65 protein-coding genes, 1 pseudogene and 2 riboswitches (1 of these 68 running past the window's edge) are annotated in these 57,671 nt (G+C 35.7%); of the genes and pseudogenes, 10 read left to right on the forward strand and 56 right to left on the reverse strand.

Annotated elements, in window-relative coordinates:
• Window positions 1–70: 70 nt before the first annotated feature.
• From MJG50_RS13670 to hflX, 11 genes are all read right to left on the reverse strand, one after another.
• Window positions 71–298, reverse strand: coding sequence for a DUF2198 family protein (locus MJG50_RS13670; RefSeq protein ID WP_240256383.1), 228 nt, complete (start codon window positions 296–298; stop codon window positions 71–73).
• 113 nt (window positions 299–411) lie between these two features.
• Window positions 412–1,995 (reverse strand): peptide chain release factor 3, encoded by a 1,584-nt coding sequence (locus tag MJG50_RS13675; protein ID WP_240256302.1) that lies wholly within the window; start codon window positions 1,993–1,995, stop codon window positions 412–414.
• Between the two features lie 451 nt (window positions 1,996–2,446).
• Window positions 2,447–2,536, reverse strand: a riboswitch (cyclic di-GMP riboswitch).
• 19 nt (window positions 2,537–2,555) lie between these two features.
• Entirely contained in the window at window positions 2,556–3,134 is a 579-nt protein-coding gene (locus MJG50_RS13680) for a helix-turn-helix domain-containing protein (RefSeq protein ID WP_240256303.1), read from the reverse strand.
• A gap of 138 nt (window positions 3,135–3,272) precedes the next feature.
• Window positions 3,273–4,106, reverse strand: a complete 834-nt coding sequence (locus MJG50_RS13685) for an MBL fold metallo-hydrolase (protein ID WP_240256304.1) — start codon at window positions 4,104–4,106, stop codon at window positions 3,273–3,275.
• A gap of 132 nt (window positions 4,107–4,238) precedes the next feature.
• Complete coding sequence (locus tag MJG50_RS13690; RefSeq protein WP_240256305.1) at window positions 4,239–4,883, reverse strand: FusB/FusC family EF-G-binding protein; 645 nt, start codon at window positions 4,881–4,883, stop codon at window positions 4,239–4,241.
• 154 nt (window positions 4,884–5,037) lie between these two features.
• Window positions 5,038–5,301, reverse strand: a complete 264-nt coding sequence (locus tag MJG50_RS13695) for a CD3324 family protein (protein ID WP_240256306.1) — start codon at window positions 5,299–5,301, stop codon at window positions 5,038–5,040.
• Between the two features lie 212 nt (window positions 5,302–5,513).
• Complete coding sequence (locus MJG50_RS13700) at window positions 5,514–6,104, reverse strand: hypothetical protein (protein WP_240256307.1); 591 nt, start codon at window positions 6,102–6,104, stop codon at window positions 5,514–5,516.
• A gap of 20 nt (window positions 6,105–6,124) precedes the next feature.
• Entirely contained in the window at window positions 6,125–6,763 is a 639-nt protein-coding gene (locus tag MJG50_RS13705) for a hypothetical protein (RefSeq protein ID WP_240256308.1), read from the reverse strand.
• 11 nt (window positions 6,764–6,774) lie between these two features.
• Window positions 6,775–7,173 (reverse strand): permease prefix domain 1-containing protein, encoded by a 399-nt coding sequence (locus MJG50_RS13710; protein WP_240256309.1) that lies wholly within the window; start codon window positions 7,171–7,173, stop codon window positions 6,775–6,777.
• Window positions 7,170–7,499, reverse strand: coding sequence for a PadR family transcriptional regulator (locus MJG50_RS13715; protein ID WP_240256310.1), 330 nt, complete (start codon window positions 7,497–7,499; stop codon window positions 7,170–7,172). Before MJG50_RS13715 ends, MJG50_RS13710 begins: the two co-directional genes overlap by 4 nt.
• Before the next feature lie 180 nt (window positions 7,500–7,679).
• Complete coding sequence (gene hflX, locus MJG50_RS13720) at window positions 7,680–8,951, reverse strand: GTPase HflX (protein ID WP_240256311.1); 1,272 nt, start codon at window positions 8,949–8,951, stop codon at window positions 7,680–7,682.
• Window positions 8,952–9,464: 513 nt separating this feature from the next.
• Here hflX and MJG50_RS13725 point away from each other — a divergent pair.
• Complete coding sequence (locus MJG50_RS13725) at window positions 9,465–11,198, forward strand: methyl-accepting chemotaxis protein (RefSeq protein WP_240256312.1); 1,734 nt, start codon at window positions 9,465–9,467, stop codon at window positions 11,196–11,198.
• A gap of 33 nt (window positions 11,199–11,231) precedes the next feature.
• Here the strand turns inward: MJG50_RS13725 and MJG50_RS13730 are convergent, their stop codons facing one another.
• The 7 genes from MJG50_RS13730 to MJG50_RS13760 all read right to left on the reverse strand — a co-directional run bounded on the left by MJG50_RS13730 (window position 11,232) and on the right by MJG50_RS13760 (window position 17,833).
• Entirely contained in the window at window positions 11,232–11,822 is a 591-nt protein-coding gene (locus MJG50_RS13730; protein ID WP_240256313.1) for a histidine phosphatase family protein, read from the reverse strand.
• A gap of 128 nt (window positions 11,823–11,950) precedes the next feature.
• A complete protein-coding gene (locus MJG50_RS13735; protein ID WP_275695619.1) occupies window positions 11,951–12,820 on the reverse strand; it encodes a peptidylprolyl isomerase in 870 nt (289 codons plus the stop codon).
• A 13-nt stretch (window positions 12,821–12,833) separates the two neighbouring features.
• The gene (locus tag MJG50_RS13740; protein ID WP_240256314.1) at window positions 12,834–14,276 is read right to left on the reverse strand and encodes a S1C family serine protease; all 1,443 of its coding nucleotides are present in this window, start codon (window positions 14,274–14,276) and stop codon (window positions 12,834–12,836) included.
• Window positions 14,277–14,860: 584 nt separating this feature from the next.
• Window positions 14,861–16,270: a sensor histidine kinase gene (locus tag MJG50_RS13745; RefSeq protein WP_240256315.1), complete on the reverse strand. Its 1,410-nt coding sequence runs from the start codon at window positions 16,268–16,270 to the stop codon at window positions 14,861–14,863.
• Between the two features lie 7 nt (window positions 16,271–16,277).
• Window positions 16,278–16,982: a response regulator transcription factor gene (locus tag MJG50_RS13750; RefSeq protein WP_240256316.1), complete on the reverse strand. Its 705-nt coding sequence runs from the start codon at window positions 16,980–16,982 to the stop codon at window positions 16,278–16,280.
• 176 nt (window positions 16,983–17,158) lie between these two features.
• Window positions 17,159–17,485: a hypothetical protein gene (locus MJG50_RS13755; protein ID WP_240256317.1), complete on the reverse strand. Its 327-nt coding sequence runs from the start codon at window positions 17,483–17,485 to the stop codon at window positions 17,159–17,161.
• A gap of 147 nt (window positions 17,486–17,632) precedes the next feature.
• Window positions 17,633–17,833 (reverse strand): hypothetical protein, encoded by a 201-nt coding sequence (locus tag MJG50_RS13760; RefSeq protein ID WP_240256318.1) that lies wholly within the window; start codon window positions 17,831–17,833, stop codon window positions 17,633–17,635.
• 525 nt (window positions 17,834–18,358) lie between these two features.
• Here MJG50_RS13760 and MJG50_RS22395 point away from each other — a divergent pair.
• Window positions 18,359–18,484 carry a Fic family protein gene (locus MJG50_RS22395; RefSeq protein WP_431307292.1) on the forward strand — a complete coding sequence of 42 codons (126 nt, stop codon included), beginning with the start codon at window positions 18,359–18,361 and terminating at the stop codon, window positions 18,482–18,484.
• Between the two features lie 84 nt (window positions 18,485–18,568).
• Here MJG50_RS22395 and MJG50_RS13765 read toward each other — a convergent pair whose 3' ends face one another.
• The 3 genes from MJG50_RS13765 to MJG50_RS13775 all read right to left on the reverse strand — a co-directional run bounded on the left by MJG50_RS13765 (window position 18,569) and on the right by MJG50_RS13775 (window position 21,204).
• Window positions 18,569–19,507: a cation diffusion facilitator family transporter gene (locus MJG50_RS13765; RefSeq protein ID WP_240256319.1), complete on the reverse strand. Its 939-nt coding sequence runs from the start codon at window positions 19,505–19,507 to the stop codon at window positions 18,569–18,571.
• Between the two features lie 11 nt (window positions 19,508–19,518).
• Entirely contained in the window at window positions 19,519–19,827 is a 309-nt protein-coding gene (locus tag MJG50_RS13770; protein ID WP_240256320.1) for an ArsR/SmtB family transcription factor, read from the reverse strand.
• A 117-nt stretch (window positions 19,828–19,944) separates the two neighbouring features.
• A complete protein-coding gene (locus MJG50_RS13775) occupies window positions 19,945–21,204 on the reverse strand; it encodes an ATP-binding protein (RefSeq protein ID WP_240256321.1) in 1,260 nt (419 codons plus the stop codon).
• Window positions 21,205–21,430: 226 nt separating this feature from the next.
• Between MJG50_RS13775 and MJG50_RS13780 the strand changes: the two genes are divergently transcribed.
• On the forward strand, window positions 21,431–23,143 hold the full coding sequence (locus MJG50_RS13780; protein WP_240256322.1) for a methyl-accepting chemotaxis protein: 1,713 nt from the start codon (window positions 21,431–21,433) through the stop codon (window positions 23,141–23,143).
• A gap of 75 nt (window positions 23,144–23,218) precedes the next feature.
• Here MJG50_RS13780 and MJG50_RS13785 read toward each other — a convergent pair whose 3' ends face one another.
• The 17 genes and pseudogenes from MJG50_RS13785 to MJG50_RS13865 form a co-directional block, all read right to left on the reverse strand.
• Window positions 23,219–23,797 (reverse strand): GNAT family N-acetyltransferase, encoded by a 579-nt coding sequence (locus tag MJG50_RS13785; protein WP_240256323.1) that lies wholly within the window; start codon window positions 23,795–23,797, stop codon window positions 23,219–23,221.
• Complete coding sequence (locus tag MJG50_RS13790) at window positions 23,766–24,212, reverse strand: NUDIX hydrolase (protein WP_240256324.1); 447 nt, start codon at window positions 24,210–24,212, stop codon at window positions 23,766–23,768. Before MJG50_RS13790 ends, MJG50_RS13785 begins: the two co-directional genes overlap by 32 nt.
• 344 nt (window positions 24,213–24,556) lie before the next feature.
• A complete protein-coding gene (locus MJG50_RS13795) occupies window positions 24,557–25,099 on the reverse strand; it encodes an NADPH-dependent FMN reductase (RefSeq protein WP_240256325.1) in 543 nt (180 codons plus the stop codon).
• Window positions 25,100–25,177: 78 nt separating this feature from the next.
• Complete coding sequence (locus MJG50_RS13800; RefSeq protein WP_240256326.1) at window positions 25,178–25,876, reverse strand: AIR synthase related protein; 699 nt, start codon at window positions 25,874–25,876, stop codon at window positions 25,178–25,180.
• A complete protein-coding gene (locus tag MJG50_RS13805) occupies window positions 25,873–26,367 on the reverse strand; it encodes an ECF transporter S component (protein ID WP_240256327.1) in 495 nt (164 codons plus the stop codon). The genes MJG50_RS13800 and MJG50_RS13805 overlap by 4 nt, the downstream gene beginning before the upstream one ends.
• A gap of 51 nt (window positions 26,368–26,418) precedes the next feature.
• The gene (locus MJG50_RS13810) at window positions 26,419–26,853 is read right to left on the reverse strand and encodes a bifunctional adenosylcobinamide kinase/adenosylcobinamide-phosphate guanylyltransferase (RefSeq protein WP_240256328.1); all 435 of its coding nucleotides are present in this window, start codon (window positions 26,851–26,853) and stop codon (window positions 26,419–26,421) included.
• Complete coding sequence (locus MJG50_RS13815; RefSeq protein WP_240256329.1) at window positions 26,805–27,413, reverse strand: histidine phosphatase family protein; 609 nt, start codon at window positions 27,411–27,413, stop codon at window positions 26,805–26,807. Before MJG50_RS13815 ends, MJG50_RS13810 begins: the two co-directional genes overlap by 49 nt.
• Window positions 27,362–28,186 (reverse strand): adenosylcobinamide-GDP ribazoletransferase, encoded by an 825-nt coding sequence (gene cobS, locus MJG50_RS13820; protein WP_345893237.1) that lies wholly within the window; start codon window positions 28,184–28,186, stop codon window positions 27,362–27,364. The genes MJG50_RS13815 and cobS overlap by 52 nt, the downstream gene beginning before the upstream one ends.
• 80 nt (window positions 28,187–28,266) lie before the next feature.
• A pseudogene (locus MJG50_RS13825) lies at window positions 28,267–28,983 on the reverse strand (cobyric acid synthase); the annotation flags it as partial.
• Window positions 28,980–29,552 carry a bifunctional adenosylcobinamide kinase/adenosylcobinamide-phosphate guanylyltransferase gene (locus tag MJG50_RS13830; protein WP_240256331.1) on the reverse strand — a complete coding sequence of 191 codons (573 nt, stop codon included), beginning with the start codon at window positions 29,550–29,552 and terminating at the stop codon, window positions 28,980–28,982. The pseudogene MJG50_RS13825 and the gene MJG50_RS13830, both read right to left, overlap by 4 nt.
• Complete coding sequence (gene cobD, locus MJG50_RS13835) at window positions 29,531–30,604, reverse strand: threonine-phosphate decarboxylase CobD (RefSeq protein WP_345893241.1); 1,074 nt, start codon at window positions 30,602–30,604, stop codon at window positions 29,531–29,533. The genes MJG50_RS13830 and cobD overlap by 22 nt, the downstream gene beginning before the upstream one ends.
• Window positions 30,585–31,550 carry an adenosylcobinamide-phosphate synthase CbiB gene (gene cbiB / locus MJG50_RS13840; protein WP_240256333.1) on the reverse strand — a complete coding sequence of 322 codons (966 nt, stop codon included), beginning with the start codon at window positions 31,548–31,550 and terminating at the stop codon, window positions 30,585–30,587. The genes cobD and cbiB overlap by 20 nt, the downstream gene beginning before the upstream one ends.
• Complete coding sequence (locus tag MJG50_RS13845) at window positions 31,547–33,013, reverse strand: heme ABC transporter ATP-binding protein (protein WP_240256334.1); 1,467 nt, start codon at window positions 33,011–33,013, stop codon at window positions 31,547–31,549. Before MJG50_RS13845 ends, cbiB begins: the two co-directional genes overlap by 4 nt.
• Before the next feature lie 3 nt (window positions 33,014–33,016).
• Window positions 33,017–34,078: a FecCD family ABC transporter permease gene (locus MJG50_RS13850; RefSeq protein ID WP_240256335.1), complete on the reverse strand. Its 1,062-nt coding sequence runs from the start codon at window positions 34,076–34,078 to the stop codon at window positions 33,017–33,019.
• Window positions 34,038–35,021: an ABC transporter substrate-binding protein gene (locus MJG50_RS13855; RefSeq protein WP_240256336.1), complete on the reverse strand. Its 984-nt coding sequence runs from the start codon at window positions 35,019–35,021 to the stop codon at window positions 34,038–34,040. The genes MJG50_RS13850 and MJG50_RS13855 overlap by 41 nt, the downstream gene beginning before the upstream one ends.
• Before the next feature lie 176 nt (window positions 35,022–35,197).
• A riboswitch (cobalamin riboswitch) is annotated at window positions 35,198–35,378 on the reverse strand.
• 274 nt (window positions 35,379–35,652) lie between these two features.
• On the reverse strand, window positions 35,653–36,387 hold the full coding sequence (locus MJG50_RS13860; protein ID WP_240256337.1) for a hypothetical protein: 735 nt from the start codon (window positions 36,385–36,387) through the stop codon (window positions 35,653–35,655).
• On the reverse strand, window positions 36,380–36,892 hold the full coding sequence (locus MJG50_RS13865) for an RNA polymerase sigma factor (protein ID WP_240256338.1): 513 nt from the start codon (window positions 36,890–36,892) through the stop codon (window positions 36,380–36,382). Before MJG50_RS13865 ends, MJG50_RS13860 begins: the two co-directional genes overlap by 8 nt.
• Window positions 36,893–37,234: 342 nt before the next feature.
• Here MJG50_RS13865 and MJG50_RS13870 point away from each other — a divergent pair, with 342 nt between their 5' ends.
• On the forward strand, window positions 37,235–38,485 hold the full coding sequence (locus MJG50_RS13870; protein ID WP_240256339.1) for a TolB family protein: 1,251 nt from the start codon (window positions 37,235–37,237) through the stop codon (window positions 38,483–38,485).
• Window positions 38,486–38,528: 43 nt separating this feature from the next.
• Here MJG50_RS13870 and MJG50_RS13875 read toward each other — a convergent pair whose 3' ends face one another.
• Genes MJG50_RS13875 through MJG50_RS13885 form a run of 3 tightly spaced genes read right to left on the reverse strand, consistent with a single transcriptional unit; the run spans window position 38,529 to window position 41,070 of the window.
• Window positions 38,529–39,905, reverse strand: a complete 1,377-nt coding sequence (locus MJG50_RS13875) for an MATE family efflux transporter (RefSeq protein WP_240256340.1) — start codon at window positions 39,903–39,905, stop codon at window positions 38,529–38,531.
• Window positions 39,906–39,953: 48 nt separating this feature from the next.
• Window positions 39,954–40,295: a GIY-YIG nuclease family protein gene (locus tag MJG50_RS13880; protein ID WP_240256341.1), complete on the reverse strand. Its 342-nt coding sequence runs from the start codon at window positions 40,293–40,295 to the stop codon at window positions 39,954–39,956.
• A gap of 22 nt (window positions 40,296–40,317) precedes the next feature.
• A complete protein-coding gene (locus MJG50_RS13885; RefSeq protein ID WP_240256342.1) occupies window positions 40,318–41,070 on the reverse strand; it encodes a DUF2087 domain-containing protein in 753 nt (250 codons plus the stop codon).
• A gap of 259 nt (window positions 41,071–41,329) precedes the next feature.
• Here MJG50_RS13885 and MJG50_RS13890 point away from each other — a divergent pair, with 259 nt between their 5' ends.
• Window positions 41,330–41,872: a shikimate kinase gene (locus MJG50_RS13890; protein ID WP_240256343.1), complete on the forward strand. Its 543-nt coding sequence runs from the start codon at window positions 41,330–41,332 to the stop codon at window positions 41,870–41,872.
• Between the two features lie 67 nt (window positions 41,873–41,939).
• Here the strand turns inward: MJG50_RS13890 and MJG50_RS13895 are convergent, their stop codons facing one another.
• The 3 genes from MJG50_RS13895 to MJG50_RS13905 form a co-directional block, all read right to left on the reverse strand.
• Window positions 41,940–42,314, reverse strand: a complete 375-nt coding sequence (locus MJG50_RS13895) for a VOC family protein (protein WP_240256344.1) — start codon at window positions 42,312–42,314, stop codon at window positions 41,940–41,942.
• A gap of 104 nt (window positions 42,315–42,418) precedes the next feature.
• Entirely contained in the window at window positions 42,419–43,336 is a 918-nt protein-coding gene (locus MJG50_RS13900; protein WP_240256345.1) for an RpnC/YadD family protein, read from the reverse strand.
• Window positions 43,337–43,481: 145 nt separating this feature from the next.
• Window positions 43,482–44,273, reverse strand: a complete 792-nt coding sequence (locus MJG50_RS13905; RefSeq protein WP_240256346.1) for a class I SAM-dependent methyltransferase — start codon at window positions 44,271–44,273, stop codon at window positions 43,482–43,484.
• Between the two features lie 185 nt (window positions 44,274–44,458).
• Between MJG50_RS13905 and MJG50_RS13910 the strand changes: the two genes are divergently transcribed.
• Together MJG50_RS13910 and MJG50_RS13915 are read left to right on the forward strand one after the other, a co-directional pair.
• Window positions 44,459–44,821 carry a YxeA family protein gene (locus MJG50_RS13910; protein WP_240256347.1) on the forward strand — a complete coding sequence of 121 codons (363 nt, stop codon included), beginning with the start codon at window positions 44,459–44,461 and terminating at the stop codon, window positions 44,819–44,821.
• 234 nt (window positions 44,822–45,055) lie between these two features.
• On the forward strand, window positions 45,056–45,580 hold the full coding sequence (locus MJG50_RS13915) for a hypothetical protein (RefSeq protein ID WP_240256348.1): 525 nt from the start codon (window positions 45,056–45,058) through the stop codon (window positions 45,578–45,580).
• A 57-nt stretch (window positions 45,581–45,637) separates the two neighbouring features.
• Here MJG50_RS13915 and MJG50_RS13920 read toward each other — a convergent pair whose 3' ends face one another.
• From MJG50_RS13920 to MJG50_RS13940, 5 genes are all read right to left on the reverse strand, one after another.
• Window positions 45,638–46,669, reverse strand: coding sequence for a C45 family autoproteolytic acyltransferase/hydrolase (locus MJG50_RS13920; protein WP_240256349.1), 1,032 nt, complete (start codon window positions 46,667–46,669; stop codon window positions 45,638–45,640).
• An 18-nt stretch (window positions 46,670–46,687) separates the two neighbouring features.
• Window positions 46,688–47,542 carry an AraC family transcriptional regulator gene (locus MJG50_RS13925; protein WP_240256350.1) on the reverse strand — a complete coding sequence of 285 codons (855 nt, stop codon included), beginning with the start codon at window positions 47,540–47,542 and terminating at the stop codon, window positions 46,688–46,690.
• A gap of 65 nt (window positions 47,543–47,607) precedes the next feature.
• Window positions 47,608–48,051, reverse strand: a complete 444-nt coding sequence (locus tag MJG50_RS13930) for an NUDIX domain-containing protein (protein WP_240256351.1) — start codon at window positions 48,049–48,051, stop codon at window positions 47,608–47,610.
• Between the two features lie 59 nt (window positions 48,052–48,110).
• Window positions 48,111–49,292 carry an SLC45 family MFS transporter gene (locus MJG50_RS13935; RefSeq protein WP_240256352.1) on the reverse strand — a complete coding sequence of 394 codons (1,182 nt, stop codon included), beginning with the start codon at window positions 49,290–49,292 and terminating at the stop codon, window positions 48,111–48,113.
• Window positions 49,293–49,506: 214 nt separating this feature from the next.
• A complete protein-coding gene (locus MJG50_RS13940) occupies window positions 49,507–51,555 on the reverse strand; it encodes a bifunctional diguanylate cyclase/phosphodiesterase (RefSeq protein WP_240256353.1) in 2,049 nt (682 codons plus the stop codon).
• 190 nt (window positions 51,556–51,745) lie between these two features.
• Here MJG50_RS13940 and MJG50_RS13945 point away from each other — a divergent pair, with 190 nt between their 5' ends.
• Window positions 51,746–51,991 carry a DUF2164 domain-containing protein gene (locus tag MJG50_RS13945; RefSeq protein WP_240256354.1) on the forward strand — a complete coding sequence of 82 codons (246 nt, stop codon included), beginning with the start codon at window positions 51,746–51,748 and terminating at the stop codon, window positions 51,989–51,991.
• A 477-nt stretch (window positions 51,992–52,468) separates the two neighbouring features.
• Here MJG50_RS13945 and MJG50_RS13950 read toward each other — a convergent pair whose 3' ends face one another.
• Genes MJG50_RS13950 through MJG50_RS13980 form a run of 7 tightly spaced genes read right to left on the reverse strand, consistent with a single transcriptional unit; the run spans window position 52,469 to window position 56,957 of the window.
• A complete protein-coding gene (locus MJG50_RS13950) occupies window positions 52,469–53,023 on the reverse strand; it encodes a histidine phosphatase family protein (RefSeq protein WP_240256355.1) in 555 nt (184 codons plus the stop codon).
• Window positions 53,024–53,046: 23 nt separating this feature from the next.
• Complete coding sequence (locus tag MJG50_RS13955; RefSeq protein WP_240256356.1) at window positions 53,047–53,559, reverse strand: ankyrin repeat domain-containing protein; 513 nt, start codon at window positions 53,557–53,559, stop codon at window positions 53,047–53,049.
• Window positions 53,560–53,617: 58 nt separating this feature from the next.
• Window positions 53,618–54,040 (reverse strand): DUF1801 domain-containing protein, encoded by a 423-nt coding sequence (locus tag MJG50_RS13960; RefSeq protein ID WP_240256357.1) that lies wholly within the window; start codon window positions 54,038–54,040, stop codon window positions 53,618–53,620.
• 32 nt (window positions 54,041–54,072) lie between these two features.
• Complete coding sequence (locus tag MJG50_RS13965; protein WP_240256386.1) at window positions 54,073–54,552, reverse strand: GyrI-like domain-containing protein; 480 nt, start codon at window positions 54,550–54,552, stop codon at window positions 54,073–54,075.
• 54 nt (window positions 54,553–54,606) lie between these two features.
• The gene (locus MJG50_RS13970; RefSeq protein WP_240256358.1) at window positions 54,607–55,050 is read right to left on the reverse strand and encodes a group-specific protein; all 444 of its coding nucleotides are present in this window, start codon (window positions 55,048–55,050) and stop codon (window positions 54,607–54,609) included.
• Between the two features lie 17 nt (window positions 55,051–55,067).
• Window positions 55,068–55,934, reverse strand: coding sequence for a GNAT family N-acetyltransferase (locus tag MJG50_RS13975; protein WP_490374915.1), 867 nt, complete (start codon window positions 55,932–55,934; stop codon window positions 55,068–55,070).
• Between the two features lie 9 nt (window positions 55,935–55,943).
• A complete protein-coding gene (locus MJG50_RS13980; RefSeq protein WP_240256360.1) occupies window positions 55,944–56,957 on the reverse strand; it encodes a S66 family peptidase in 1,014 nt (337 codons plus the stop codon).
• 148 nt (window positions 56,958–57,105) lie between these two features.
• On the opposite strand from MJG50_RS13980, the gene MJG50_RS13985 reads away from it, so the two are divergent.
• Both MJG50_RS13985 and mazF read left to right on the forward strand, forming a co-directional pair.
• Window positions 57,106–57,390, forward strand: a complete 285-nt coding sequence (locus tag MJG50_RS13985; protein ID WP_240256361.1) for an AbrB/MazE/SpoVT family DNA-binding domain-containing protein — start codon at window positions 57,106–57,108, stop codon at window positions 57,388–57,390.
• A protein-coding gene (mazF, locus tag MJG50_RS13990; protein WP_240256362.1) for an endoribonuclease MazF crosses the window boundary here: on the forward strand, window positions 57,390–57,671 show its 5' portion. 45 nt of this gene lie beyond the right edge of the window; the window shows 282 of its 327 coding nt (coding positions 1–282); its start codon is at window positions 57,390–57,392; its stop codon lies off the right edge, out of view. The genes MJG50_RS13985 and mazF overlap by 1 nt, the downstream gene beginning before the upstream one ends.

The raw sequence follows: 57,671 nt of genomic DNA on the forward strand, positions 1-57,671 counted from the left end.
TACGGCAATTAATCCGGCGTTAGCGAGATTAATTCGGCGTTACGGCAGTTAATTCGGCGTTAGTATTGTCTTATGTTTTCACTCTTTTTACCATTCGTTTAGAATATAAATATCCTATTATAAGTGAAAGAATATCCGCTATTCCTATGTAAATCGAATCAGTATAGCCTTTATAAATAGAAGCAATAATTAATGCAGTTGCTAACAATAGCCCCACATAATGGTTATATGTAACCCGTGTAAATAAAACAACGAGTAAAGCAGGCAAAATAAGTGCCAATATCAACTTAAGAATCAAATAAATCAAATCCCTTCACCATTTTCCATACCTAATAAATATAACAAAAAAAGCTGATCCATCTCTATGGGAACAGCTTTTTTTAATTACGTAAATATGTCACTTATATGTTTTTACACACTTTTATAATCATTACTCTCCATTAAATCGATCAACTCAATATCTTTGTTCTTATCTTGAAAATATCGATACGTAAAATCATTCTCAAACAAAACCGCTAGACGGTCATGACGGTCACGAACTAACAAACTTCTTGAATCAAACAATCGTGGATCAACATCCTTGTTGCCAATCCATCTAGGGATTCGGTTTCCGATATTTGTAAACTCTACCGAAACATTATATTCCGCTTGCAATCGATACTCAAAAACCTCGTATTGAAGTTGGCCAACAGCACCTAAAATAAATTCCTCATTCGACTCCTGCTTGTATAATTGAATAGCACCTTCTTGAACGAGCTGTTCAATCCCTTTTCTAAATTGCTTTGCCTTCATAACATTTTTCACGCGTACTTTACGAAATATTTCTGGTGGAAAGGCAGGTAGCTCTTGATAATGAATGTTTTCCTTACCTTCTGTTAACGTATCACCAATTTGATATACATTCGGATCATAAATACCGATAATATCACCTGGATAAGCCACATCAACAGTTTCTCTACTTGAAGCCATAAATTGTTGTGTTTGGTTTAATTTTATCGATTTATTTGTCCGAGTAATTGACACACTCATTCCACGTTCAAACTTACCTGAGCATACCCGAAAAAAAGCAATCCGATCTCGGTGCTTCGTGTTCATATTAGCTTGGATTTTAAAAATATAGCCTGAAAATGTTTCTTCCTCAGGTGGAATTAGTCCTAAGTTTGTTTTCCGTGGCTTTGGAGGTGAAGCAAAACGTAAAAAAGTATTAAAAAACGTTTCAACACCAAAATTTGCAAGGGCACTTCCAAAGAAGACAGGTGTAAGCTCTCCTTTGGCTACACGTTCAACATCAAATTCATTCCCTGCCTCATCCAATAATAAAAGCTCTTCCTTCGAGCTATCGTAAACTGGATTTTCAGTAATCGTAGGATGTTGACCATTCTCAAGCTCTTCAAATGAAATAATTTCTTCATCTTCATTACCATTAAAATGAACAAATTCTTCATTATATCGATCATAGATACCTAAGAATCTTTTCCCCATCCCAATTGGCCAGTTCATTGGGTAGGATTCAATCCCAAGTACCTCTTCAATTTCTGATAAAAGCTCAAGCGGATCCTTTCCTTCACGATCAAGCTTATTAATGAACGTAAAAATTGGAATACCCCTCATTCGACAAACCTTAAATAATTTGATTGTTTGAGGCTCTACTCCTTTTGTTGAATCGATAATCATTACAACACTATCAACTGCTGTTAGTGTACGATACGTATCTTCACTGAAATCCTCATGTCCAGGTGTATCGAGGATATTTACATAAAAATCATCATAAGGAAAACTCATCACAGATGACGTAACTGAAATACCACGTTGCTTTTCAATTTCCATCCAATCTGATGCTGCATATTTTCCGGTTTTCTTACCTTTGACAGTCCCTGTTTCACGAATTACATTCCCAAAATATAAAAGTTTTTCAGTCATTGTTGTTTTACCCGCATCAGGATGGGAGATAATTGCAAACGTTCTTCGCTTTAATACTTCATCTATATAAGCCATAGTTTCTTCCCTTCATTTCGTCCATTTGATAGGAGATTACACTTCAGCTTACCTCCTACGTTTAACGAAAAAACTATATCATATTTAAAAAACAACTACAATGGAAATCGCTATTCAATGATTATGCAAATTAATGGAGTAAAATATTAAATCTGTGATTTACATCACATACCACTCTTCCTATTCCCACTATAATTAAGGTATTAATACAACCTAAAGGAGTGTATTGTTCATGTTCATAGCTTACCTTATAACCTTTAGCCTCTTTGCAATCTGCACCACCTTCTCAGTAATGGGTATGAATGCAATGAAAGCAGCAGACCGAGAACACTTAAAAAAAATCTCACAATAAAATGTCATCATAATAAATAGGGGAGAAATTAGGTAGTAGAAAACATACTCTAATTCCTCCCCTTTTTTAATTGTCATCAAAAAAAATAACCTTCCATTCTATAGCAACCCGGCCGCCTTAGAGTAGAAATCCTCCTTAGGCCCGTGGGCTTTGCGTCATCGTTTTTCAACAACTTTGCCTTTTGTATAGTTTGGTTTTAAAGTAATATCTAATGTATTGCCTTCTTCATACTATTTAATCTCTGATACTTTCGCTGAATACTAACTGCACTTCGATTTAATCTTTTTCCAATATCAGAAAAGGTTTGTCCTGTCGAGACGAGTTCAATCATGGAATGTATTTCGATAGTTGTCCATGCCTTGTAGTTAACCTTTTTTTCTGTATATCTTTCAGAATCCACCCAAGATGGTTCAGGAATGATAGATTGTCTCTCTATTTTTGAAAAGTCAATCCGTTTTTTATTATTCTTAGCCCATTCCCAAAAATCCTCAGGTTTGATGAAATAGAACTTTCTCGTATTTCTAGTAGCCTTCTTAGTATACTTAAGTCCATGATTTTCAATCCAAAGCTTAACCGATTTTGGATCAATTTTCAATAACATAGCTAGTTCATGCATCGTAAGCTGGCCTGTAAAGGATTTCGTATTTGAAAGCCCTAAACGTTTGATTTTCAAGTCAACAGCCGTTTCGGTTCTGTTCAATTGTCTAGAAATAGTTGATATTTTCATGTGACCAATGTTTTCTTTCAAAAATTCAATTTCTTCAAACGTCCAATTTCTTCGTTTCAAATCAAAAATACCTCTCTTCATTCTTATAATTACTAAGAATGTAAGGCTTTTTGATGACATTCCAATAATACCAAGAAATACCTAACAAAGACATAGGAAAAAAGTCCTAATAAAAACCTTTCATAATATTCTCTCTTTCTAGTTTACGAAGTGACTATTTTTTGGGAGAGCGATGTCATCAAAGTCACGAACCAATGTAGCCAGTGCAGTTGTTAGTTCTTCACCTGACATTGGTAAACCGTGTCCTGTAACAGCAATTTTTGGTTTCAATTTTTCAAGCTTGATAACCGATTGTTTTGCTGCTACCCAATCTGGTGTGAAATATTTGGGTGGTCCACTTATTTCCTGCTTTTGCACCATTACCTTGAAAAGAGATTCCTGCTTCACTGTGACAAAGGCATCTCCTACAATGAGAGCACCATCATCTTCCCTAAAAAAAGATACATGTCCAGGAGTGTGCCCCGGAGTATGAGTCCAAGCCCATCCTTCCATATAAGGAACACTATGGTCCTCAGGTAATACGTGAACATGGCTTCCAATATTAATTCCATGATTTGGGAACATCGGGGACATTTTCGCTACTAAACCACTAGAAACAGTTGGATCCCCCTCAGGATAGTTTGCTTTTCCAGTCAAATAAGGAATTTCCTTCATATGTGCATATACGGGTATATCCCAAATCTCTATTAACTTTTCAATTGCACCAACATGATCAAAATGGGCATGTGTCAAAATTATTGCATTAGGCCTCGTATTCTCACCGAATTGCTCTTTTGCAGCCTCGATAATATCATCTGCAGACTGTGGCATTCCTGCATCCACCAATACCCAGTCATCCTTCGTCCCTACAAAGCAAACATTCACAATCTGAATCGGCAAACAAAAAATATCTGGTAAAATAGCCTGCCCAATTCCACTTGTTATTGAAGTAACTGGAAGATAATTATCTTCTAGCGTATTTTCATTTTCCATTTCAATTCCTCCGATATATTTATCCTTCCACTACTATTTAGAGTTCCCCATTTATTAGGTAAAATTACGAATTGGCTAGTTTAGTTAGAAGGGTTTATTTCTAGTTATTTCGGAGGAAAATCAATGCATTTTTTACACTTTAAATGTTAATAAAGAAATAAAATCAGTTAGTTTTTCAAGTGAGGATATATTGTGATTACATTTTTGACTGTCCTTACAAATATAATTCCCTCTTTTAATAAACGTTCCTTGTGTCAAACCTTTTGTTTCTGTCATGAACATCCCTATTTCTTCAAATTTATTACAAATCACACAATTACCTTTTTTATTAAGTGGTTTAAATGTACCTTGTAAACCGATTAACTTGTTTTCGCAGATAGTAATTAAATATTTCTTTTGAGAGCCTTTGTCATCCCATCCTAAATATGTGATTTCTTTTAAATCAATGTTTTCTAATGATGGTGTTTTTAACTTTTTGACCTTTGGAAATAGTTTCTTTATCGCATGTTCTGAAATGGTTTTAAACGGTATAACAAAAGGCTTTACTTTCTCTAAAAATTCATCAGCCTGTTCCTTATCCTCGATTTCTACAATTGGTTGAAGCACCTTTCTTTGTTCTTCACTTATGTCGATAAATAAACCGATTACTTTCTCTATTGCAAGCGACTTCATCGCATTTAAAACTACCCTATCATTAACGGAAGTGTGGCCACTAACTAATGCTTGTGCCTGAGTACGGATAAAATTAAATTGTTCGTTTCTAATAAAAGGTTCCATATTTATCACTCCTATTCATGGTCATACACATGAACGATATCACTCATATACCTTATACAATTTTTAATTGAGATAAAATGCAAAGAATAACTATGAAATAAACTTTACATAGTAAAAGCACTGATTTTTCGCAAATCAGTGCTTTCATACTTTTTTATTTAGTGTATACGATTTTTTTTATTGTCTCTACAGAAAGGTGATAATCATTAGCTAATTGATCAATCGTCCTTCCATTTTTAAAAGAAGTTTTAATCGAAACATTTCGATCATCAATGTACTTTCTCGTTCCAGAGCGTGTACCCCATTTCTTATGGGTAGTTTCTGGTTTCGGAATATATATTGTTTCTCCTTGAACATATTTTTGAATTTCTGATATCAGCTTTTCGGGTAAAATAGCTGTTGCCTTTACATATGCCATTTTTTCCAGCTCCTTATTCTATTAATTAAAAATAAGGTGCAAAGCCAGTGTATCAGAAAAGCAAACTTGGGCGATGTATGATATTAATTCCACCCCATGCAAAGTATCGCCTTTCCAATACTAGGCTTTGCATGAGACGTTTTAGTATCAGGTATTTTCATTTTTGATACCATCCATCGTCACCTCCCACTTAATCGACTGGTTTATTCTCATTATAAAGGAATTGGAGTACTAATTGAATTCCCAAAGATTTGATCTTTTTCCATGACCTTTTCCTCTGATATATTTGAATAAAAATGAAGCTTCCCTCGATAAATTAATTTGAGAGACTGTATGCCTAATAAATCATGAGGTTTACACTGACAGGGTGATTTATCAAGCACAACTTGCCCTTCTTTTAAAATCGTTGCTACAAATTGAGAGCAAAAGAAGGCATTTTTTCTATTAAGTTGATATTTTAGCATGACCGCAAATAGACCTATTAAATTATATTTGTATGAATCCCTTTTTTCTTCAATTTGTTTGACCTTCATTCGCATTTGATTATAATTAGATTCCGAGATTGTAAAGCTATAAATTTCACATTTCGCCTTTTTAAATAGACCTTCATCTATTTTCTCCCTTACAAATCCTCCTATAAAAGGATTATACGGTTTTTTACGGCCGAAGCTAAAAATCTCTTGTAATTGATGATCGAATGATAATGAAACATGATTATATCTTTTTTTCGTATATAATTTTATTAATCTAGTGAATAATGTGCCAGTGTCAGTAAAAATAAGATAAACTCTTCTTTCTTCCATTATAAGCAACACCCTCCTGATCAGTGTTTTAGGCTCCTTTTATATACAAAATAATACATACTTAATGGCCACCATAATACGCAAAAAATAGGGTAAACAGCCCATATTGTATTGGGTGATGAAATGATGTTTACAGTAATAAAGAAGGCACTAATTAAAACACTCGCTTGAATGGAAAATGCAAAATATGTTTTTCTACGAGCATGGTATAAACTAAGCGGCCACCATAATACTACAAATGCTGGATAAACAGCCCAGGGATAGCCAGGTGAAAGAAGTATATTCAAGTCCGAATAATAGAGAATCGTAGTTCCAGCACCAATCCATGCTACTGCCAGCGTACCAGCTTTCTTGCCTAGAAACACAAGAATCGGCCACCAAATGATAGGGAAAATAGCATATAAAAACCAAAGATGTTCGGGCGAATTTAAGATGTTCTCAATGATTAAAAAAATAATAATCAGTGTACTTATCGAAAGTGAGAAGTACTTATATTTCTCTTTTTTCAAGCAGTATAAACCAATTGGCCAAATCAACAGTAAAATAGAAGGATAAACAAACCAAAGGATATTTTTACTTGTTAAAAAATTGACAATCATGAAAAAAACAATACTCATACTACTTCCTACTATCGCAAAACCGATATCATGTTTCCTCATTTCACTCCTCCTTATTTTGAACGCAGCCATTGAAAATACATTGTTAAGGGCCACCATAATACAGCAAAGGTTGGATAAACAAACCAGATCGTATCAGGGGAATAATAGAGATTAATAAAGATAAAAAGTGAAATAATTAATAGACTGCCCCATATTGAATAGCCTAAATTCAATTTGGACATATTCCTTTTCACTGGTCGCTTAATTCCTAGCTCTTTTTTTAACTCATCAATATCACCAAAATCAACAATTGCCTTATTTATAGCATCCTCTTCTTCTTTTCCCTGCTCCTTTAAATCCCATACCTTTTCTTCAAGATTTTCTAATACTTCTTGCATGATTGCCTTTTTTTGTTCACTATCTGGTATGTCTTTAAATAACTCAGCTACATGGTCTTTTAATTTCTTCAATTTAATCCCTCCATAAATAAGTCGATAATTTCTTTTGTTTCAATCCATTCTTCAATCATCTCTTTTAAGTAGGCCTTTCCAAGTGTTGTGATCGTGTAATACTTCCTTTTCCCGCCTTGAGAAACATTACCTAAGTAAGATTCTATTAATTCCTTTTTTTCTAGTCGTTGAAACACGGCATAAAGGGTTGCCTCTTTAATTTGGAAACGATGGTTAGTTCGTAAGCTGATTTCCTTGGATATTTCATATCCATACCTGTCTTGTTCTAAAATTAGCCGTAAAATTATTGAATCCAAATGTCCGCGAATAAGATCGCTCCTAATCATGTTTACACTTCCTTGTTTCATCACTATTCTATCTGATAGAGTAATCTTACTCGAAATTACTCTATCTGTCAAAGTAATTATTAACATTTTTTTCTTATCTATAACGATAAAAAAATGACGTCCCCACTATATTAGGGGACGCCCGACAATTTTAAAAACAATATTGTTTACGTTATCCTTTTAGATAATCCTGACTTCATTTACTACATATTCATGAAATTTTTTAGCAGCCGCTTTTTTACACTCAACACGTAATTTCGTCCCACCTTCTTCATATTCAGTAGACAAAACATGACCATGCTCACTGAAGTACGATACAATATCACCTTCTGAATAAGGAATCAACAGGTCACATTGAACATAATCAATGAAGATTCTCTTACTAATTTGCTGAGTCAGTTCTTCTATTCCAATTCGGTTTTTAGCGGATATATATACATCTTCACCTTGAATTTGTGGAAGATCTTCATTCATTAACTCCGCCTTGTTATAGACATATAATATCGGAATATCTGTAACACCAATTTCTGCTAACACTTTATTTGTTAGCTTCCTCTGTTCCTCATGATTCGGATTCGAAAAATCGACAACGTGAATGAGTAAATCTGCTTCTGTCACTTCCTCGAGTGTCGAGCGAAATGCCTTCACTAGATGATGTGGGAGCTTGTTGATAAAACCAACTGTATCCGTCAGTAAAAATGATTTATTATTAGGTAATGCTATTTTTCTTACCGCTGTTTCTAATGTTGCAAATAACATATTTTTTTCAAAAACTTGCTTCTCTTCACTATTCCCTAAAGCTTCAAGCATTGCATTCATAATGGTCGACTTTCCAACATTCGTATAACCAACTAAAGAAACTACGGGAATTTCATTTTTATGACGTTGTTTTCTTTGTGTCTTTCGTTGTGCAACTAAATTTTCGAGCTCCTTCGATAACTTTGCAATCTTCTCTTCAATTTTTCGGCGGTCTAGCTCTAGTTTTGTTTCTCCAGCACCCCTATTTTTTAAACCAGAACCGCCACCTTGACGTCCGAGGGATTCGCGCATCCCAACTAGGCGTGGAAGCATGTATTTTAATCTTGCAACCTCAACCTGAAGTTGTGATTCTCGTGTTTTTGCACGTTCAGCAAAGATCGCCAATATAAGCATCGTACGGTCAATTACTTCACAATCTAATTCAGATTCTAAATTTCGAATTTGTGAAGGTGACAACTCATCATCAAAAATCACCAAATTCGCATCTTTCTCTTCCATCAATGCCGCTAATTCTTGAATCTTTCCTTTTCCAATATAATGAGATTTATTTATTTGATTTAAATTTTGGGTAATTTCGGCTAGAACATTCACATCACAGGCCTCAGCTAAATTCTCTAATTCCTCCATGGAATATTCAAATTCCTCTTGATTATTTTTTAGATTAACCCCTACTAATATTGCATTTCGTTCCATATATATTCCTCCTATTTCCTTTAAAAAATAAAAAACACAGACAATCTGCCTGTGTTCGAGTAAACGGTTGGAATATAACAAAATAAGCCGTTATAGAATTTATTTTCGAAGTGAAAATAAGTATCTATTTCGGTAATAGAAAGGCCCATATTGTAAAAATTCCCATTAAAAAAGAGGACAAAAAAGAGGGTAGACTCGCGCCATTTCCCTCTTATCCGTTAAAATAAGGTATCCTATTGTAGGCAGACCAATCCCGTTTACTCTGCACGCAGACAGAGCTTGAACATATTCAGTTATTGTTCAAATTTTGGATTCGAATTCTACCAGAAATCAACACTAGGAACCCTCCGTTCATTAAAAGTTAGTTCAATCTTAACAGGTGAAAAATAAAAATGCAACCCCATAACCATCCATACCTTCACTTGCCTTCCATATTTTATTTAATGAATTTCATAACTTATTGTGCCTATACTTTTATTAATATACATACAATAAAAGTTAAGGGAGGAAGTCATGAAAAAAGTTAGCAGTAAATTAGCATTTGCATTAATAATAGGCTTGTTAATTGTCTTAATTGGGAATACATTAATGCTATTTAAAAATAGTAAAAATACAGTCGAATCAACGATTGCAAATTTCGGTATTACGATCGCAGATAATATTTCCACAAAATTTGATACAAAAGCATATGAAAGATTTTTAGAAAACCCAGTTGAATCAGATACATATTGGAATTTACGAGAGGAACTAAATGACTTTCGTGAAAAAATCGGTGCGTTGTATGTATATACAATTAAAATAGATGAAAAACAAAATGCATTCATCATGATCGATGGACAAGTAAAAGGTTCAGAACAAGCATCTGAACTAGGAGAAGCAAGCTCAGCGGTCAAATACAAAGATGTAGAAAAAGTCTTAAATGGTGAAGGTTCAAGTGCTCCAATTATACACGACCCGGAATATGGTGATTATTTATCCGCGTATGTTCCAATTAAACTCAATAATAAAGTAATCGGAATTTTAGGTGTAGACATTGCGGCAGAGAATGTCGACGAGATTAGTTCCGAAGTATTTCGTTCAGATCTTCCATTTATGGTCATAACCAACGGCATACTCATCTTTCTAATCATTATACTATTGGCTTGGAATATACGTCGAAAATTAAAACCATTGGAGACGATAAGTATTGCTGCAGAAAAGATGGCAAATGGAGACCTATTAAATGCTCAGGAGCAGATTACGAAGGTAAAAGTGAATGGGGAGGATGAGGTCAAACAAGTAACTCAATCTTTTCAACATATGACACAGAACAACATTGATATGATTAATGATATTAAGCAATCTTCAAATTTATTATTAAATTCAACGAACGAAATCAATCAAAAAATGAAGATAATTAATCAAGCAAACGATGAAATAATCGGAAATATTCAGGAGGTTGCCATCTCAACTGAAACACAATTAGAACGAAGTGAAGAGACGGTAAAAGCTATTGAAGAGATGTCAATCGGTATCCAACGTATTGCAGAGGCTGCAACTGATGTAAGCGAGAAATCATCTAATATGGAGAAGCATGTGAAAGATGGTTTTGATGAAATTCAACTCATTATTAATCGGATTAATAATATGAAGGATACTGTCACTGAATCGTCCAAGGTAATTGAAGAGTTAGGGGAGCAAGCAAATGAAATCGGTATGATTGTTGGACTCATATCAGGTGTAGCAGAACAAACAAACCTACTTGCGTTAAATGCTGCAATTGAAGCTGCAAGAGCAGGTGAACATGGCAAAGGATTTGCCGTTGTGTCTCAAGAGGTAAGAAAGCTAGCTGAAGAATCGAGTAAATCTGCTAAACTAATTGAAGATCGATTAAATCATTTCAAATTTACAATTGAAAAAGCTGTCATGAATATGCATGAAGGAACCAAAAAGGTAGAAGAGGGTGCCTTAGCGGTTAATCATACACAAGAAAAATTCAAATCCATCCTTCATGATGTTGAATTAGTAACAGATGAAATACAGGATGTATCTGCCATTACTGAAGAAATGTCCGCTGGTTCCGAAGAAATCTCAGCATCAATTGCAGAATTTGCATCTCTTACAAAAGAGACTGCCGATTCCACAAAAAATGTGGCGGCATCTACTGACCGACAATTGGAATCAATGGATACAATTTCAGAATTAACTTCCACACTTAATGAATTATCTTTAAAACTCGAGCAATCAGTTAAAAGATTTAACGTATAAAAAATAGCCACTGCCCTATGCAGTGGCTTACACTTATTTCGATATGAATTCTGGTGTTAGATGAGAGACTTGATTATACTTTTGAAGCTCCCATTCACCATTTTCAAAATGAATATGAGAAAATGAGGCATTACGTAATCTTGATTTTCCATATCCAAGTTTACCGTTGGAAACCTCATCTAAAATCGCATTAATAACTGCCCCATGTACGACAAGGAGCACCTTTTTATTCTCGTACTCCTGCTGAATTTTTTTCAAACCACTCATAAGCCGATTTAATAGTGTTTCGACATCCTCCTGATTTGGATACTGACCATCAGGATACAACTTCGTCCGCTCTTCAATTGTCATACCCTCCACTTCACCAAAACCTCTTTCGACAAACTCCTCCATTTCCAAAAATGACAATCCAATTGATTCATTGATAATTTCCGCAGTTTGTCTAGCTCTCTGAAGCGTACTCGTAATTATTACATCCCATTCAGTTGATCCCTTAAAAAAATCTCTACATAGTTGTGCTTGCCGAATCCCTTTTTCATTCAGTGGTATATCTGTTCTTCCTTGGATTCTACCAATTGCATTCCAATCTGTTTCACCATGCCTTATTAAACAAATCGTAGTCATGAGATCACACCCTTCATATCTATAAAACTACTATAACACCATTTAAAAAAATAGTGTTTTGGTAAATAATTTAATGCAAAAAAGCCGCCTATAGGTAGACGGCTTTGAATCTATATAAACTTTTTCTCTTATAAATTTCTATCTATCTCATATTCCTCCATTTTTTCTGTTAACCATGTGGAATACTCATCATTTATTTTTTGATCGTATATTGTTTCCTTAATCGTGTCTTTACTATCTTCATAGTTTGCTGCAGTTGCTGCTTTTTTATCAGTTACTTTAATAATATGATAGCCGTTTTCTGTTTTAACAGGGTTGCTGATATCATCAATCTTCATCGAAAATGCAGCTTTTTCAAATTCCTCCACCATATCACCTGCTGAAAAATATCCTAAATCTCCACCAGATTCAGCACTTGAATCAGTGGAATATTCCTTAGCTAAATCCTCGAAATTAGCACCTTCATCAAGTTTTTTCTTCACTTCCTTTGCAGTCTCCTCATCTTCTACTAAAATATGACTTGCTTTCACTTGCTCAGGAGTAGCAAATGAATCTTTGTTTTCTTCAAAATACGTCTTTATTTCATCATCTGTAACCTCAACACGAGGCTCAAGTAGCTTTTTTGTTTGAATATAGAATTTAACATCATCCTTGACATCTTCCATTGTAAATCCTTGAGTTTCCAATGATGATTTTAGGGCATCCTCTCCCCCATATGCTTCAATCAATGCATCCAATTCACTATCCATTTCCTTATCAGAAACGGTTATCTTTTCTTTTTTCACCTCAAGTTCAACAATTTTATTTGAAATAAGTGATTCTAATGCATCTGTACCATATTGATCCGTGAGAAGTTTATACAATTCTTCTTTGTGGATTTCTTCCCCATTTACACTTGCAACTACATCTTTATTTTTAAATGAGTAGCCAAGGATGATAATCAAGGCGATTCCAATGATCGCCCCTGTTATCCATATAAGTTTTCGGTTTCCTATCATATTCAGATCCTTTCTAGTCTATTTGACTAGTAGTACTTGTTAATGTTAATTTGACTTTTTTATATTGACCAGAACGGAAAAGACCAATTTCTACTTCATCACCAATTTTACTTTTTGTATAAAGGAATTTACGTAAATCCATAGAGTTCGTAATTTCATTGTCATTAATTGACACAATTACATCTTGAACCTGAATACCTGCTTTGGCTGCTGAAGAATTTTCAGCCACATTTGTTACCATTACTCCACCTTTTACCTTGTCAGGTAGATCATTATAATACATTTGTGGAACTTCCTCTAAGCTTGCCAAACCGATGCCGATATATGGTCGCTCAATATGTCCTTTTTCAATAATTTGATTAATGATTGGAACTGCATCATTACTAGGAATCGCAAAGCCTAATCCTTCTACCCCACTATCAGAAATCTTCAAGCTATTAATACCAATCACTTGTCCTTCTGTATTGATTAATGCTCCACCACTATTCCCAGGGTTAATTGCTGCATCTGTTTGTATAACATTAAGCGCCCAATCGCCTGCTGATGTACTGACAGATACTGAACGATCTGTTGCACTAACGATTCCTTGAGTAACGGTACGTGATAAATCAAGACCCAGTGGGTTACCGATTGCTAATACTTGATCGCCTGGGCGAAGAACAGATGAATCACCAAATGATAGAACAGCTTCAACATTTTTCGCATCAATTTTTAATACTGCTAAGTCTGTTAAAGCATCAGAACCAATTAGTGTCGCATTCACCTTTTCCCCATTGTAAAGTGATACTTCAAGATTATTTGCTCCTTCTACAACGTGGTTATTCGTGACAATATATGCGATGTCACCTTTCTTTTGAAAAATAACCCCTGAACCTGAACCACTTTCTACATCACTCGAACTTTGTTGACCAAAAATATTCTGTTGTTTTTGAAGGTTCACAATTCCAACAATCGCCTTCGAAGATTGTTCCACAATATCAGCAATTGAAGTTTCCCCCGCTTTTGTAGCAGTTGGTTGAATCTTCACAGAACCAGAGGCTGCAACACTATCTTCTGCATGTTCAACTTTTGGATTGGAATCTGAATTAAATAAATCCTGTAACCCATCTGTATGAGGCGCAACAGTCAATGTTAGAACAGAACCAACAACACCCGCAGCAATCATTGATAGGAAACTCTTAACCTTTGGTTTTGATTTTTTTACGGGTTGGTTTGTATGCTGGGTACTTCTTAGTTGTTCAAATTCCTTCACTTGAGTAGGTTCCTCCATTTGAACTGGCTGGTAAGCTTGTTCGACTTGGTTTGATTGTTCCATCTCTACAATTTTCTCAGGTTGAACCGGCTGCGTATCTACAGGTCGATCTAGACGTTGAAGTTCTTCTAATTGATTTGATTGAATCTCCTTTTCAATAGGCTCATCATGATTATTTATATTATCGTTATTATTTTCATTCATCGTAAAAATCCTCCTTAACTCTTGTTCATGTTCTTATCTTACCTTACAATTATGACCAAATTATTAACAAATCTTTAAAAGTGTTGGAAAAATTGAAAAAGCCCACGACAGTAGATTAGCAGGATGAAAAACAGTACATCGCAAAGTGAATTAAATAGCAAATCATATAAACTTCATAGTCAAAAGGCTTAGAGATGAAAATATCCCACAGCCTTTATAAAATTTTCCTTTTTTCACCAAACCACCCGTAAGTTGTACAAGTTCATTAGATGCTAAAGCGAGTTTGTTAATTAAGCGGAGAAATTTCTCTTAATTAGAAAAAAGCATTGAAAATAGTTAAAATAGACGGAGAAATTCCGCCTATTGTCTCGAATAACATGAAAATTGGGGGATTTGCTTCGCATTAGCGGAAAACCTTCCCTTATTTAGCACGAAACGAGCTCCAATTTGCATTTAACCGAAAAATCTCCGCTAATTTTGATATCTAAAGAAACAAATTATGTTACGGAGGCGTATGCTGGATAAAAAATCCCCTCTTATTTGAAACTAAAGAAAACCCACCTATTAGATTGGTGAGTTTTCCTTCAATTACGGTTCGGAAATGTAATTGTAAATTTCGTACCTTTATTCTTTTCACTTGTTACTTCAATTTCACCGTGATGGAGCTGTACTAACTGTTTCACAATTGATAGACCTAGCCCGAATTGACCGAATGGGTTACCTGTTCTTGAGACATCCGCCTTATAAAAACGATGCCAAATTTTCTCGACCTCTTCTGGATCAATGCCTATTCCAGTGTCTTCAATTTCAATAATTGTTTCCCTGCTGTCCGACTTCCCGCGCAGCCATACAGTTCCATCCTCGGTAAATTGAATGCTATTTTTCGTAATATTAATTAGGATCTGAATTAAGCGATCATAATCAGCTGTAATGATGACATTTTCATCTACCGAAATCAGAATTTGAACATTTTTTTCATCAGCCTGAATTCCAAGTTGTTCCTTAATAATTTCAAAAACTTCAACTAGCTCGATATCCTCCATATTCAAGGTCACTTGATTTGAACGGATTTTTTCGTAATCTAGATTTTCATTCACAAGGCGGATAAGCCGCTTCGTTTCATGACTGACTAATTGAATTCCCTTTTCCTTTTCATCTTCTGGAATCAGGTCATTTTTCAAACCCTCGATTACACCACTTATCGTCGTTAATGGTGTACGCATCTCATGTGAAACATCTGCCATGAATTTACGTCGTCTATTTTCTAAGCTTTCAATTTCCTCCATTGATGTATTCAGCTTTGCCACCATTTGATTAAAATCTTGAGACAGCTCACCAATTTCATCAAAATTCGATGAAGGCAACTGAACCGAATAATCGCCAGAAGCAACACTCGATGTTGCATCCTGTAATTTTTTTATTCGAATCACGTGAACCCTCGATAAAATCCAACTCATTAAGAGTGAAACAGCTAGAGCAATGAGAACTGTGTAAAAGAGATACCTGTTAATCTCATTTATCATTTCCCTTGAACCACTAATCGGCGAGGCTAATAAAACACCGCCAATAAACTGTTCATTAATAATATATGGAATTGCAACAAAGGTTACATCCTGTTCAAAGCGCTTGATTTCAAGTGGTTTCGTAACCTTTTTCCCACTCCGAAACTTATCCCATTCCTCTTTTGTAAACTTAATCATCGGAACATATCCACTTTGTGGATTCACACTTAATCCATTTTCGTCAAATACACCAAATAAGATATTCTGCCCATTCAATACATTTGAATATTGAGTCAGCAAAGAATCAAGACCTGTGTACGATCGTCCAATATCGTTTAAAATACTTTCACCATATGAGGTCAACTCGTCAACTTTATTTTGATACACCAAATTTTCAACATAATGTGCAAATAATAGACTCAAAATTAGAAACGCAACAATGATGACACTAAGATGGCTAATAAGCTGCTGGTACATATATTTAATCTTCATCTAACATTTACCCCTCAATAGGCTCCACTGTTTCATCGAATTTATAGCCGACACCCCATACTGTGTGGAAAAACGGCTGATTGGTTGTCCCTAGTTTTTTGCGAAGGCGTTTAATATGCACATCAACCGTCCGTTCATCTCCATAAAATTGATAGCCCCACACTCGGTCTAGCAATTGCTCTCTAGAGAAAACTTGTTTCGGATGCTGAACAAAATAATACAAGAGATCAAATTCCTTCGGTGTTAAATTTGTAATCGCATTTCCATTTAACACTACTTCCCTCGTGTCCTTATTTATTGTAAAATGCTCAGTATGTAGAGCCCCTTTTTCATCAAGTGTGGTTGCTGATTGTTGGTATCGACGGGTTACTGCTTTTATCCGCGCCATTAGCGCTAACGGACTAAATGGCTTTGTCACATAATCATCAGCCCCCATCTCAAGGCCCAATACTTGATCTGATTCACTATCCTTTGCTGTCAGCATGATAATTGGCACTGTACTTTTTTCCTCACGAATCTTCCGGCAAATCGTGACTCCATCCATCCCTGGCAGCATCCAATCAACAATGATTAAATCCCATTTTCCACCCTTATATCGGTTAAAGCCCTCAAGCCCATCATGGACAAATTCACCCTCAATACCTTCCTTTGAAAAAAACATCTCAATCATTGAACATACACTTTCATTATCTTCGATCACTAGTACCTTCATCACGAACAACTCCTATAAGGCAAAATTACTCTTTCTACAAAGGTAAATCTTATTTTGATGATACGCAACTTTTTTCTACATTCATTCTAAATTTAGACAAAAAAAAACACCCTACTGGGTGCTTTTACATTTCCCTTTTCTATCCACACAAACGATGAGTTTTATAGAATTGGACCTTACCTCAAAATATGGCTATACCTTTTCTCCAGTTTACTAAACCTTTTATCGAATGCTTTTTGTCTCATAAAAAAGGCTAATGCTTTCTTGGCATCTTCTATTTTATTACATTTAAGATACGACTCAATGATTAATGAAAAGTCAGGATTATAATAATAATTCTCTTCATAATTCATAAATGCTTTTTTAAAGTAGATTATTGCTTTTTCATATTCTTTTTCTTTCACATAAAACATACCAATCGTATACTCAATATCCCGTTTTCTATCTGTAAAATGACTGTTTTCTAAAAATGCTAGGTATAGGTTTAGTTCTTTTTTCCTCATACCTATAAGCCTTAAATAACCTCCTCGCATAACTAGATTATCGAAAGTCTTTATTGGCTTAAAATAAAGGAAATAAATAAAAATGATTATAAAGATAACACCAAATGTAAAACGCAAATTATCCAGCCCTCCACCTCTTTATCGTTACTATAGAATAATTAGAGAGTATGCTAGTCCCAGTAAGCCCAAATAAAAGAGACTCGACCATGAATCTAACGGTTCTGAAAAGAACGCAATCGTCATTGCGGCTTTCTCTTTTTTACTTTTTGACTTCATGAAAGAAATTGAGAACATGGTCAATGAAAGGCATGCGAAAATAACACTACATACGATAATTACAATCTTCATTTTGGCTACACTCCAAATAAAAGTAAAAAAGGGAACGTCAAGTAAATTTATATTCATTTATGAGTAACGTTCAAAGCTTCCACGGAAAATATTTATGAAAATATAAAATCCTTTTGATTTTAACACGTCATCACTGTGATTACGTTAATATTCTATTCAATTTTCCATGGTAAATATTTCATTTCATAGAACCAGATTAAAAGTTTTCTTTTAAAAAAGGGTTCTACTAACGTTTAAAGTATTAATATGTTAAGAATGTAGATTTCTCCTTTTCCTAAAAACCCTACGATAGCAAGGTTTTTAAAAGAAATAGGTAGGGTAGATGAGTTAGGATCGGGAGTACGAAATACGTATAAATACAATAAGATATACTCCGGGGCAGCGCCGACATTTATTGAAGGAGATATTTTTAAAACGATAATTCCGTTGGCTCATAGGGATAGTGACCAAGCCGATAGAACGGAAGAGGTTCTAGACTTTTGTAAAATCCCGAAAATCCGTAGTGAAATATAAGACTTTTTACAAATTAAGAGTAAGAGATACTTAAGAACAAAAATCCTTAAACCATTAATAAATGGAGGCCTGTTAAAATTAACCATACCAGCTAAGCCAACAAGCCCGAAGCAAAGATATTATACAGTTAGTAAATAGAGCCTATCGTTATCAATTTATTAATTGTTCATTTTTGTCGATAGCAATAAAGGACTTGAATCAACTTCAAGTCCCTTCCTAACCTTACACCTTCATCTCTCCATGCTCTAACCCAGACTTCTCAATCTGAATGGTCGTATGCTCAATTTTGAATTTATCCTTTATTTTATTAATCACTTTTTGTAAAATTTCCTGGCTGTCTTTGTCATCTTCAATTAAGATATGACAGCTTAATGAATCTAGACCTGATGTGATGGTCCAAATGTGTAGATCGTGAACATCAAGAACCCCTTCAATTTCCTCTAATGTTGTTTTTACTTCATCTTGATTAATGGTAATCGGTGTTCCTTCCATTAAAATATGGATGGAATGCTTCAACACACCCCATGCACTTTTTAAAATGAGAACTGCTACTAAAACCGAAATAATAGGGTCAGCAATATACCAATCAAACAACAGCATAAGTAATCCAGCTATAATCGCACCCACAGACCCTAATGCATCGCCAAGAACATGGAGATACGCACTACGTAAATTAACGTTATTTTTCACATCGCCTTGACGAATAAGTGACCAAGCACTAATTAAGTTTGCAAGAAGCCCAATACTTGCAATCGCCATCATTGTACCGCTGGCAACAGTTGGTGGTTCAAAAAATCGTTCGTACGCTTCATATGTGATAAACCCGGCGATGATAAATAATGTCACACCATTAAAAAGAGCTGCCAAAATTTCAAAACGATAAAATCCATATGTTTTCGTTGGCGATGCTGGTCGTGCTGCAAACCAGATGGCCACTAAGCTTAAAAACAACGAGCTAGCATCACTTAGCATATGCCCCGAATCGGACAGCAAAGCCAAACTATTCGTAACTAATCCACCAAAAAACTCTAAAAGCATTATGCCAGTTGTGATAATTAACGCTATTAGTAATCCCTTTTTATTGCCTTCTCTCGATTCCTCAAAATGATGATGGTGGCCATGATGATCATGACTATGACCGTGGTGATGATGGTGCCCCATATTTCTTCCCCCTATTCGTGTTCAATATGATTGATGACTTGGCGAAGCAATGTAATCACGTGATCATCATCATATGTATATAAAAAAGTATTACCTTCTCTTCGATAGGTTACCAATCGTAAATTGCGTAATAAACTAAGCTGATGTGAAACTGCCGATTGCGACATTTCTAAAATTTCCGCAATATGTGTTACCGAGCATTCCTCCTCAGATAACAGGTATAGGATTTTAATCCTAGTTGGGTCACCCAATGCTTTAAAAATTCGTGACGCTTCTTCAATTGTTGTCTGTGATAAAAAAGAATGGTCCTTCTGATTCATGTATTATCATCTCCTAGGAAACTATATGAACATATGCTCATATACAATGATATGCTTATTGGTTAGATTTGTCAATGTTTGAGAAAAAAAAGCATCTCTCGCAATGAAAGATACTTTTTATTCTATATTAGTCGGAATGGTTAGAATTATCTCAGTGCCGTTGCCCGGGGTACTGTTTATTTGAATGTCACCTTTCATACTTTCAATAATTCTAAATACCACCATCATCCCAAGCCCTGTTCCATTACCATCCATCGTAAAATAGGGTTCTCCTAATCTACGTACTACTTCTTCATTCATACCAACACCATCATCCATAATGCTAATATAACATCTTTTATCATTCATAGCGGCATTAATACGAATGGTTCCTCCTAATGTTGAGGCCTCAATACTATTTTTCAAGATATTTACAAGGACTTGAACAAATTTTGAAGGATCTCCTAGAACATAGCTGCTTTCTGAAGTTTCTACTTTTCGAATAATTTCCACGTTCATTTGAGTCGAGTAAGGTTTAATAATTTGAAATGATTTCGAAATCACTTCATTAATATAAATTTTTTCAATCGAATCAGGATATGGCCTAGCAAATGTAAGATAATCTGTTATCACTTGATCTACTTTATCAACTTCATCCAGAGCAATATTATAAAATAACTCTTTTTTCTCTTTAGATAGGTTTTCATCCTCTTTTAATATTTGTAACATCCCACGTATGGAAGTCAGTGGATTTTTAATTTCATGATTGACTCCAGCAGCTAAATGGCTGATTACATCAAGTTTTGCAGACTGGAACAACTTCATTCGATTATTATAATTTGTCCTAATTACCTCTACTGAGAAACTTAAAAGAATGATCCCAATTAAATTAATGGATATAAAGTTAAACCACGTACCAAACGTAAAGGATTTATTATGTAAAATCGTCCAAATGAATAAAACCATTACCGAAAAGATGATATTGACACCTGATGCTAAAAATAATTTATTATATAGCTTTAAACGAAAATAGATTGGTTTCAAGTACAGTATGGTTAGGAATAATAGGACCGTACTAACAATAGACCCGTATAGACCATCTCTTCCCTGAAGAATTGTTATTATAATCGTTTCAAATGTTAAAACAAGACCAGTAATAGGTCCTCCATATAATGTACCAAGCCATAGAGGAATTCTGCGTAAATCAAAAAAAATACCTTGGTTTTCATAAAAGGATGCTGTCATACACAAAAAGATGGCAATTGCTGATGTTGCCAAAATAGTATACTTTTTTACAAAAGGACTATTAGGTCTACTCTCTAACCAAATTTGATGAATCATCATAGTGATAAGAACAATTAATAAGTTGAAAAGAAGATTACTAATCTCATGACTCATCATAATTCTCCTTTTAATGTAATATTCAAGATGCTCTAGTCCGGGAAAACTTCCTTATGATTAATGCGAGCAAAAATGTGATTAATAATTAAATTATTACATAATTATACATAACTGGACAATCTTTTAATCTAATATATTAGAAAATTATTAATCTATCCATAAAGTGTAGGGTTATGGGACCGATATAAAAGATACAAACATTTATAAAGGGGAAATACAACCTATGGCTCTACTACGTAATCTAAAAGTTTCAAGAAAACTTCTTTTACTTCTAATCATAAGCGCTCTTTCGTTAATCATTGTCGGAGTTATTGGCATTAACTCAACTAAAAAGATGGCCGAAGAGTCTGAGTCAATGTACAATAATACGCTCCAACCAAATATGTGGCTTGGCCAAGTCCGAATTAACAATCGGGCATTAGGTGAATATACATTACAGCTTATGTTAACAACCGACCCTAAAGAAAATGAAGAAATAAAACGCTTAATGAAAGAAAGTATAGACGAAATCAATCTTAATATAAATCAATTTAAGGAAATTAAGCTATCTCCTGAAAATAGTAAAAACTTTGAAGCTTATTTAACGGCAACTGAAAAGGTAAGTAAGTCTCGGGGAGAAATTATCAATCTTGCAATAGAGAACAAAAACGAGGAAGCATATCAACTTTATAAGCAAGAAGTTGAAAAGAATATTGCGGAAGTAAATAATGCACTTTCAGCACTCCAACAATCGAATCTAGTTTTTGCTGAAAATCAAAATGAGCAAAATAAAAAAGATTTAAAGACTGAAAATATCATTTTAGTCTCTGTAATTGTGTTAACCCTTTTACTTTTAATCACTCTTGGTTTGATCATTACAAGGGTCATTGTCAATCCTATTAATTCAATTAAAGAACTACTTGCAAAAGCGGAACAAGGAGATTTTACTGTTGAAGGTTCCTACCAATCAAAGGATGAACTCGGAGTCCTTACAATTTCATTTAATAATATGATTATTGGTTTAAAGAAGATTATTGCCAAGGTTGGCGAGACATCACATCAAGTTGCCGCTGCATCGGAAGAGTTAACTGCAAGTGCAGGTCAAACAACGACAGCGACCGAAAATGTTGCAGTAGCTATTCAAGAGATCGCTAGTGGGGCTGACACATCTTCTAAAAAGCTTGAAACAAACTCTACTTCGTTAAAAGGAGTACATGAAGGTGTCTTACGAATAACTGATCGTACAACCAACGTGGCCGAATTATCAAGATCAACTGCTAAAGATGCTGAAGAAGGCAGTGAAATTGTGGAACAAAATTTAACTCAAATGAAATTCATTCATCAGTCTGTGAGTAAGTCTAATGAAGTAATTGGTTCTCTATCACTCCGTTCAAATGAGATTGGGAAAATATTAGATGTAATTGGAGGAATTGCCGACCAAACAAATCTTTTAGCACTCAATGCAGCAATCGAAGCTGCAAGAGCTGGAGAACACGGAAAAGGATTTGCAGTCGTCGCCAATGAAGTGAAGAAACTAGCAGAAGAATCGTTATCTTCAACAAAAATAATTGCCGACTTAATAGGAAGCATTCAACAAGATACGAACGAATCGGTAAAAATCATGAGTGAAGTAAAAGATAATGCAGAACGTGGCATGGCAATCTCTACAGAAGCATCTGAAAAATTCAATCTGATTTTAGGACAAACTAGAAACATCACACCACAGATTGAGGATATTACCCAAATAGTGCTTCAAATCTCAGAAAGTATTGAATCCATCTCAACCGCATCGAATCAAATTACATTATTGGCCAAGCAAAATGCTGCCAATTCTGAAGATGTAGCCGCTGCAACAGAGGAACAGCTTGCCTCAATGGAAGAAATCAATTCTTCATCACAAGCATTAGCATTCATGGCTGAAGAATTAAACGAGTTAGTAAGTAGATTTAAGATTTAGAAAGACAGGACATTTATTAGGGGACATCCTCTAAAGTCGATAGATTGAGACTTAGAGGATGCCCCTTATTATTTTCTAGTCTATTTCGTTTGCACTTTTCCACTCTTCCCTTAACAAACCCATTCGGATCGAGTCATAGTAAACGCCATTATAATAGCGGCATTTTCTCATACGGCCTTCCATCGTCATCCCAAGTTTTTCGCCAACCTTGACCATTCGAATATTACCTGACCAGGTCGAATATCCAACCCTTTCAATCGCAGGGATTGACTCAAACAAATAATCAATCCATAGTTTAATAGACTCAGTTCCATACCCACCATTCCAATATTCCGGTCGATAGATGACAATCCCCATTTCAAGCCAACGAGTTGCTTCATTCTCCCAATAATAAGTTACAGTACCAATAATTTTATTATCAGCTTCAATTATTAGTTGGTTCTGGGGCTCTGTTTTCCGTTTTAATGATTCTTCTGCTTTTGCTATGTAAGCTTTCTTTTCAATTGGATTGAGTGGAAAATAAGGTGCGTCCCACTTCTTCCATTCGGGGTTTGAATCCGCATATATTAACTCCCAAAGAATAGGAAGATCATTAATTTGGTATTCCCTAAGTGTCACTTTCTTACCTTTTAAAATAACTACTTGTTGATTCATTATGTAGGTTCCCCTTCCCATATGTAAAGTCAAGCAATAATTCTCGGTCCTCTGGAAATGATAATTCTAATTCGAGTAGTTCGTTAGCTGATTTCCAAGCAATCTCGTAGATTAAGTTATCTGGATCTTGAATACATTGCTTACCACCGATGACCCCTACTTCAAAATACTGTACTTCAACTTCAATACCATATGTAATGCCTACCTTTTTATATATAGGCCGGACAATCTTGACATCATAACCAGTCTCTTCTTTTATTTCTCTAATACAGCATTGCTCGAATGTTTCAGATGATTCCTTTCCCCCTGATGGGACAGACCAAACCTTCTTTTCCTCTGGCTTCCCTTGTAATACCATGAGAATCTGATTATGTTCATTTACACATATTCCAGCAGCTCCATACCATTTCTCCATTGCAAAACCCCTTTTTGACGTACTATCTGTATCATTTCGTTACATTTATTAAAAAGTCCTCTAAATTTTTAAATTTCGCGATAAGAGAGTTCGTTAATTTTGCTTTATGCACGATAAACTCCGGATATGCGCGCTCGCTTCAACATTTGCGCGCTTAGCACGATATATGCGCGCTCGCCAAAATATATGCGCGCTGCGCCAACATATATGCACGTTCGCAAAAATATATGCTCGTTACCAAAATACAAGCTTATTATCTCTAAGATTGATAAGGTATAAGCATGTTATCCATACACAGTTATGTAAAAAAGCACACAGCCTAAGCCGTGTGCTTTCAATCAATCTTATAGAGACTTCGCTTTTCCAATCCAGTCAACAAAATTATCCACAACACTATTTAAGAACTCAATTGTTGGTTCATGAACTAGTTTACCTGCTTCATCCATTTTTTCATGAATGGCACCGATATACACTTCATTTCCTGGCAAAGTTAATGCACCAATTCCAGCTAAGATTTGACGAAGATGAATTTGAGCACGGACAGTTCCCTGTACGCCTGGTGTTCCACCAGCAATCATAACAGGTTTCTTTATCATCACCTTGTCAACCCTTGAAAACCAATCAATTGCATTTTTCAAAAAGGCTGGGATTGAATGATTGTATTCGGGAGTGATAAATAACACTCCATCACTTTCAGCAACCTTTTTCTTAATATCAGTTACAATTGCTGGTGGTGTTAATTCATCATCTTGGTTATACATTGGTAATTGTTCAATTGGTAAAATCTCAATATCAATTTTACCTTTATAATGTTGTTGCATATATAAAGCTAATTTTTTATTATATGAATCCTTACGATTACTTCCTACGACTGCTACTACTTTCATTTTTTTAAAATACCTCCAACTTGTTTTTACTACGAAGAACAGTATAACTTATTACGAAGCAGTTACAAACTAATTTGCTCACTCAACCACATTAAAATAGTTGCCGGCTAGTCTTCTGATTTCCTTTTCATCCTCAGAATTATATACGACGAGAAAACAAGTTGCTGGCCCCGACGATTTCTTAACATCTACAGCTGTATTCATTTCGTCAATATTATAATGACCCATTTGACTAAGCTCATACGAAATTCCTTTTGAACCTACTGGCCACACAATTATATTTCGCAATTCCGAAATACGTTTGAAAATGGCTAATGGAGCTACCTCATCATTTCTAGTCATTACTTCCTGCCCAACAAGTGGTGAACCGATAATGCCAACCTTCATTCCCCGCTCATAAGAAGGAACCACCGAGCCTCGAACCGGGCGTTTCCCTAAAACGATAATACCAACTGCTGATTGCATCAAAGAAAAATTACTCTCCGAACTTCCTGTTATCGGGATATGTTCAATCCCAAGCTCGTCCAAACCTTGCTTCACACCGTTCACCAGCCCGCTCCAGGACTCATCACCACTAAAATTATGAATGACAACAGACATCGGAGTTGCCCCTGCAGCTATGCATTCCATCACTGCAACACGAAATCCATAATAACCAACTGTTTCATACGATGCTTGTACGAAGTCATACTCCTTTTCCCCAATTCCGCCGCTATTATCACATGCGATTACGAGAGACTCCTCATTTGTAAAAGGAAGAATCGTGACATTCCTCATTTGATACTTTCACCATTATGTAATTGAAGGAATGGCAGAGACTTCAGGCGGGGGATGACAACAGATGCTAAAACGAGATTTAACAAGGATCCTACAAATAAAGAAGGAAGCATCCCTGTAAAAAAGGCTGGGCTTATTAGGAAAATAAATGGCAACGGAGCGATAACCGTATTTCCAATTAAAAACAATGCAATTGCCGTAAATTTTTTTCCACTATGAACGATCATGCCAAGAAGCCAAACTAATAGAGCCATTTCTAAAGCAATCATGATATGAAATGGGCCGAGTGGTAGTCCAACTAATAAAGAAGAAATTAAATGACCTAACGCCCCAACGATTGCCCCTGGCACTCCACCCAATAATACAGCTGCTAATAGTGCTGGAAATGCGTCAAAAGCAACACTACCAACAGGTGAAGGAACTTTTATAAATGCTCCTACAGCCGAGAGTGCTGTAAACATGGCTAACCAACTCATTTTTCTTACATCCATCTATAGAACCTCCTCTATATGTACTCAAACCCTTAATCAATCTGTATCTCTCTATTTGATTTGATGATTGATTCCATACCAAATAATTTCAACACGCTCTGCCCTTGAACTAATATCTTGATAGATCCATCCCGTTACATCTCGCCAAATACGATTTTCCTTCTCAACTGGAACAATCCCCTTTGTAATATCTGTTCCAATTAGAATAAGCGTATGCTCTAGGTTGTTTTTCTCCCATTGCAGCCATTTACTCATTTGCTCTGCCCATTTTCCTCTGGACTGTTCTAATCCATATTGAATCACAATGTCCTTTATCCATTTTTCAATTCCCTCTAACACGAGAATATCTTCTGAAAAACGATTGAAATTACCTGGTAGGGAGACATCATCATAAGCGGAAATCCAACCTTGCCTTTTATTCAATTGATATGTATTCATTACCCATGCCTTTTTTCCGTTAAAGGCACCTCCCGTAACAAAGTGCATCGTTCTCCCCTCCTTAATGCGTCTATCTCAAACTCAAGCTCATACCCGCTTGCATGTCCAACCTGCCAATCCCAAAACTCTTTTTGAACAGGTGCATACTGTGAAAGCAAGTACCGAATAACTCCACCATGTGTCATTACCGCAATCCTATTACAACCGCTACAATCAGCCACAATCCGATCCCAACCAGCTTGAATCCTTTTTGAAAATTCCTCAAAGGATTCCCCTTCTAATGGTGTCTTTTCAAAAGGATTTGCTAACCAATCCTGATATTCTTGTATCTCTTTTAGTTCTTCGTACGTTTTACCTTCCCATTTCCCAAAGTTCATTTCCCGAAGTTCTTTTAAGACAACAGGTCTTGCCGTTGGAAACAAGATACGAAGAGTCTCCATGCAGCGGGGCAAATCACTCGAAAAAAACTGTTCATAGCGCAAGGAATGTATACTCTCCATTGGGTATAATGGAGAATCAGTCCACCCTAGATATGCATGTTTTTCATTCGCTTCTGTTACACCATGACGAAATAATGCAATAACCACACGGTCATCCATAGCATCCATTCAGTCCCTTCTACAGATGCTCCAATTACATCTCCTGTAATGCCACTGAACCATTTCACTATTTTTTTCCGTAAAATGATAAAGACAACAATTGTCATAGCTGACAGGATTACAAGTTCCAGAATAAAACGATAGCAAAAAATATACACTAGTGTGACATACAAACAATAGACCCATAAATCTCTAGAGGTAGCGCTCTTTTGAAACATCGCCCCTAGCCCCTCATTTTTCGCTCCGTTAACTGTCAATAATAACCCACCCATAACCGACTTACTAAAAAATGGAATGAGCAAAATCAACAGATATGTATCTGCAGTAGACATTAACGTAATTTCATATAAAAATAAAAAACGACTGCTCAAAAGTACAATCACAGAAAGAACCCCGAAAGCACCTGTTCTTGGATCCTTCATAATCTCGAGTCGCTTTTCTTTATCCTGATATGAAAAATATGCATCACTTGCATCCATCCAACCATCTAAATGAATTCCACCTGATATGACGATGGTCATTAGCCAAATTACGAAAGCAATTGCAAGACTCGAGAACAAGCTCCATTCAATTAGGATATAAAATAAACTAGAATAAATAGCACCTTGGAACAAACCTAAAAGCGGAAAAGTCCGTACTGCATTTTTCAAATGTGAACGATCCATTGGGATTACAATCGGAATTGGGATCGAAGTGAAAAACTGCAAATTAATCAGAAAGCCTTTTAGAAACCTCATCCTTTTCCACTCTCTTGCTCCACGATCTTCATAAGCAATTCCCAATTTAGATGCTTTTTCATTTCTTCAGCTAATTTTTCAAATCTTTCATCTGGGTCAACTGGATATACGATCTCTTTAAATGGTGAAAGGGAATCCTCCGCTTCGATCTGATGATTCTCGATATAAGGTAGCACGCCAAGAACAGGGAGCCCCGTTCTTTCCTCTAGCCATGCAACTCCATCAGTAAATAAATTAATGTCTCCCCGAAATTTATTGATGATTAATCCCTGGACTCTTTTTCTTTCGGAAGGTGATAACAGCTCTAAAGTTCCGACAATACTTGCAAACACACCACCACGATCAATATCAGCAACAAGGATAACTGGAACATCAGCCATTTCCGCAATCTTCATATTGACGAGCTCCCGATCCTTTAGATTAATTTCAACTGGACTGCCCGCGCCTTCAATGACAATCACATCGAAATAAGCTTGAAGATGATTTAATGCTGTTTCAATCGTTTCCAAACCTTTTTCATAAAAGTTGTCACGGTACTCTCTTCCTGACAGGATTTCAATCGCTTTTCCTAATAAGACAACTTCAGAACTCATATTTGTCCTTGGTTTCAAAAGAATTGGATTCATCCAAACACTAGCTTCGATTTTTGCTGCTTCTGCTTGAAGTCCTTGAGCCCTAGAAATCTCATTTCCTTCTGCAGTAACATATGAAAAATTGGACATATTTTGCGATTTAAAAGGGGCTACCTTGTATCCTTCGTTAACTAACATTCGACAAAGCGCTGTGACAATCAAGCTTTTTCCTACATCAGATGAGGTACCCTGAATCATAACACCTTTCATACTTGATCCCCTTTCATCATAATTGGAATTCCCGATTCTACTAAATAAGCTTTGGCTGAAGCTCTCACAATTTGCTGGTGAAGCTCGCCAAGTAATCTACTATACGTAAAGACTAGTTCATTCGTAGCAACAGGATCAAATAATAGTTCATTACTAACAATCATTAATGTCTGACAATTTTTTTGTAACAAGTCAATTCCAGCAATTATTTTCTTCTGAACTCCTTTTACAAACACATCGTCCCATTCTTCCTTAATAAATAACTCATTATTAACTAGAGTTGTCAGGCAATCCAAAAGAAGAATATCATCTTGATTAAAATTGGAAGCCAATTCTCCAATATTTACTGGCTGCTCCCATGTTTTCCACGAAAACGTACTGTCCGCTCTCTCCTGTTGATGCCTGTTAATTCGCTCTTTCATTTCGTTATCTGACGCAACACCTGTGGCGATGTAGTGAAGTCTTCCCCCAGTTTCCTCTGCAAGTCGGAGTGCTGTTTTTTCTGCATAGCTACTTTTTCCACTTCTCACTCCACCAGTAATAAAAATTAATGATGAGACATCCGCCATTCTGTTAGCACCTCCATTAATCTTTCATTTTCATGGGTGCTTTTAATCGCAAAGCGGAGCCAATTTCCATCTAATCCAGGGAAGTTAAAGGTATGTCTTGCAACAATCCCTTTTTCCAAAAGGAAGCGAAATAATAGTTTTTGATTCTCTATTTTTGGATCACGTAATAAATAAAAATTCACCCGCGATGCTGAAGTAATAAATGCTTCTTTTTGAAAAAATTGAAAAAGCTTTTGTCTTTCTTTTGCGATGTATTCCTGGGTCATTAGAATAAATGCCTCATTTTGCAAACAAACCTCACCAGCTAATAATGCTAATGTATTAACACTCCAATGGGATTGAAAGGCCGAAAGCTCCTTGATTATCATTGGATTGGTTACTGCATATCCAAGTCTTAGACCTGGAATAGCAAACATCTTAGTCATCGAACGGAGAACAATGACATTTGAAAAATCCTTGCATAAACCAACCGAAGATTCATAGGTTTCTACAAAATCATAGAATGCCTCATCCAACACGACAAAGCAACCAGCCCTCTTGCACTCTTTTATTAAACGCAAAATAGTAGACTGTGGGTATAGAATACCTGTCGGATTGTTCGGATTACACAGGAAAATAGCATCTGCATTTTCTAGAAGTGGAATAAGCCGATCGATATCGAGTTCCCAGTTTGGCTCATTTAATCGAAAGTATGAAACATCACATTCATTAACCCGACAAGCTTTTTCATACTCTGAAAAAGTTGGTTGAATAATTAGAACCCTTTTTTTAGCTAAAAATCGGGCCACTAATGTGATTAGCTCTGACCCACCGTTACCGATTAGGAGCCAATCGTGGTCCATTTTTTCCTTTTCCATTATCACTTCCTTAAGTGATAATGCATATGGATCAGGATAATCGACTATTTGCTTAAAAAAAACTTTCCATTTCTCAGATAGAGCTTGTGGTGGGCCAAGCGGATTAATGTTTGCACTTAAGTCAATATATTGATTTGGAATCTGGATACCCATTGCTTCGTATACATATTTCGGATTAGAACCATGTGATGGCATACTCAATGAGGATTCCCCCTATCCACAAGAAAAGTAAAAATAAAAGAGATGTTCTCGCTAAAATGGTATTTGTTTTTAAAATGTGGTCTGCTTTCATCGGGACAATTGGTCGACCCATTTTCGCTCGGTTTGAAATCAACCCTTTATAATAATTTGTACCACCAAGCTGAATCCCTAATAAAGCAGCTACTGCCGCTTCTCCCCAGCCACTATTTGGACTCGGATGTTTTTTTGCATCAGTATATAGTATCTGCCAAGCTTCACGTAAGCTTGATTGTTCTGGCTTCTTTCCTAACATCATCAGACAACCTGTAATGCGGCTTGGAATCCAATTTAAAAGATCATCCAGCTTTGCGGATGCAAATCCAAAGTCTATGTATCTTTCATTCTTATATCCAACCATTGAATCACACGTATTTACGGCGCGGTAAACCATTGCAAGTGGTGCCCCTCCAATGAGTGCCCAAAACAATGGTGCGGTTACCCCATCACTCGTATTTTCAGCAACAGTCTCGATCGTTCCCCGGACAATTTCTCCTTCATCGAGTTGATCGGTATCTCGACCAACAATGTATGAGAGCTTTTCCCTTGCTTCGGTAATATTTTGCTGTTTGAGTGGATGGTATACCTCAAGCGCTGCTTCCTTTAAATTTCTCTGAGCAATCGTTGTCGCGATTAAAATCGCTTCTACAATGATCCCTCCTATAAAATGAATCTTATAGCTTATCCATACAACGAGAAATGCGCTACTAAAGACAATCAATAAAACGGAAACAAGCATGACAACTCCTTTCCATTTCTTCTTGACACCTTTATTCCAGCTTTTATCTAAAACGGAAATCAACGAGCCGATCCAACGAACTGGATGTGGCCAATTTCTCGGGTCTCCAATTAGTAGGTCTAGTAAATATGCAAATGTAATCGCAATTAAGTGATAGATTATCATGATGAAGTCCTTTTTTTAGAGTTTCGAATGGCCTCAGCTGTACATTCATATACACCTTTACTAATTAGTTTACCTAACGGTGATATTGTTCCTGCAAATTCTAGTAGCTTACCTTTCTGTGTAGCTGCAATGAGAATGCTATCCGTTGATGTTCCGGTTGCAAGTGTACCTGAGATTTTATCGATAATTTGCAAATCATTCATGACCTTTACCTTTGATTCTGTTGCTGTCATAATGCTTTGAATATAAGCTTCCTCCGTTAGCTTGCCATTCACAAAAATCCAAGTGTTAATTGTTCCAGGGACTAAATCAAAAGAATGCAACTCACTTTTCGATGCATCAATCGCATTTCCAACACCTGCTGTGACAACAATAAAAACCGAAAAATCATCTTGCTTATATAACTGGTATGCGAGATCTTCTACCATTACAGCAGTCATCATTCCAACTGTCATTTCGAGGTCATAGCCATTTTTTTGCAAATACGATGCCATCTCATCTCGATGATTATCACAGTTATAATCCTTATCAACATGTCGATTGACAAATGTACGATACCAACCAGTACCAGAACCTACTACTCCTGATGACATTGTTCGTAACATCGTTGGGGAATGTAATTCAATTCGATCCGGTAAAACTTTTAACAGAGATGGGTTAGTGATCATTTCATTTTCACCATATTTTAATTTGGGTAGAAGTACTAACTGTGGAGCCGGTACCTCTGGATGTGGTTGTTTTTCAATCTCAGTATTGTAAACATCCTTGATTATTTCCTTTTTGAGCACATTATCTGGAGTATCTTGAACTCTAACGCTACCTTCTTCTAATAGTAAAAGCCGATCACAATACAATCCCGCTAGATTCAAATCATGAAAAATTGAAATGACTGTTAAACCTTTTTCCTTCGTCCAGCTTTTTAAAAGATCTAATAGCTCCTTTTGATACGAAAGATCTAAATGGTTTGTCGGTTCATCCAATAATAAAATATGTGGTTCCTGAGCCAAAGCTTGTGCTAAGTAGACCCTTTGTCTTTCCCCACCTGAAAGCTCTTGAATATTTTTATACTGAAAATCTGAAACTCCTGTTTGAGTCATCACTCTTTGGACGATCTCTTCATCTTCCACACTCCATGATTGAAACCAGCCTTTTTGATGAGCATAGCGCCCGAAGGAAACTGTTTCTTTAACTGTATATGAAAAGGATTGTGAAGAATGTTGTGGTAAGACTGCTACGATTTGCGCTAGCTGTTTCGGAGAATAATCGGAAAGTGAACGACCATTAATGTCAATTATCCCTTGTTGATTGGGCAGGATTCCACTGATCATTTTCAATAAGGTCGTTTTCCCACTACCATTTGGACCTAAAATACCGAATAATTCCCCTCTCTCTACCTCAAAGGACACATCCTTTAAAATCGCATAATTCGAATAGCCCCCTGATAATTGTTGTACTCGTAGCATTTCTTAACCACCTCTCTCCGTTCTTCTTTTTATTAAAATAACAGCAAATACAGGTGCACCTATCAAAGCGGTAATAACTCCGATTGGAAGTTCTGTAGGTGAAATAATCGTTCTCGAAACAAGGTCTGCCAAAATTAGAAAGCCACCTCCTGATATAATAGACAGGGGTAGTAAATGTCTATGATCTGGTCCCCATAATTGTCTCGCTAAGTGCGGGATAACTAATCCAACAAATCCAATCGTTCCGGATACTGCCACTGCTGCACCAGTTAAAATAGAGCCTGCTGTTAATATGAGTAATTTTCGTTTTTGAACATTAACCCCCAAATGATGTGCCCTTTCTTCCCCAAAGGACATCGCATTTAATTCCTTCGCATTTACGAGCAGAATCACCGTTCCAATTAGCAAGAAAGGCAAAATAATTTTGATATAAGCCCATCCTCTCATCGAAACACTTCCAAGCAGCCAACCAATAATTTGCCTTAATTCCTCACCGGTTAGTGAAATCATTAACGAAATAATTGCCCCAAGAAACGAACTAAAAATAATTCCTGTTAATATGATTGTCTCAACCTTCATTGAACGCTCAATTTTCCGGGCGAATGCTAATACACATATGATTGTTAAAAATGAACAGACAATACTTAATACGGGAAGCGTGAATCCTCCAACAAATGGAATAGAGATATTAAAAAAGATAGTTAACACTGCACCAACAGATGCACCTGACGAAACCCCTAATGTGTATGGATCTGCTAAAGGATTCCGTAGTAGACCTTGAAAGGCCGCTCCCGCAATCGCAAGAGCTGCCCCTACTAGACCTGCTAACAATACCCGTGGCAATCGAATATTCATAACGATGTTAATATGCATTGAATCTACCTGATCAAGCGAAATAAAATGAAAAATTTCTGCACCTATTATTTGGATAATACTCCATACTGGAATATATACGGTCCCAATCGATATCCCCAGTAAGATAGCAACGATTAAAAATGCAGTTGCTGTTAAATATGCGAAGAACTTATTCGTTTTTAAAGATTTCTGGATAAATTGCTTTTGCAAGTTCCTCGATCCCTTCAATAATTCTAGGACCAGAACGGGTCACTAGATCTGAGTTAACATCCGCTACTTGTTTATTTTTCACAGCACTTACATCTTGCCAACCATCTCTATTCATTACTTGTCCTATTGGATCCTCGACATAATCACCATACGTCGTAATGATCACATCTGGATTCTTTTGAAGTAATGCTTCTTGGTCCATGATGACCCATCCTTCTTGATCACCAGCTACGTTTTCAGCTTTTAGGATTGTCAACATTCCATCCATAAATGTATTCTTACCAGTCGTATAATTTTCTGGAGCAGGACCTACTTCTACATAAACAACCTTTTTATCGGCAATGTCCGCAATTTTCGATTCAATCTCTGCCAGTTTTTCTTTCATCGCTTTGACAGTTGTTTCGGCTTCTTTCACTGTTCCTGTAGCCTTCCCAACCATTAAGATTGATTCGTACACGGCATCAATGCTTTGAGCATCATCCACAACAAATACTTTGATTCCTGAATCTCTTAATTGTTGCAGTCCTTCAGTAGAATTAAGTGCGGTTGACTCATGTGCAAGAACTAAATCAGGGCTTAATGAAATAATCTTTTCTACATTAAATTCCATCCCACCGATTTTTTCTTTCTTGGCAGCTTCTTCAGGATAATTATCAAAATCAGATACCCCAACTATTTCATCGCCAAGTCCTAGTTCAAATGCGATTTCAGTATTACTCGGAATAAGTGATACAATTTTCGCTGGTTTTTCCTCAATGACAACCTCATTATCAAGGGCATCTTTTATCGTGACAGGAAATGCAGCCGTTTCAGCTTGATCGACCTGTTCCGTATTTTTTGACGAATCATCTTCTTTAACCTGTTTATCTTTGCCGTCTCCACAACCTGTTAAAAGTCCAAATGACAACAATAATAAAAATAATAATGAGTACAACTTCTTCATCTTTCTTTTCCCCCTTAAATAATCATTTGATTAATCATGAATTCAGTGGAGTGTTTTATAAAAATAAAAAAACATCTCCACTGAATTCATGGAGATGTTGGTATGAAATAATCATTTACTTTTTGCCAGAGTAAAAAGATTGTATTCCTGCCACACCTCCCTATCCTCGTAGGTTTTTGGGTGCATAGAATGAGGCAGGTCTCCTGGCTTATGGTCATCGCTCGCTGCACCTTCCCATACAATTGTACAGTGGTCATTGCAGCTAGCTCCCATTTTACAGTGGCGGGACCGCGTTGGAATTTCACCAACTTCCCTTTTAAGTCTTGTTTAAAAGACACCTTATTCAAACGTATGTATGAAATTTTCCGTCACCATAAATTATACACTATTTGGGATGGGAGTTAGTAATTATTTTTTGAACATCGGGGTTTCCTGTAGAAATTTTATGGAAATGTTTCTATGGTGACCGTTGTTCGATCTATTTCTTGTGAACGGGCACTATTGACCTTGTATGATGACCGTTGATCGGATTTTTTCTTGTGAACGGGAACCACATTGACCTTCGAGAAACTATACACTTAATTAACCTAATCAAAGTTAGCCTAAAGATTGAATATTCCCTTGGCTTTAGCTATTTTTTATAAACCTTAAATGATTCAGCAATCTTGACTATTTCTTCCTTCGGGATTGGTCCATATCTGCTACTTTGTTTGCTTTTATTATCTATAGTTACTGCGAGATTAATAATTACGCCATTTTCCTCCCAAGCCAACATTTGAGCTGCACCATTATAAAGATATAAACCTTTTCTACCATTATCAAATTCAATCAAATTCTTTTCACTATAATGTGAATAACTCTCTAATGACATTAACGAACCATCCATCAAAGTAACGAGCATCATTCCTATAGGACTCTCAGTAGTAAAATAATACAGTTCAAGATCCTGATATTTGGGGTTATCTTCTTCTAGTGGAATCATCATCTCATTTTCCAAATCTTGTTTATATGGTCCTCGGTAACTTTTTTCAAAGTCAACCCCCTCAATTTCAAATGGCGCATATGTTGGGAGCATAATCACTCTATCAAATGTTTTTAACTCATCAATTTTCCTAATCTCATCCTCTGCTAAAAAGGCATGTGAACCGAATTCTCCCTTTGGCATTATGAAAATAATCAGGGCTAATAAAGCAGCAACGGCGATTCCACCTACAGAGACGAAATATCCCTTAAATTTATTTCGCGATTTTTTCATTTCATATGTTGATGTAAAATTCATTAATGATTGATGTATCAGTTGTTTCTTTTCATTATTCATCTTTGCTGTTGGCATTGATTGAAGCTTTTGATCTAATTCTTCATTCATGTAAAGCACCTCCTAGCCTTTTTTGCAAGGCGATTTTTGCACGGTGGTAAGTTGAGCGAGTTTTATTTTCGCTCCACGCCAATACCTCTGAAGTCTCTTGTACAGATAACCCTTTGATTCCCCTTAAAATTATTACATCTCGAAAATTAGATTTTAGTGACTGGATTGCTCTATACAGCTCCTTATTTTCTTCTTTTAAATCAAGCAGAACCTCTGGTGTAACTTCTGTACTTGGTTCGTGGCTAGTTTCAAAAGAAAGAACGGACTTCCACTTATTTCGGTTTCGCATCCTGATTTCATCAATCGCCAGGTTTCTAGCAATGCTAAATAACCACGTTCGTGGGTTGGAATTTCCTTGAAAGGAGCCTATCCCTTTGAGCGCTCTGATAAAAACCTCTTGAACTAAGTCCTCTACATCCGTTCTCCCAACTAGATAAATAAGAAAGTTATAGACATCATCGCTATATTGATGAAACCAATCAGAAATAACATTTTGATTTGTCATGTAATTTCTCCCCTGTATTCTTTTATCTATCTAATTAGACGATATCCCTCCTGAATTATCGCACTAATTTTAAAATTTATCGTAATTAATAGTTATCAATCACACTACTATAAAAGGTCAAAAAGGTTATTAAATCCTCGTAAATGATTTCATACCTTTGTTTTTTCAATTTGTAGTCTCATGAATCTCATTTTCTAACCTAATACATCTCTGTAACATATAAAAGAACTAAAAAACTTACTTCAAAAATCACCTAGAAGTGTGCCTAGATTGCAATTTCCCTTTCATCAATCTAATGGTTATCTCCCTAACAGGCAATACTACCCTTGAGGTGATTTCATAATGAAAATTTTACAACTGGCAATCGTTTTAACCCTTATTTTCCCAACTTTATGTCTTGCCGAAGTGAAAAGCGCACATGTTAAGGTTGCTTTCGAACGTGACGGATATCTTTGGACACTCATCAATAACAAAGAAGAGAAGTTAACTGATGAAAAAGCTACCTATCCTTATCCACCCCAGTGGTCACATGATGGAAAAATGCTGTTATATCAAAAGGAAGCAACTGCTGAATTTCCAGAGGAAAACAAAACGCAAAATGAGCTTTGGGTTTATGATTTTGAGACAAAGAAACATATAAGAATTTTTTATGACGGCTACAGTCCAAAGTGGTCACCAGTTGAAAATATCATTGCCTTCCAAAGTAGGGGAGTGTTGAATATCTCCGACTTGGATCGCTTTTATAATATTTCTCTTGGTGTAGATTCCTTTGAATGGCAACCAGATGGGAAAGGTTTTATTGCTTCTTCAAGTGCTCAACTCCGTCCTGATGGATGGACTAACCCAATTCTTTATAACATTCCATCAGAGAATGGATATACGAACATTAAAAGTTTATCAAATGCAAAGAAACTATTTGTCATTCCTAATGAGGTAAAGAAGGGAAAGGTCAGTGTGTTGTCAATTGGTGCAGAGTCTCTTACATATTCACCTAACCACAAATGGATTTCTTTCATTGTTACCCCTACTGCATCATGGTCGATGGATAGTGACATGCTTTGTGTTATTTCCTCCGATGGAAAAGAATTTGAAGTAATTGATGAGATTATTTTACATCTTGATGAACCGAAGTGGGCGTATAAGAAGAATCTACTTGCATATATTGCTGGTGGGGGCCGGATTGTCTTTGGTTTTAAAAATAAGAAATTGAAAGTAACCGAGCTACCTACAACTAAAACACTTGACCTTACGCCACCCAATTTTGCAGAAATGGGATTTACATGGATTGATGATTCAGCCTTCATCGTATCAAGAGTAAAAGAAGCGGAATGGTCAAATGATCCGAAAAAACGGCCCGATGCATCCTTGTATTTTGTTGAGCTAAATGGTGAAAAGCAAGTAAAAATAACAAATCCACCGAAGAATAAAACTGATACCCAGCCACGTTATCTTTCTTCAATCAATAAAATCACATGGTTACGGCATTCGAAAACGGACTATAGAGGTGATTTATGGATTGCGAACACTGATGGAAGAGATGCAAAACTTTGGGTACGTGATGTTGGAGGATATGCTTTTTATCCTTCAAAGTAGAAAAAGGAAGCTATTTGTTCAATTTTACAAATAGCTTCCTTTTTTATTTCAATAATGCTTTTAAGGATTTCTTTTTCCAGAAAAAATGTTGATACGTAAATTGAGCCCCAAAATTGACTAGAAATGCAATTGGGTATGCTAGCCACACACCATCTATTCCAAGCGAAGTGTAGTTGGACAAGTAATATGCACTAGGCACTTCAATTAACCAAATACTTGCGATTGTGAAAATGGTTGGCCATAGTACCGTACCAGTTGCTCTCATTGTTGCTGATATTGTTTGGGTGTGACCTAAAATAACATAACTCCAAAATGAGATAACAATAAGTCCTTTTGCTATATTGATTGTATCAACATTATCTAGGAAGATCCTTAAAATTGGAGTAGCTAGCAAATACACGATAAAAATTAGAACTCCTCCGAGGATATAATTTAAGGAAATCCCTATTTTTGAGATATGTTTGATATTTGAGCTATTACCGGAACCAACTGATTGTGCTACAAATACCGAAATTGCTATTGATATACTCATGGCAGGAATTTGTACATAACTAGCAATTTGATTTACGATCCCGTATGCAGCAGTTGCATTTGAACCATAAGCATTCACAAAAGTGATAACAGCTATTTCAGCCATTGATATCCCAACCATACTAATACTAGTTGGAATTGCAAGTTTTAGCAGGGCTCTTAAAACCGAACCATTTAAGTGAAAATACTTTAAAATGGTGTGATCTAATTTAAGAATGTGGTTTCTTTTGTGCAAGTAGATTAACATAAGCACAAAAGTTATTAAATTTGATATTACAGAAGCATATGCCGCACCATTTAATCCAAACTCTGGAATTCCGAGCCAACCAAAAATAAGAATTGGCAGAAGTAGAATATTAATGACGACACTAATAATTAAAAAATAAAATGGTGTTTTTGAATCTCCAACACCTCTCATAAACGTTGTATAAACCATATATAAGAACGTGATAGGTAAGGTGACAAATAAAATCCGGGCATACTCAGCACTTTCCATTAGAATATTCTTAGGAGTTCCCATCCATCCAAGAATATCTTCTGTGAAAATACTTCCTAGAATAGCAACCGCAATCGAAATGATTGCAGTAAATGTTATCGTGACGCCGACAACTTCCTTCATTTTAGCTATATTTCCACTACCATACGTTTGCCCAACTAAAATTGAACTTCCCGAACCAATCCCAATTGCGAAGGATATCAGAAAAAAGAATAATGGAAAGAAGGCAGATATCGCTGCAAGCGAGTCTACGCCAAGTGTTTTTCCAACAACAATCGTTCCGACCACCTGACCCAATGATTGGATGACACTGGCCATCATAACAGGGATAAGAAAAGCAATCATTGATTTTGCTATTATTTTTGTATTTTTTTCGATCATATGTTCAGTCATTACAGTATATCTCCTTGATGCAAAATTCCCTTTGAATATACATAGATCCTAGTGGTATCCGTGTTCACCAAATGGCTGGAGATTTTCTAACCATTTTTCTTCGAGCTTTGCCAGTTCCTTTTTCTCGTCAAAATAGGCATTATCCTTCTTTTTTAGAACTTCTAATATTTCAATTTCAAATGAGTTCTTTCCTAATTCACTCCATTCCTCTTGCAGTTTTTTATTCATATGAGATCCGTTTTCAAGGGTAAATTTTAAACCATTTAAGGTTTTAAAATTCTTAGTACTTCCAATGAAGAGCTTGCCGTTCATACTATTTTTTATTTGAAAAATACCACCTTCAATTGGTGTTTCTTTATACATTTGCTTAAGTTCCTTTTTACGATCCATTTATTTTACCCACTTTCTTTCGTTATTTTTTCAACCAGTATTGGCTCCCGTCAGGCTTTCGGTCGATAAAACCATATTCAATTAAATAGCGTCTGATCATGACATAATCATCAAAAATCAGTTCCAATACTTCATTCAGTTCTTTTTCAGCATACATATGGTCAGGCTTTATTTCGTTTGCAATTTTCCGTAGCACAACAAGTCTTTGTTTTTCTTTAGGTGGAAATTTACTAAGGTGAACCGTGCCGTCAGGGAAGTACTTTTTAAGGATTTTTTCTTGCTCTTCTTCCGTAATGTTGTATCTGTCGTCTATCATTCTTGCGGTTTTATGAACAGGTATGAAGGCAGGAGCGTACTCGTCCTTTTCCTTCAACAATTCCATCAGTGCTAAAAATGTTTTCGCTTGTCGTTCCTTTTCCTTCAACGCAAATCGGTGATGACGAATCGTAGAAGTACTTCCAATACCAAGTTCTGTTTGAACTTCAGCATCACTTTTTCCTTCATAAAATAGACGTAGTAAACTATTTTGATGGTCAGTAAGGCCGGTAAGTTTTTTATCCATGCCAATTAAGTATTCAAATACGGATTGGTGTGTGCTCTCGATATGAATACGCATATATCTTTCTGCCTCGTAAAATATATTTTCACACGGATACACAATCCCTTTTTCTATTTTCTCACCACATAAAAGGCAAACATATGAATCCTTTTCCTCAATATATCCGCGTTTTAGTTCTGCCAATGAGGCACTCCAAAACAACTCTGATTTTTCCATATTTTAGACACATCCAGTCGAATTACTTTTTTTAAATAAAACATTGATTCGTTTATCTAATAACAAACATATTAATATATTGTTTGGTTAATGTCAACTCAATAAACAAATATATATATTGTTCGTTTGTACATCAACAAACAAAAATAATTATTGTTTATCGTTTTACGTAACTCTCCCAATTTCCTTTTGAAGGATTATCGAGTAATTTAACGAATAGTAGACTGTATGAAATAAATTACATTCGAGGGGGATGCATTTGAAAAAGAGATTACCTGATAAAATACATATTGTTGGTTCAGTAGGAAGTGGAAAAACTACATTAGCAAAGGAATTATCTTCAAAATTAAACATCCCCTATTATGAATTGGACAATGTTGTTTGGAAAAGGTATGAAACAGGGGATATAAGGCGAACCGTTTTAGAGAGGTTGGAATACTTACATTCCATAATTCATTCTGAAAGCTGGATTATTGAAGGAGTTCATACCGATGATTGGGTCGCAAATAGTTTTCTGAATGCAGATCTGATTATTTTCTTAGATATTAACTATTCAGTTAGAACATACCGCATTATACAGAGATTCTTAAAACAGAAACTCGGAATAGAAAAAGCCAACTACAAACCTACCAAGGAAATTTTCCTCAAAATGTTTAAATGGAATAAGCAATTTGAAAATGAAGGAAAACGTTACTTCTATGAGAACTTCGGGATTTACCGCGATAAGATGTTAGTTGTTCGAAATAAACGTGATATCGTGAATTACTTCAACGAATTTAATCGTTTCACTAAACCACAATAATAATAAACCGCTAATAGACTAGTCTATCCAGCGGTTCTAAAGTAAAGCATTTTTTTGCAGTTATTACTTACTTTGTAATCCATTCCAATACCTCAATGCGATTGCCAAATGGATCATCAACATAAAATCTGTTTGTCCCTGGTAGGTTATGATCTTCAGTAATTTCTATGCCATTTGCGCGAAGATGACTTTTTAAACCTTCGATATTTTCAACCTTAAATGCAGGGTGAGCCTTTTTAGCAGGGATGAATGGTTCTTCGATTCCGATATGAATATGAACATTTCCAAATCCAAACCAAACTCCCCCACGCTTCTTCAATTCGGCTGGTTTTTCAATTTCGTTAAAACCCAATATATCCTTATAAAATCCTCTTGCAGCTTCTTCACTACCCTTCGGTGCGGCTAGTTGAATGTGGTCGATTGATTTAAAAGTATAGATCATTTTATCATCTCCTTTACTTTAAACATACGACACAGGTTGCAATAAGGAAATGATAAAATAATTATATATTCATATAAGAAAATCTTATTAGACACTGAAATTCTTTATTTCCCATCATTCAATTTTGCAACTTCTTCAAGTGGTAAACCTGTAATTTTCACAACATACTCAATTGGAGCATTTTCCTCAAGTAGTCTTTTTGCAATTTCAATTGCTTTTAATTTCTCTCCTTTTTCCATGCCTTCTTTAAGATAATACTTTGCAAATGAAGTGTCTTCCAATGACAATCCCATCAATATTTCCTCCTTTTCCATGATTGGCTTCATTTCCTGAATGAACTTTATTTCCTCATCCTCTGGCAATTGCAGTATATAGTCAATAAACAAGAAAAGTCTCTGTATATATTCCCGTTTCATCTCTTTTCCTACTATTGTATCCCGCAGAAGCAATTTCATCAATTTTTGCTTGTATTGAAATCTTAAACCAATATTCTTTTTACTCTTGATTACATATAAACCAGCTAATATTGCTAATGCAAAGGGATTTTGAGATTTCAGAAGTGTGGATTCGGTTTGGGTGGCAATTCGGTAAGTGTTATACTTGAAGGCTAACTCGGTTCCATAAAATTCATAATTGAAATGATCTAGATTGTACTTGGAGGTTTCACCAGTGAACAAGGCAAGCGAGAAAACTTTTTGATTGTACTTTTCAAGAATTCGATAAAAAGATTGAAACATTCGCTTCGGAAAATTCTTTTGATAATCCCCTTGAACTTCGATATGGACATATACCCACTGTTCTTTTCCATTTTTTAATTGAATCTTTACTAATTTATCTGCAATACGTTTTTTACTTTTAGACTTAGTATGAATCGTTAGAAGCTCTTGCTCGAGGAATTGAGGTGGGGTACAAAAATTGACTTTTTCATATAGCTCGGGAGAAAAAAACAAAAGAAATTCTTCAAATAATTCGGTAATCACATCCTTCCATAACAAATCATAATTTGGACTCTTTTTTGTCAATCATATCAACACCTTTCTTTAGTAATAACTATTCTACATTCGGTACACTATTTCCTTTAATATATTTAATAATAAGGCCTATATCCTATACCTTTTCGTTAAGATAATCGGGATAGGCCAATCTTCTGCCTGTCTAACTTCTGTTCTAGTATTTTACCCCTACCTTTTTACACACATAAATCATTTGATAACTATCATTCGAAATAGGAGTCTCTTTCCAATCCTGATAAACTTCTAAAATCTCAAACCCATTTGCAGCCATGATTCGTTCCATTTCCTGTGGGAAAACGTATCGAAGACTAATATTGGTTTGCTTTTCATCAACGATTATTCCTTTTTCATCTTTAAATCTTCTAATCGTTATGTAGTGTTGTATTTGATTCAATGAATCATAATTGCTAATGGTATATACGTCGACTTCTCTTTCTGTTGCCCGATCTACATAACTTCTCCAAAATTCTTCTGTACTCGGTTGCAACAACTCTTCTTTACTAGGAAATCTTGTATCGAAGACAAAAATCCCTTCATCTTCGAGATGTCTATTAACTCCGGACAATAATTGATCCTGTGACTCATTTGTATGAAAATGTTGAAACGAGTTTCCCACCATATACATTAGTTTGCTTTTTACTTTCAAATCTAGTTTTGTACAATCCTGTTTGACCCACTCTATTTGCAAATCTCCTAGAACTGTTTTCTGTTTCGCATGCTCTAGCATGCCCTTATGTAAATCGACCCCAATCATTTGATACCCCGCTCGCGCTAAAGGAATGGTTACTCGTCCTGTACCACATGCCAAGTCAATAATGTGACCATCGATTTTAGACGCCCTTTTTAGTACAAAAGGAACTTCATTCCTGAACATGTCATTTTCCATATCATATAGAATTGGATCATCATATTCTTCAAAATTATCTACCATACTATTTATTTTCATAAATCCTCCCAATGTTTCCCCTTTATAGTGAGATACAACGATATTTTCCTCCTCACCATACCATTTTTTTAGACAAAACAAAATCTTTCAAAATTGTAATGTTTCTGTAAGATTATCAAATAGTTGTTTTTTAAAAATTAATATTTAATTGAATCATGCAGAATATGAAAGGTGGAAATGAGTAAATGAAAAAAGCAATCGCGGTTGTAATACTAATACTAGTTGGAATAGGCGCATTTTTAATAAAAGGAGGTGTGATAATTGATCGAATAAATCCTTTTGTTAAAGTGGATGAATACTACACAATTGTAGACACGAAAGGCAAACATTTAGGGAAAGACAGTATTCGAAAAAATAAGGAGAGCTATGAATATCAATTTATAGGTTATAATGTAGAGGGTAAAAAACAAGAGGTTACCATCAAAGTAACGAAAGATCTTCGCATCGGTGCCTATCTGAAGATTACAGCAAAAGGACAAAACGGTAAGTCCTGGACGGAAGTTCAGCCAGATGAAATTCCTGAAAAAGTAAAGAAAAAATTGAGCTAGTCCTATAACTTAATAAAAGGAACTACTTAATGCCAAGGTTCCCCCTTCTTACATATATCTTTTGTTGAATAACACCCCCATATATCCACTCTTATCTAGATCTTTACTCCTCGCTTAAGAAAATTAATTTCCCGAATTCAAAGATAGATTTGAATCAATTATGAATTTAGAAAATTTAGTCCAATTTTGTCTAAATTTATTATATAATAGGGAAAAAAGAAAGAGAGATGAACGATGAAAAAACTTACAACATTCTTTTTATTATTTGGATTAATTTTATCAGTTGTTGGTTGTAGTTCTGATAAACAGTCAGCAGATGAGGAAAACAAAAAAGATAAGACCAATGAAGAGGTTAAAAATGAGATAGTAGAAGAGATTTCATTAGGAGAAGATCAAGCTGAATTTCTAAATGGACTGAATAAAGAATTGGATAATCTCATAAACTTTTATATCGGTTTAAAGAACAATGAATCATTACTTTCAAATGCTTCTGTTAAGGACGATTTCAATAATAAACATGAAGCGTTTACAACTTTATTAACTCAATATAATGAAGAGGTAAAAAGCACACTTCCATCTGGAAATATTGTTACTAAATTTGATGAATTGATGAAGGAAGCTGTAACAGCAACGGATTTATTAAAAAAGGCTGTTGAAACCGATGATTTAGAAACATTCCATGAAGCAGACGCATATTTTGTTAAAACTGCTTCCTTATTACAAGAATGGACTAGATCCTATTCTGGTAAAAAAATGTAGCTCTTAATAAAATCTACCCAATGAAGAATGGGTAGATTTTATTTCGTAATGGAGGAACTATTTATTTTCAATAATCCCTGTCAATTTTGTTTTACTGATATCTGTACCACTCAGCCACTTTCTCAAATCAATTTCTAAAACCTCTTCACTTTGAGCAATTGCCGTTAAAATCTTTGCTTGTTTAAAATCATATGAAAAGGTGTGTAATGTCCCAAAAAGATCATCGTACTTTTTGAAAAATAACCCAGACTCCTTATTCCGAAACTCATCAAACATTTCCCGATTGGTTAGGTGATCGTTACTAATTTTATTTAAATAAAGCGCTCGTTCACGTGACCCAGTTATATCCTTATCTACAGTTCTTAATTGCCATTCCGGACTTTCGAAATGATTGACACATATTAAATCCGAACCCTTACGCACAACTACTTTTGTCGGTGTAGATTCTACGACAACATGATTTCCCAATGCATCACCAATTGAAAAATTATAGTTTGAAGCATGTGGAATTTCCTTTAATAAATGAATGGCTTCATTCGTATTACTACACATATCTAATACCATTCTTACTGCAAACCATGCTGATACACCTTTTCTATACTCGTCATTACTTACAAAATGTAAACCAATTACAAGTCCTTCACTATTAACTCCATCATGTCTGCCAACCCCTTGCAAATTATATCCCGCTGACGCCAATGAATTTTCTGGTTGGATCAAACTGAAAATCCGATCATATAGTGCAGGTGTGAAATCATAATTGCGAACGTAATAGTGATCATTTATATAGGTTGTACAACCCATTCCTTCCGTTTTTGGCATATCATATCCACAAAATAGAGCTAATGCTTTTTCATATCTGATTCTTAGCGCATCGGCAATACCTTGCATTTCGTCAAGTAGATGAGGAGCATACATTGAATAGAGATTCTCCACTTCTTCACGGCTAACATGGGGATTTGTAATCATCTCTAATGTCTTAATAAGGTCTGTATTTTGTAACTTTTCACCTAATTGATATCCTATCTTGTATGAAGAACCTTTAGATTGCAACACATCGACATCAAACGTATACTTGTTAGGATTCATTTCTTTCTCACCCACCCGTTATTTCACCGGAATCCAAATTTCAGAATAGCAATTTGGATCGGATGGATTGTCACCTGTGTAAACTTCCATCTCTGCTGTTCCCGCATATTCATATCCACTTGATGGAAACCATTCAGAATAAATTCGTTTCCAAGCGTCCTGCATCGCATAAGGCATCGCGCCATGAACTTCGAACACCGCCCATTTTGCAGCTGGTATTTCGACGTGTAAAAATTCATCTGGTACTTCACCAGTATGTTCAACTGCCACCCAATAATCGATAGAATTTGTATTTGGTGCACTAACACAAACACCTACTATACCTTTAATTTGACCATTGATTAATGGTATAAGTGAATCACATGTTCCATCGGAATTTACCTTATCCCATAACTTCGGAATCTCAGCAAGATGTTCATCATTCACACATGAGAACTCACGCTTTACTCCAACCACTTTAAAAGCTTCTCTTTCCACAATACTGTACTTCACTGGTTCTGCCCCTTTCAGACTCACCTGTATAACCAGGCGGTTATAAGATTGCAGCTTCCCCACACCTTTTCGTGCATCACTCGGTGTTAACCCATGCTGTCTACGAAAAGCTTTTGTGAAAGCCTCGGGAGTGTCATAGCCGTATTTATAGGCGAGATCAATAATCTTGTCTTCAGACCTAGTTAGATCTTCTGCTGCCAATGTTAAGCGCCGGCGCCGAATATATTCACCTACAGTAGCATCCGTTAAAATAGCAAATGTTCGTTGAAAATGAAATGGTGAGGCGTTCGCCTCATTTGCTATTTCTTCAATCGTGATTTCTTCAAGTAGGTGCATTTCTATAAAATCGATTGCTTTTTGTAATGATTCCACCCAAGCCATGTTTCTCACTCCTTACTTACATTCTAATATCAGCAAATCCTTTATTCCTGTCTTTTTCTGCTCTGTTAAGACAGATGCTTTTTGAAAAACTCTTTTGTTTCTAAATGTGTTAATTGCCGATAGATCTCTTCTTTATTTAAGAATTGTAGTTCACTAATCTCACTATCTAGTGGATTTAAGCCATCTATTTCCCCAAAATATTCAACTAAAAACATTGTTGTCTCCTGACTTTCATACCCAATTTTAGATTTAATTTCAGCAGGAAACTCAAATACTATTTTTTCATCAAACTGTTTAATTACCTTGTAGTGAGTAGAGCCTGTCTCCTCTTTGAGCTCTCGGAAAAGTGAGTGTTCCTCCGATTGATCACTCACTTCTACTCCACCTTTAATGAAATCCCATTCTCCGCTTATCATTTCTTTTCCATTAAGTGTATTTATTTTTCCTTTATAAACAATTAAAAACCTATCATTTTGAAAAACAATGGCACCTACAGCTTTTCTTATCATTTTTTCAATCCCTTATTAGATAACGAAATTTTCCGAATTCTCTATTTAGCATACCACATTTATTCTATCGTAGTTACAGAAATCATAGCTTTTTCCTTCATTTTAAGCATACAAATTAACGCAAAAAGCATACTTCCAGTTGCCGCGAAAAATAAAACCCCATAACCAAATAAATCGATGAACAGCCCTAATATTGGTGGTGAACTGATTGCTGCTAATGACGATACTAAATAGTACAAACCAGTTCTTGTTCCAATACTATTTTTACTGCCTGTCGAAACGATTAAAGGATATGAGTTTATATTTACAAATGCCCAAAATGCACCGCCTACAAATAAAATGATTCGTAAAAAGAGAACGGATTCAACCCAATTTAATAGAAAAAAAGAAATAGCCAAGCCAATCACACCGGCCACAATTACTCTTTTCTTGCCATATTTTGCACCCAAAAAACCACTTGGGATAGCAAATAATACAAAACTCAATGAAAAGAAAGTCAAAGAAAATGCAGAAGCACCTTTTGATAGTCCTAACTCATTGACACCGTACAATGTAAATAAAGCCTCCATTCCTTGAATGGAAATGAACCAAAAGAAGATTGCCGCTAAAAGTAATAGTGTTTGCGAATTTAATTCCTTTTTGTAGTTTATTTTTGACGGAGTTGTAGTTGAATAGGAAATCGTGTCGCGGTTTTCATTAATATTTTTGAAAACAACCCATAAAGCAACAAAGAAAACAGCTGAAACAGTTAAAAATGGAAGGGACTCATTCATATTAAATAAAATCGAACCTACGCTAAAGGCGAGAATTGCACCACACCCACCCATAAAATTAATAATACCATTAGCTTTTGTTTGCTTTGACTCTGGGGTAATGTCTGGCATTAAGGCGATTGTTGGAGAACGGAAAATAGCCATTGATAGATTCATACAAACCATAAAAATTAGTAAAGTAAATAAACTTGTATGAAAAGGAATCAATGCATAAAATATCGCTGCAATCGGTATACCTATAAGCAAATAGGGCATACGTCTTCCAAACCGAGTTTTTGTTCGATCACTGCGTTGTCCGATATAGGGCTGCAAAAAGAGGGCGAAATAATTATCAATTGTCATCAAAAAACCAATTATAGCTGTACTAGCTAAAAAATGATCTAAAAAGAATGGTACAAAGGCATTGTATAACGACCAACCCAAACTAATACTAAAAAAACCAAACCCTAACAGCCATGTTTTTTTCATTGCAGCTCTCCTCTAACCTTTTTCAATTCAAAAAAAATAGAAGTGCTATTATCTTATGCGATATAGCACTCCCGATTTCCTCATTCTCACTTAATTATTGACGACATTTTTACCGGTGGAAACTGCCGTGTCCATGATGATAACCATGCACTGGATAGTAATTTCTATTTATATCCTTTTCTTAGATACCGATTGATCAATATACGTTGTAGTTTCAAATATTAGATATGTTCTGAAATTCTTCCGCCCATTTTACAAACTCACCTTCACGAAGTGGTGGTGTGAAGAAATAACCTTGGATTGTAGGATTTTCAGACATTGATCTTAAGTATAAAACTTGGTCTTTTGATTCAACACCTTCAATCACAACCTTTAAATTTAAGGAATGACAGAGTGTAATAATGGCTTTAACAATGGCTGAATCCTTTTCAGAATTTGGTACCCCATCAACAAACGATTTATCAATCTTTAATGTAGTAATGGGTAGACGCTTTAGATATGATAATGAAGAAACACCTGTACCAAAATCATCAAGTGCAACTGAAAACCCAAATTCTCTAAACTCCTCGATTGCCTTTATCGCACTTTCAATATTATTTATCACACTTGTTTCTGTAATCTCAAGTTCCAAATAACTGCTTGAAAAATTATTATTTGTAACACTCTCTTTTAAGATATTCATTAGTCTAGGAGAAGTTACATATGGACCAGGAATATTGATAGCAACTTGCCATGCAGAAATCCCATCTTGTATCCATTTCGAAATTTGATAGCATACTTGATTAATAACCCAATCCGTAACATCATACATTTTGTTATATTCCTCAAGGATTGGGATAAAAATACCTGGTGATATATGTCCGTAGATTGGATGATTCCAACGTAAAAGCGCCTCAACACCCAAGATTTCTTTACTATGAGAACTAATCTTTGGTTGATATACTAAAAATAATTCATTATTTCTAATAGCTCGATCTATATCATGGACGAGATTTCTTTTCAAAGCATACGTATGAATGGTTGGGTCATATTCAATAACCTCATGATTATATTCAATTGTTGAGTGTTGAAGTACAGCGATTGTATTTAAAAATAATGTTCCTACCTTCTCCGATGCCTGTGAAGTAGAAATGGCACATACCATTTCAATTATTAGGCGTTGATTTTCTACTTCAATTGGTTTCATTAAGATAGAAGCGATTCTTTCCATCGAAATTTTCAACTGTTTAATATTTCGACTGTCAAAGGTAAAAATAGCAAATCGATTGCCTTCTATTCGATACACACTCGCCGATTCAGGCTTCAATCTTATAATAATATCCGCAACAACCTTGATGATATTATCACCAAACATATAACCTCTCCTACTATTCCACTGCTCGAGGTTATGCAAATGGATGACTGCCAGACTCCCGAAAGAATAGGAGTACTCAAGCTTTTTTTCAAATTGGCGCCGATTCGGCATTAATGTTAATGGATCGAAATAAGTTAACCGATAATCTACATATCGATCTAAAAAACTCGAGAGACCCGATATAATGAAAAGGACAAAGATCCCGATTGTCACACCTAAAATTAAGGAATACATGTCCATATTCTGCATTTCATGTAAACCATGCTTAATAGGATCCTTTGTATAAAAGATTACAGCCTCCATACCTATATAGTGCATAGTTGCAACCGCTCCACCCATTAACAAAGAGGTTACAACTTTTATTAGCCAGTTACCCATTAATCTCTGCATGGTAGAAAATACATAAAGTGCAATATAAGATACTATAATAGCCACACCAATTGAAGCAAGAAAAATCCATGGTTTATATGTGTATTGGGCATCCATCTTCATAGCAGCCATTCCAACATAATGCATAGCAGCAATTCCAATCCCCATGATCATGCCTGCAAATACATATGACCATTGAGTACGTTTCCTACTATTTGCAATGACAAACGCAATATAAGAAGAAAAAACAGCTGGAAGCATTGAAAGAATCGTTAAGAATAAGTCAAACTTCATCGGTAATGGCAACATATACGCACTCATCCCAATAAAATGCATCGACCATATACCTAATCCCATAGCAATCGACGCTAACGCGCGCCAAAAAGAACGATGAAAAAAACTATTTTGTTGAATTCTTTCATTCATGGAAAGTGCAGTAAAGGATGCAAAACAAGCAATTAAGATTGATAGTATTACAATTGGAGCAGAATATTCACCATGTAAAATGAAAACCTTAGTTGAATCTGGTTGCGAGAACATATTGACGTACCTCATTTACGTAGAATTCTAGAAGTTATTCGTTACACTAATATTCTTTTTATCGGTTCATTTTCTATTTTCTCCACTTGAAATTATTGGCTATGTTTGGTGAAACACAATAAAATGCTATAATTTTACTTAGAACAACTGTATAGTTAAAAGAAATAGTATGGTAAGGAGTGTTACACTTTTGTTCATTAAATTAACTAAAGAGCAACAACAAATAATGATATCTGATATTCAATATTTCTTTTCTATGGAGAGGGATGAAGAAATAACGGAGTTTGCTGCTGAGCAAGTATTACATTTCGTAAAAGAAAAACTCGCACCACATTTCTATAATGCAGCGGTCCATGATGTCAAGAACGTGGTCGAACAGCAATTCGCATCACTTGACGATGAAATCCTAACACTAGAGCGACCGATCAGAAAGTAGAGAATTGATATGTAGTAGTTCAGTTATTAAGTAGAAAAACTAAATTCACGAGGTCAACACCGAAAAAAGCAGAGGTTTTTATCATCCTCTGCTTTTTATAATCAAATGATCAGCACATCTTTATTTGAAAAGGAAAATCAACTTTTGCTAAAATCAATCCCTGCTTGAAACCATTGAAGCCCTTTTCGGAGAAAATAAGCGGAGATTTTTCCGTTAAATGCAGAATGGAACTCATTTCAGGAGAAATAAGGGAAGGTTTTCCGCTTATCCAAAGTAAATCCCCCCATTTTGAGGTTTTTCGGGCTAATAGGCGGAAACTCTCCTCTTATTTTAGCCTTTTTTAATAAAAATTACGAAATAAGAGGAATTTCTCCGTCTATTTATCAGCTCGAATCCTCAACACTATAAGTGCGGACATTCTTGTTCTATTTTCAAACCCTAACCCTTTACTATCGCATTTCCTAGTCACAAAAAAGTTCAAACGATCTTCTCGCTCCAAAGACGTTCAACTGTAACTTCATTATTCCTAAAACACAAAATAAATACATCTGGATTACTAAGCTTTTTCCATTCTTTAAAGCCAAATTCTTCATCTACGCTTTTAAGTAGTAAAGACATGATCCCCCCATGGGTCACTACAATCGTATTGTCATATTCACCCTCTAGAATTTCATCCACAACATGAACAATTCGCTCTGTTGCTTCTTGACTTGATTCCCCACCTTCAAATTTCAAATCCATATCAATATAGGTTTCTTCTAATCTTTCAAGCCAATCTGGCATTTGCGTTGTACTTAAAATTCGTTCTGATAATCTCTGATCAATTACAACCTCAAGATTCATTTTTTCAGCCAATGGTTCAATTGTTTGAATCGCTCTTAAAAATGGACTTGAAATAATTCGCTCGACTTTCTTCTTAGAAAAAAAGGCTACTAAATCGATTGCTTGTTTATATCCCTGTTCCGTTAGTGGTGATTCTGCCGGCTGACCTTCTGCCTGGCAATGTCTAATGATATAAATATTTTTTCCCATGACACTCACGTCCTATGAAAATACTATTCCATCCTTTTTAAAAATTGAACTACCTTGTTATTTCCCCGTGTTTCCGCTACTTGTAATGCCGTTTCTCCACCTTCAACCTTTGCATGAACATCCGCACCATAGTCAAGCAATAGCTGTATCAGCTCGATATTATCATCATGAAATGCTGCAGAATGCAAACAAGTATGACTATTGCTATCAAATAGATTCGTGTTCGCCGTACTTTTTAAAAGTAATTGAATCACGTCCATACTGCGCTCCCCAGCAATTGCAGCATGTAAAGCTGTATTGGATGGAATGTATTCAATTTTAGAATGTGAGATTGCGTCAACATCGGCACCATAGTCTAGAAGAACTTGAACAGCCTCCTTATTCCCGAAATGCGCCGCGTAGCCTAAAGGTAACAGCCCATCACTATTTTCTGTATTTGCTAGATTAGGATTTTCTTCAAGTAATCTAGCTAGTTCTGCAGTATCGTTCTTCTGTGCACTTTTAAAAATATCAGCTACCATCTCAGTTTGACTCATTACATGTTATTCCCCCTTTAAAATATGTAATTGACCACCACCAAATAAAAATAAATGTCTACTCACTTGGATACAATTCTCGTAAAAATGTAATTGATTGATCGATCAATTCTTTTAAAACTTCTACATTAATATCAGCGACCTTATTAATGTACACACATGCTTTACCAGATGTATGTTTGCCAAATTTCTGAAGCAATTCCTCACGTTTCGTATCTCCAGTTGCAAAATATAAGCTTATTTTAGCTTTACGCGGAGAGAAGCCCACTAAAGGCGCATCACCTTCATGTCCCGATTCATATTTATAGTGATAAGAACCAAATCCAATGATACTAGGTCCCCACATTTTCGCCTTATAACCCGTTGTTTCAGTGAAAATATCTAATAATTTGTATGCATCTTCACGCTTTTTCAAGCTATCCACATTTTCAATAAATTCAATAACACTATTCTCAGTTTCTTTTGTTTTTAATTCGTACAAAAAAGGACATCTCCACTTCGTTCATGGTATTTTTACTCTATCGTTTCCAATAATTCCACATCGATATTCATAACATCTTCCCAGCTATGGAAAAGTTCTAAATGCCACTTATCCCTTTCTCTTGTAAACCCATTTTCTTCAATCCAATTATGTAATTGGCCATACGCTTCTCTGATCTTGTGATTTGGCCCTTTATGCCTTAAGACAGCATACTTTTGTGGAGGAACCGTTAAGACAACCATGCCTTGTGGAATCTCCTCATATTCTTTTACCTCGAAACAAACCCAATAACCATCTTCCTCTTCTGGGCAATCATCTCCAGCAACAAAGGCACCTATTTGTTTTGTCGGGTTGATTACATGTTTGATTTCATTTTTACGTTCATCTAAAAGCTTTGACGCTCTAGGTATTTCTAATACATATTGATCACCAGGACAAACTACTCGAATCCCTACCAACTTTAATTCCTTTTCGTTAATTACAGTTATGTCTTGCATTATTTGTTCTGACATCATCAAATTGTCCTCCTTCTCTTTGCGTACACTTTTTTTGAAGTTACTGTTTCTTCATTTTTTCATCTCTTCTATACAAAAATCTACAAACTGCTCGATCGGTCCGATGTACTGTTTTACCTCTGGAAGGTGATAAAAGGTACTCGTAAGTTCAAATTTGTTAACATCATTGTTGGATGAATATAGAAAAACTCTTTTACCCTGTCCCAATGCAATTCCCATTTCAATATGGCTTCCCTTACCCGCTGGCAGTAGAATGATGACGAAATCAGATTCTAGCACAGCAGCTTTTTCTTTTTTTCCAATTTCCATTAATTGTCCTAACGACGTAGCCCTTTCATTGGCAGTCCAATCATAAGTTTGTAAATATCCTTTATTTTTTAAACTCTCACTCACGTATCTTACTGAGTCAATATTCGCAAAGCTTGAAGCAACGTAAAACTTCTTTTCATAGTCTGCGGCAAGTTTTGAATATGCCTCCAGAACTCGATTCTTCACATCTATCGCTCCCTTTATTAACTAAATGGAATTGGATATGGAATCACAACTGCATTACATGCTTTCTCGTAAAATTCAATCGGTCCCGCTCCTCCGATAATCGCATATTCATAACCAATCTCCTTCATATCACGTAAACAATGATGAAGCAGTGAATACCCAATTCCCTTAGTTCGTTTAGAGGTGGCAACACCCATTGGTCCGAAGTAACCTTTCTTATTCTGATACGTGTCAAATGCAGCAAAACCGATTATTTCATTACAGTCGTTTAATGCAATATAAATATTGGGTTCACTTAATTCGAACCCACTGACAATTGTTTGTGACCATTCACCTGAAAATCGATGCTCGACAAAAGAAACAAGTAAGTCATAATCATCATGAGTTACTTTTCGGATTTTACTAGATTGTATGTCTGGGAATGTGTACTTACCAAGATGTGTAATCATATCACGGGCAGTGGTGCCAAGAGCTATCATGATATTCTTAATTTGATCTGTTAGAAGATTGTTAATTGTCTTTGTTGTGAGGAGTGCTCTTAGTACATGGCCTTCATTCAGATGGATTTGGTTGTACTTTTTCATATAGGAAATGGCAGCCTCAAAAGCCTTCTCTACTTCATCAGTAACTTTTGAATCGATGAAGTTGCTGTGGTGGATGGTTTGGTCATCCATAGCAAGGACAGCTCCTCGAAAGGTTGAGATATCTAGCTCACATTTCATCGCCATTTCTCCTAGTGCACCAGATTTTTCTTGTAAAAAAGCAATCAGCAGGTGAACTGGATTCATCATCTTTTCGTTAGATAGCACAGCTTCTCTTTTCGCAGTTGCTATGATTTTCTTAAGAGTATTTGTTAAATATAGTTTCGTATGCTCCAGTATAATCTCCCCTACTTATATGAATTTTTGTAATATCGAACCTTTTCCATTTTCAACTTTCACTTCTGCAAAAGCACCATTTATCAATGTTATTTGGGGTGGGACATGGCCGCAGTCAATGTCATAAATGATCGGAATCTGTAGTTCATCAAATAGATCTTGATATACATCTTCAATTGTATAATTCTCTACAGGCGTATTTTTATCGCTGCGTCCAAACATAATCCCGGAACAATGATCAAACCAGCCTGCAAGCTTCATTTGCACTAATGTTCTTCGTATATCTGTAGTATTCAGCTCACAGTTTTCCAAATACCACAAAATTGGTTCCTCATTAATAAATTGCTTTCTGAAGTTGGCTACATCTCCAAATGATGTCCCAATTAAATGCCGAATAATATCGATACAGCCGCCAAGCAATCGGCCTTTTACTTCCACTTTTTCATGCGCAACAATCTTCCATTCTGTCTTCTCTGTTAAATGATACACACATGGTGATGCGTTATTGTGCTGCCATTGCTTTTGATACAACTCAGATGACATCTGTAAGATTGATTCACCTGCATCAGTTGATAAAACTTTTTCCCACATCGCAGTTGTATCATCTGAGTACTCTCCCCTTAAATCAATCAGATTTGTACCATGTGCGGTTGCAATCCCGGTCTTTAATGTTACCGCCAATAACAGAATACTTATATCTGAGTAACCAAGGATCCATTTTGGTCGAAGCTTGTCAAAATCAATATGTTCAAGAATTTCAACTAGTAATTCCCCACCCCATGGCGGAATAATTACATCAATTTGATCGTTTTGTATCATCTCATTAAACTCATCTGCACGCTTCTTAGCTGGTGCTGATTTGGCTTTATGCTCCGTCCAAACAGTATCACCGCATATTGTTTGATAGCCTTTTGTGTTCAAGCGTTTACATGCGAGCTTTACTAAATCATGCTTGTCATCCTCCACACCAGATGATGGTGCTGTAACACCAATGGATGCTCCCTGTTTCAAATTAGGATATGAAATCATGTATTCTCCTCCAAACTTTTTGACTTTAGAATATATTTCTCTATGAAACTTTGAAATCCTTTTCTTGCTGAAGATTTTCTAATTTTAGTATCATCTTCGGTTCTTCTGTATATACTAAGTATATACATCATAATATAGGAGTGATATAATGACTTCAAATATGAGTAGCGAAAGAAAAGAGGAGGTAATCATTTTGCTAACAAAGGTGCAGAAATGGGGCAACAGTCTAGCTGTTCGAATCCCAAGTAATATTGCTGAAAAAATTGAGATTGAACAAGGTTCAGAAATAGAATTAAGTTTAGTTAATCAAGTCTTAACATTAAAACCTAAAATTCGGAAAGCAACTTTGGACGAACTTTTAGCTAAAGTAACGAATGAAAATCGTCATTCCGAGATTGATTTCGGCTCAACCGAAGGGAATGAATTATTATAATGTTGGTACCTGACCGTGGTGACCTTGTCTATCTTAACTTTAATCCACAAGCAGGACATGAACAGGCTGGTACACGCCCGGCAATTGTTCTTTCCCCAAAATCTTTTAATGAAGTCACTGGTTTTTCAATTGTATGTCCTATTACTCGCCAACAAAAAGGGTACCCTTTTGAAGTAGCTTTACCAAATGGTTTAGGTATAGAAGGGGTAATTTTAACAGACCAAGTAAAAAGTTTGGATTGGCGTGCACGAAATTTTTCTATTAAAGGACAAGTACCAAAA

Source organism: Fredinandcohnia quinoae, assembly GCF_022427965.1.
Taxonomy (GTDB): Bacteria; Bacillota; Bacilli; order Bacillales; family Bacillaceae_L; genus Ferdinandcohnia; species Ferdinandcohnia quinoae.

Bases quoted from the DNA above. Each gene is read 5' to 3' on its own strand.
- cbiB (WP_240256333.1), bottom strand. From the start codon at position 31,550: ATGATAATCTATCACTTAATTGCGATTACATTTGCATATTTACTAGAC.
- MJG50_RS13705 (WP_240256308.1), bottom strand. From the start codon at position 6,763: ATGAGGAAACATGATATCGGTTTTGCGATAGTAGGAAGTAGTATGAGT.
- MJG50_RS13685 (WP_240256304.1), bottom strand. From the start codon at position 4,106: ATGGAAAATGAAAATACGCTAGAAGATAATTATCTTCCAGTTACTTCA.
- MJG50_RS13785 (WP_240256323.1), bottom strand. From the start codon at position 23,797: ATGAATCAACAAGTAGTTATTTTAAAAGGTAAGAAAGTGACACTTAGG.
- MJG50_RS13925 (WP_240256350.1), bottom strand. From the start codon at position 47,542: ATGGCTTGGGTGGAATCATTACAAAAAGCAATCGATTTTATAGAAATG.
- MJG50_RS13810 (WP_240256328.1), bottom strand. From the start codon at position 26,853: ATGCACTTTGTTACGGGAGGTGCCTTTAACGGAAAAAAGGCATGGGTA.
- MJG50_RS13880 (WP_240256341.1), bottom strand. From the start codon at position 40,295: ATGGATCGTAAAAAGGAACTTAAGCAAATGTATAAAGAAACACCAATT.
- MJG50_RS13770 (WP_240256320.1), bottom strand. From the start codon at position 19,827: ATGAATCAGAAGGACCATTCTTTTTTATCACAGACAACAATTGAAGAA.
- MJG50_RS13965 (WP_240256386.1), bottom strand. From the start codon at position 54,552: ATGTCAGAACAAATAATGCAAGACATAACTGTAATTAACGAAAAGGAA.
- MJG50_RS13765 (WP_240256319.1), bottom strand. From the start codon at position 19,507: ATGGGGCACCATCATCACCACGGTCATAGTCATGATCATCATGGCCAC.
- MJG50_RS13860 (WP_240256337.1), bottom strand. From the start codon at position 36,387: ATGAATGAAGAATTAGATCAAAAGCTTCAATCAATGCCAACAGCAAAG.
- MJG50_RS13690 (WP_240256305.1), bottom strand. From the start codon at position 4,883: ATGGAACCTTTTATTAGAAACGAACAATTTAATTTTATCCGTACTCAG.
- MJG50_RS13760 (WP_240256318.1), bottom strand. From the start codon at position 17,833: ATGAAGATTGTAATTATCGTATGTAGTGTTATTTTCGCATGCCTTTCA.
- cobD (WP_345893241.1), bottom strand. From the start codon at position 30,604: ATGCCATCACATGGTTCTAATCCGAAATATGTATACGAAGCAATGGGT.
- MJG50_RS13735 (WP_275695619.1), bottom strand. From the start codon at position 12,820: ATGATAGGAAACCGAAAACTTATATGGATAACAGGGGCGATCATTGGA.
- MJG50_RS13950 (WP_240256355.1), bottom strand. From the start codon at position 53,023: ATGGGAAAAAATATTTATATCATTAGACATTGCCAGGCAGAAGGTCAG.
- MJG50_RS13745 (WP_240256315.1), bottom strand. From the start codon at position 16,270: ATGAAGATTAAATATATGTACCAGCAGCTTATTAGCCATCTTAGTGTC.
- hflX (WP_240256311.1), bottom strand. From the start codon at position 8,951: ATGGAACGAAATGCAATATTAGTAGGGGTTAATCTAAAAAATAATCAA.
- MJG50_RS13740 (WP_240256314.1), bottom strand. From the start codon at position 14,276: ATGAATGAAAATAATAACGATAATATAAATAATCATGATGAGCCTATT.
- MJG50_RS13715 (WP_240256310.1), bottom strand. From the start codon at position 7,499: ATGATTAGGAGCGATCTTATTCGCGGACATTTGGATTCAATAATTTTA.
- MJG50_RS13800 (WP_240256326.1), bottom strand. From the start codon at position 25,876: ATGAGGAATGTCACGATTCTTCCTTTTACAAATGAGGAGTCTCTCGTA.
- MJG50_RS13805 (WP_240256327.1), bottom strand. From the start codon at position 26,367: ATGGATGTAAGAAAAATGAGTTGGTTAGCCATGTTTACAGCACTCTCG.
- MJG50_RS13755 (WP_240256317.1), bottom strand. From the start codon at position 17,485: ATGAGGAAAAAAGAACTAAACCTATACCTAGCATTTTTAGAAAACAGT.
- MJG50_RS13725 (WP_240256312.1), top strand. From the start codon at position 9,465: ATGAAAAAAGTTAGCAGTAAATTAGCATTTGCATTAATAATAGGCTTG.
- MJG50_RS13930 (WP_240256351.1), bottom strand. From the start codon at position 48,051: ATGATAAGAAAAGCTGTAGGTGCCATTGTTTTTCAAAATGATAGGTTT.
- MJG50_RS13920 (WP_240256349.1), bottom strand. From the start codon at position 46,669: ATGAATCCTAACAAGTATACGTTTGATGTCGATGTGTTGCAATCTAAA.
- MJG50_RS13870 (WP_240256339.1), top strand. From the start codon at position 37,235: ATGAAAATTTTACAACTGGCAATCGTTTTAACCCTTATTTTCCCAACT.
- MJG50_RS13935 (WP_240256352.1), bottom strand. From the start codon at position 49,292: ATGAAAAAAACATGGCTGTTAGGGTTTGGTTTTTTTAGTATTAGTTTG.
- MJG50_RS13815 (WP_240256329.1), bottom strand. From the start codon at position 27,413: ATGGATGCTATGGATGACCGTGTGGTTATTGCATTATTTCGTCATGGT.
- MJG50_RS13830 (WP_240256331.1), bottom strand. From the start codon at position 29,552: ATGGCGGATGTCTCATCATTAATTTTTATTACTGGTGGAGTGAGAAGT.
- MJG50_RS13855 (WP_240256336.1), bottom strand. From the start codon at position 35,021: ATGAAGAAGTTGTACTCATTATTATTTTTATTATTGTTGTCATTTGGA.
- MJG50_RS13985 (WP_240256361.1), top strand. From the start codon at position 57,106: ATGACTTCAAATATGAGTAGCGAAAGAAAAGAGGAGGTAATCATTTTG.
- MJG50_RS13780 (WP_240256322.1), top strand. From the start codon at position 21,431: ATGGCTCTACTACGTAATCTAAAAGTTTCAAGAAAACTTCTTTTACTT.
- MJG50_RS13865 (WP_240256338.1), bottom strand. From the start codon at position 36,892: ATGACAAATCAAAATGTTATTTCTGATTGGTTTCATCAATATAGCGAT.
- MJG50_RS13910 (WP_240256347.1), top strand. From the start codon at position 44,459: ATGAAAAAAGCAATCGCGGTTGTAATACTAATACTAGTTGGAATAGGC.
- MJG50_RS13790 (WP_240256324.1), bottom strand. From the start codon at position 24,212: ATGGAGAAATGGTATGGAGCTGCTGGAATATGTGTAAATGAACATAAT.
- MJG50_RS13980 (WP_240256360.1), bottom strand. From the start codon at position 56,957: ATGATTTCATATCCTAATTTGAAACAGGGAGCATCCATTGGTGTTACA.
- MJG50_RS13795 (WP_240256325.1), bottom strand. From the start codon at position 25,099: ATGAAAGTAGTAGCAGTCGTAGGAAGTAATCGTAAGGATTCATATAAT.
- MJG50_RS13695 (WP_240256306.1), bottom strand. From the start codon at position 5,301: ATGGCATATGTAAAGGCAACAGCTATTTTACCCGAAAAGCTGATATCA.
- MJG50_RS13905 (WP_240256346.1), bottom strand. From the start codon at position 44,273: ATGAAAATAAATAGTATGGTAGATAATTTTGAAGAATATGATGATCCA.
- MJG50_RS13775 (WP_240256321.1), bottom strand. From the start codon at position 21,204: ATGAGTCATGAGATTAGTAATCTTCTTTTCAACTTATTAATTGTTCTT.
- MJG50_RS13730 (WP_240256313.1), bottom strand. From the start codon at position 11,822: ATGACTACGATTTGTTTAATAAGGCATGGTGAAACAGATTGGAATGCA.
- MJG50_RS13845 (WP_240256334.1), bottom strand. From the start codon at position 33,013: ATGCTACGAGTACAACAATTATCAGGGGGCTATTCGAATTATGCGATT.
- MJG50_RS13940 (WP_240256353.1), bottom strand. From the start codon at position 51,555: ATGTTCTCGCAACCAGATTCAACTAAGGTTTTCATTTTACATGGTGAA.
- MJG50_RS13700 (WP_240256307.1), bottom strand. From the start codon at position 6,104: ATGGAAGAAAGAAGAGTTTATCTTATTTTTACTGACACTGGCACATTA.
- MJG50_RS13915 (WP_240256348.1), top strand. From the start codon at position 45,056: ATGAAAAAACTTACAACATTCTTTTTATTATTTGGATTAATTTTATCA.
- MJG50_RS13875 (WP_240256340.1), bottom strand. From the start codon at position 39,905: ATGACTGAACATATGATCGAAAAAAATACAAAAATAATAGCAAAATCA.
- MJG50_RS13885 (WP_240256342.1), bottom strand. From the start codon at position 41,070: ATGGAAAAATCAGAGTTGTTTTGGAGTGCCTCATTGGCAGAACTAAAA.
- MJG50_RS13750 (WP_240256316.1), bottom strand. From the start codon at position 16,982: ATGAAGGTACTAGTGATCGAAGATAATGAAAGTGTATGTTCAATGATT.
- MJG50_RS13895 (WP_240256344.1), bottom strand. From the start codon at position 42,314: ATGATCTATACTTTTAAATCAATCGACCACATTCAACTAGCCGCACCG.
- MJG50_RS13955 (WP_240256356.1), bottom strand. From the start codon at position 53,559: ATGAGTCAAACTGAGATGGTAGCTGATATTTTTAAAAGTGCACAGAAG.
- MJG50_RS13675 (WP_240256302.1), bottom strand. From the start codon at position 1,995: ATGGCTTATATAGATGAAGTATTAAAGCGAAGAACGTTTGCAATTATC.